Raw genomic sequence first — 57,671 nt, 5'->3', positions numbered from 1 at the left:
AATGATAGTTCTAGACTTTCAAAACCTCAAAAGGATATATTATCCTCAAAATCCATTCTTTGGGCAAGTATGGCAAGCTTTCATGAAAGGCAGTTAAAATTAGAAAAGGTAACTCGCCAATCGAATATTCTATAGAAGATGCCTTAAATAAAATTAAAGACTTGGGAATAAATATCTTAACTGTAAAAGAAGAGCATATAGCGAAGATTATAGATATACCCAAAATTTATCCTAAGCAAGGCAGTCTAAAACCTCATGGAGATCCATTCGATTTACTTATCATTTCGCAATCTTTGGTAGAAAAGATGCCTGTACTTAGTACTGATGAGTATTTTCCGATTTATGATGGTCTTAAGGTAATTGACTAGACGGAAAATTCCGTTGTTTAGGGCTTTGCGCAAGAGCCATATCTTGACTTACGCAAAACCCATTAATAGTATTTCTAAAAGGTGGTGTTTTAGCTCAAATACAAGTATTGTTTTTTACTCCCACGAAATCACCGCTTTTACTAATGAAGGTTCAGTGTACAATTTAGGTAATTGTTCTGCCACTTCTTCGAAAGTAATACGGTGTGAAATCCAGCTATCTACTGATAATTCGCCTGTTTCCATCGCAGCAATAATTTCTTTGAAATTGTTCGGTTTACTATTGCGACTACCCATGATCGTCAATTCTCTTTTATGAAAACTTGGATCATTGAACTGATAGTCACCTTGGTATAATCCAACAAAAACTAATCTTCCGCCTGCTGCCAAATAATTGAAAGACTGGTGCATAGAAGCAGGGCTTCCTGTAGCATCCAAAACTACTGTTGGCATTTTTCCACCAAATACTTCCAAAATTTGTTCTACTGTTTGGTCATTAGCAACAATACTGGCATCGGCTTTTTTGTGCTCTAAGCAAAAATCTAATCGCCGCGTGTTTCTATCCACAACAGCCACTTTTGCGCCACGTAGCTTTACAAATTCGAGTACAGATAGTCCAATAGGGCCAGCGCCAACTACCAATACCAAGTCATTTGATTGCACATTTGCCCTTTCGACTGCGTGTGCTCCAATTCCAAGAGTTTCTACCAATGCCAACTGCTCATAGTTCAATTTTTCAGAAACATGAAGTTTGTGAGCAGGTACTTTGATATATTCACGCATACCCCCATCGGTGTGTACGCCCATTACTTGCAAATTTTCACAACAGTTGCCCAAATCACGCTCACAAGCCCAGCATTCGCCACAATTAAGATATGGTTCTACAGCACATTTTTGACCAATTGTCACTTCTGTAACTTCCGACCCAATGGCTATAACCTCGACGCCCAATTCATGTCCCAAAATACGAGGATATTGAAAAAAGGGTTGTCTACCCCAAAAAGCATGATAGTCAGTCCCACAAATTCCGATTTTATGGACTTTTACTAAAACTTCATTAGGGAGGAGAGAAGAAGGTTTTTCTGTATCAGAATACGCAAAAGATTCAGGTTGTAATAAGGTAAGTGTTTTCATTAAAAATTTAACATTGAGACAGCTTTTTATGCTGAATGATTGAATTATCGATTAGTAAGTGTTTTATCTATAGGGCTCAAGAAAGGATTATATACTCAAAATCGAAGGTAATGAATAAAAAAACGGGTAAAAGATTTCTCCTTTACCCGAATAGATGTGTTAGCTGTAAAAAGTGTTTATTTTGTCAACTCGTCGAATGTCAAAGACAAGAAGTAAGTTGATCCAACATTTGGATTACCATAAGCTGTGAAATATGATTTTCCTAGAATATTCGTTGCGCCTAGTTTTAAGATAGATTTTAAGCTAGAAATTTTCTTCGAAATCTGGGCATCAAAAGTAGAAATAGCTGGTACATTAGTAGCGTTTGAATCATATCCTGCAACGATACCTGACTGCCACAAAAAGGCATCTTGGTAACGCCAAATTACGTTGAAACCAATGCCAGATTTGCCAAGTTCACGGTTAGCAATTGAAGCGGAATACTTGAATTTCGGCGTATTGAATGCCGCTGTCCCTCCTTGGTCAATGATATTTTGGTCAAACTCTTTCAACGAGTTATAAGAGACATTACCACCAATTAAGAAACCTTTTGGCAAACGATAATCTACTCCAGCTGCAAAACCTTCGGTTACTGCTTTTCCTTGTGAAGAGGCTGGCATCGAGTAAATTTGACGAGTAGCTTCGCTGAGCAAACCAAGTGGCGTTCCTGTAGTAGATTGCATCAAGGTTTCTTGATAAGCAAAATTCTTAAATTGGTTGTAATAGTAGCTGGCATCGATATATAATGCATTCGCAATCAAACCACGATATCCAATTTCATAAGATTGTACAATTTCTGGCTTGTAAGGTTTAAACTCATAAGGTTTTAGGACACCTGAGGCTAATGCCGCTTGGGTACCTTGTTGCGTAGCTAATTTAGTAGTCAAATCAGCAATGGATGCTGCTGATGGTGCTACACCATAATTGTTAGCAAATGCTTGTGGATTAGCTTGAGCTTCTGCTTGCAAGCCTGTAGCAATACTAGGAGCTAAGGCTGTAGCCCTTTCCTGAATTTGAGTACCAAATGCTTTTACTGTTGCTATCGTATAGGCTGGGTTAGTCGTAGAATTCAAACCGTATTTGGTAGCATAGTTACCCAACCCACCAATAACAATCGCTTGCGGTGCTTTGATATCGACATATTGCGACTGAATTGTTGGTATTCTAAAGCCTGTTTGATAAGACACTCTGAAAGAATGCTCTTTCCAAGGAGATACTACTGCTGCCACACGCGGAGAAAACTGTCCTTCGAAGTTTTGGTTTTTGTCATAACGACTTGAGGCTACAATTTTCAACTTCTCGTTAAATAACGATTTTGTAGCTTGTAAATATGCACCCCATTCGTTTACCTGAATTCCTTTACCGTCTTTATCAGGATAAAATGTACCTCCAGAATTTAGGTCATACATACGATAGTTACTTCCTACAATTACCTCAGCAAACTTAATCTCATTTTTGAAGTTGTACATACCTTCCAACTGATACATATTGGTTTTATCATAAAGGTGTGCACCTCCATAAGGATAGGAAACATTGTCTGTGGCAGCAATATTTACATTTTTAATATCGCTAGTTAAAGCGTTGAAAACAGCCGAGCCAGGTACTGGACGACCAGCATCAGCAATACCACGAGCAACGTTGTGTGCATTGATTCCTACACTTCCTGATTGCAAGGCTTTTAGGTAAGCACCCACGTAGGTAGGATACCAAGTAGTACTTCCGCCACCCCAACTTTCGTTGAGTAACTGTGCTAATACACCCGTTGCAAAAGTATTTCCTGAACGTTCTTGAGTGGTATATCCACGCAAGTAAAAGTTTGAACCTTTCAATTCTAATTTTGCTTGTAGACCATCAAAGTTATTAAGTGAGTAACGATCAGAACCCATATATACTGAGGTTCCACTACCATACATGAATTGTCCAATGGCTTCAATATTTTCGCTCAAACGATAATGAAGTGCCACACTAGTACGAATATTTTTAGCTTCGGGTTTTACCAAATCCAATTCATTATAACCTGTACGACTCACCATCGTGCCATACGGAATCAAAGATGCTGAAGATGCGGGAAGCAAATTTGCCGCCACCATTTTGTCAGCAATTGCACGCAAATCCTGTGAAACTTCATCTCCATATACATTGACTCCATTGTAGTTAGGATCTGTCAAACGATTAGTTTTGCCAGTCAAGCCATCGTTCATATTCAAGGTATTGCTTACCGCCCAGTCTCTTGGTACACCGATGTACCAGAAGTTGACTTTCATTGCAAACTTATCATTGAACGACTGCGCCCAGCGCATACTAAAATCATAGAATGAGCTGTTAGGCTGACTACGATTGCTTTCGTGCATAAGCCCTGTTTTTAAATTGGCACTTAGACCTTTATACAAAAAAGGACTTTTTGTATTCATCAATAAAATACCATTGAGAGCATTAGGACCATAGAGAGCAGAGGCTGCACCTGGCAAAAATTCGGCACTTGCTAGGTCAATATCAGAGGTAACTACAATTGTACCCACTGAAAAGTTGGTACCAGGCGCTTGGTTGTCCATACCATCCACCAGCTGTACGAGGCGGTTATTGCCATTGGCATTAAATCCACGAGCGTTGATAGAGGTAAAAGACATAGATTGCGTCGTATAATCAATTCCTTTGAGGTATTTCAAACTCTCTAAAAAGTTGAATGAAGGGTTAGATTGAATCGAACGAATGTCAATTTTTTCAATAGTTACGGGCGATTTCATCACACTTTCTTCTACACGGGCAGCAGATACTACTACTTCTTCTCCTTGAGTAACTTGTTCTATCATGGCAATATTTAATTTGGCATGAGGTTCGGTTACAACAATTTCTTGGGTTTTGTAACCCACAAAAGAGATCGCAAGTTTGAAAGGTAGAGGGACTTGGGTGTAAAGTGTAAATGTTCCGTCAAGGTTGGTAGTGGTACCCGTCACTTTTCCTCTAATCATAATGTTAACGCCTGCCATTACTTCATTAGTGGATGCATCGGTTACTTTACCTGTGATTTTGGTTTGAGCAAAAGACGCAAAAGCGCATAGCATCAACCCCAAAGCAAGGATGCTTGTAGTAAAGATGTTTTTCATTGTTTGTTTGTATAATTGGATGAATAGAGTAGTACTCCCTCGAACCGAAAGGTAAGGATGTAAATTAGTTCAAGAATGTACAAAATGAAGATTCGAGAATTCCGTAGCGGTTAGTGGAACTGTCCAAATCTAGGCGTCGTCAGATAAATTATTAAGAATAAGTAATGATAGGAAATATCGGAAGTGCAAAAATATGTATCTACATGAGTTAACTCAAGACTTATTACACTCATGTAGGAATATCCACTTTGATGAGGATTATTAGAGGTGAATTTTTTATAGGGTAAAACAAAAAAACTGCGTTTGAATATGCTCAAACGCAGTTTTTTGACTATTTATTAAGATTTTTAGAGTTTATATAAAAATTCTCATCAACACTAATGTTACTCAAGTTGCTATCTTCTACAGATTGCCATTGCATACTTGGCTTTACTTTTAGATAAGTATTATCCGCTTTTTTAAATCTGACAGGCATATCAAAACCATCGATACAAGTGGTCCAACGATACTCTAATTTGTTTCCTGACACTTTATATTCTAAGGTTGGAATTTGTACTGTTCTAAGATATTGGTCAAAAACTTTACTCAAATTTACCTCACTTTGTTGAGAGATATAGTTTTCTATTTCTTCCGTAGTAACTGTTTTATGATAGAATACTTGATTCATTCCACGAAGGATATTTCTCCATTTTTCATCATTATCGATAATGTAACGAATCGTGTGGAGCATATTACCACCTTTGTAATACATATCTCCCGAACCTTCATGATTGACATTATAAACCCCAATAATCGGACGGTCATTACTGATAAGTTTGCGAGTTCCTAGTACGTATGCGTGTCCAGCTTCTTTTCCATAATGATACTCTGTAAACAAATTTTCAGAATAATTGGTAAAACTTTCATGAATCCACATATCTGCTATATCCTTATAGGTAATATTGTTGGCAAACCACTCATGTCCTGATTCGTGAACAATGATAAAATCCCATTTTGTCCCCCAACCAGTCCCTGACAAATCGCGACCACGATAGCCATTCTGATAACCGTTTCCATACGTTACTGAACTCTGGTGTTCCATTCCCAAATAAGGTACTTCCACTAATTTGTAGCTATCTTCATAAAACGGATATGGTCCAAACCAGTATTCAAAAGCCTTCAACATATCTTTCGCTTGATTGAAATGTGTCATTGCTTTCTGATAATTTTCAGGAAGAACAAAATAATTGAGATCTAGCTGTCCTTTTTCTCCAAAATACTTATCCGTAATTCTATAGTAGTTTGCAATGTTAAGATTAACACCGTAGTTGTTGATTGGATTTACAACCGCCCAAACAAAGGTTGTCGTATTATCACTATTTTCCTTTACACTTCTCAAACGACCGTTTGAAACGTCCATTAGCCCTTTCGGAACTGTCACCGCAATACTCATACTGTCGGGCTCGTCGTACATGTGGTCTTTGCACGGCCACCATACTGAAGCTCCAAGTCCTTGACACGAAGTAGCAATGAACCATTTGCCGTCTTTGTCTTTGCTCCACGATATACCACCATCCCAAGGAGCACGCTTCGCTACTCTTGGTTTTCCTTGATAATAAACCGTTAGGCTTTCTGTTTTACCTACCTTCTGTGGTTTTTGAAGCGTCACAAAAAAGGCGTTTCCATCTCTCTTAAACTTCAGATTTACACCATCTTGAACAATTTTACTGATGATTAGAGGTTGTTGTAAATCTACTTGCAAAACTTGTGATGGCTGTAATACTTGATAAGTAATAGTATTAAAACCGCTAAAAGTACTGTCTTTGGGCTGTACACTCACGTGCAAAGCATAATGTTTTAAGTCCCACCAAATACGCTCTTTGGTAATCGAGCCACGAAGAGTGTCATCGTGAGTAAAAGTGGGTTTGTTGACGAGTAGCTGTGCATTTACACCAAAACTGGCCATAAATAGCAAGCAAAAAAGGAGTTTTTTCATGTAAAAATAATGAGCGAAATCAAAAATCTTGACCGCAGGCGAGGGGTAAGATTTTTAAAACAAAAAGGTTTAATGAAAACAAAAGTACAAGCTTGATTTGGCTTAACGAAACAAATTACCGAATTGGTGTCGATTTTACGTTATACAGCTCTATGTTTTTGAGAAGTATTTCAAATACGGCTAAAATAAGAATATTGGCGGTTAATTTTGAGATAGAAAAGCCCTAAAAACAAAAATCCCTCGACTATTTAGTCGAAGGATTCTTGTGTAGGTTTAGAGAAAGTTATTTTTTGAGCGTGACAATAATCACCCCGTTGCGTCCTTTTTCGCCATAAGCTTCTGTGGCATGTTTATCCTTCAAAACGCTGATTGACTCGATAGTACTAGGGTCGATTCCATTTAAGCCTCCTGTCCCATAAGAAACTTCTTTTCCATTGACAATGCAGAGTGGGGCATTCATGGGCGAAGTGGCTCTCATATTGATTCTCGAAGTAGAATCATTCATAACTGTGAAAACGTTGTCTTCATTTTTTACCAAAAGCATATCTTTTACTGCAATGAATTTGGTGGAAGAATCAATCTTCGCATTTCCCATTCCTGTAAGCTTAATCGTAACTAGGGTGCCTTTTTCTTTAGTTTTTACAGAATCACCTTTGTAGGGCATGCCTACAACGACTACTTCACTTAATTGGACTAAAGGCAGTTTCTCAGCTTTGAGATTTTCGACCTTCACTGCCTGAGCATGTTCTTGTAAATAGTCATCAATAGCACTTGTCGTTTTTTCGATGATCTGTTCAGAACCTTTTGTTGTTTGAGTTACAGTAAAGGCCGTTAGACTGGTGAGTAGGATAGGCGCTAATAAAAAGTACCTTCTCAAATCTTTGCTGCTAGAGGATTTTTTGTTCATCATTGAAATACGGTGTTTTAGTTCTTGTACATTAAATGAATTTGAAAGAGGTATAGAATTTTGTCCCATGGCTACATAGAGCAATTGCATTTGGTATTGCTTTTTATCTTGCCCAGAGCCTACAACCAGACTGTCTGTTTGATACTCAATGTTTTCTTTGACGCCACGTTTGAGAAGCCATACAGCAGGATTAAACCAAAAAATCACCGATAGGATTTCAAACAATAGTACGTCTAGTGTATGTTTTTTCTCCACATGAATTGCTTCATGCGTTAAGATGGCAGGAAGGTCTTTGATCTCGTGTTTTTGGAGATTACAAAAAATGTCATTCCAAAACGAAAATGCGCCTTCTATTTGATCGCTGTGCCAAAAACGAATGTTTTCCCAATCATATACCGATGCTGTTTTCTTGATTTTTTGTATTTGTAAAACCGACCATACAACCTTTAATAAAAGCCCTGCGACAATGAGTCCATAAAAAATCTGTAACCAAGAATAATCAAATTGTTTTTCCTGAATAGCAGGTAAATACAACACCAAATTATTGGCTGGCACCGTGATTTGTGGCACAATCGAACGATTATGTAACAGAATCGGGGCTATCAATGAGTACAAGGTTGTTAACAAAAAATACCATCGATTGTAGGTATAAAAAGTTAAAGGACGGAGTAAAAAACGATAACCCAAATAGAATAAGGCTAATGATAGTTGCATTTGTACTACCATGATAAGCGTTTGATTCATAAGCTTTTCCTGTTTTGAATAGCTGTTAAATTTTCATAATTATCAGGTGTATGTTTGCCTTACAATACAAACATACGAAGAAATCGAATATCTACGAAATTTTCGTAGATATTTTTTGTAAATAATTTTAAAGGGCGAAAAGAGGAAAAAAAGCATGTTGAGAAATTGAAAACTTATGATTTACCGTTTTGAATCATATTTAAAATTTCTTGTAAATCATCGGGGGTTATTTTTTCTTCTTGAGCAAAAAAACTTACTAATTCTTTATACGAATTTTTGAAATAGCCAGATACCACATTGCCTACGTGCTCACGCTTGTAGCTTTCTTGTGGAATCGCAGGTTCGTAACGGAAAGCATTGGCGTATTTTACAGCCTTGACAAATCCTTTTTTCTCCAAGTTTTTTACCGTGGAAGCCAGTGTCGTATAGGGAGGTTTTTCGCCAGTGAGGCCTTCTAATATATCTTTGACAAATCCGCCTTTTTTACTCCAAATCACTAGCATAGCTTCCTCTTCGGAAGGTGTTAATTTTTCCATTATGTTAAAGTTTGATTATTACAAAGGTATAAAAAAACAAACACCTACGAATATTTCGTAGGTGTTTGTTTTCAAAATTCAACAGTGTATTTCCATATTTTTGAAATTCCTTCTGTTGTTTCTTTATTATATTGTTTTGAGAATGGAAAAATTATACTAACAGGTTTATTTTGGCATTCATACGAATAGTAAAGAGCAAATCCAAGGGTTTGGGCTTTTGTAGATAAAGGAGACAAATACAGATTAGTTATATTTTTTTCTTGATTACGTTTCGATATAAATTCTTGAAGTGACTGGGCAGTAATAAATGGATCATTTGCAGGTGCCATTATCATGTATTTTTCATCCAAAAATGAAGCATCACCTTTTGAAGCTGAATTATCTATAACATTTGAAGCTTTTAGTATGTTCTCTTGATACATGTCAGGTTGTAAGGACGGGAATCCGAATAGATGTACTTTTGTTGTGTTATTTTTAAATTTTACAATATCATTTATTCGATTATAGTCATATCCAGCTCCAATGATTAGGTAATCATTGGATGTGTCAGGTGAATGAGTACCTTCACAACCATTAATCTGTCTACTTTCAAAGGAGTCAGTTGAAAATAAGGTCTCTTCTTTTTTTATATATTTATTAGGATCTGTGTAAATGAAATCGACTTTTTTAACTCCTAATTTCTTAATATACAAAACAAAGAATATTAAGTGCGGCCTAATAAATCCAGTAATGTCAACACAGATTTCCTTACTAATCCAATCTTCTATCTCAGATTTAGAAAAATATTCTGAGATAGTATCAGCCTCAGTAAAGCCAGTTGAAAATTTAAAGATTTTCCCAGTATGTGGTAAATCTTCAGGCATGAACATGTACTCAGGAAAGATTAACCAGTGTTTTGTAGGTGCTTGAATGGCATCAAAGATAGTTTTAACTCTTGCACTATTGTTGTAGCATGAGATTACAATATCATATTTTTTACGATTTAAATCTTCTACCTTAGAAAAAGAGTGCTTATAAAAAATTGAATAGTCGACTTTTTGCATCAGAATTCAATACTAATTTGGTGATTACCTATATTTTTATTGTTAATACTGTATTTACGTTCTTCTGATTCTAAATATTTTTTAAATGTTCCTCCTTCTTTATCAAATATATATTTTAAATCAGTAGCAGTTATATCTATTACCCCACGTTTGGATAGGGATAATTCCCATTTAGGAATTATTGCACTGTTAATTTTGAATACTCTATTTTTGATTTCGCTATTTCTTTGTCTTCGATTATCTTCTTCAATTAGGTAGGAGTAGTTTAAAAGGGTATCAAAGTAGGCTGCGAATTCAGGGCTTATTTCACTCTGATTAATTCTAAATATAGAAATTGAACTTTCTGGAGGAATATCTGCAAATCGTATTGTTTGTAATAATTCACCTATACGAGTAAGTGCAATGACAGCCATATCACTACTATTTCCTAAATCTTCAAAAATCCTTTGACTTTCTTTATAAATTCCAGAAAGTTGAGAGTCAATAGATATAATTGACTTGAATTTAAATGGATTTTCTTGGTTGAATTCAGCTTGTTTGAATATTTCTTTCAACATTCGTAATAAGGTTCTCGGGTTCCCTGATGCGAGCTTTAAAAGATTTTCAAAGCCAAAGTATGGCAACATATAATTATTTTCTCTGTGCAACTGATCTATGAAATCAAATTTGTAATATTTCAAAATTTTATCTTGCTCAGGATACTCTCCAGGTGATTTCGAAGCTGTAAGGCTCTCAACAATTTCAATTAATTTGTCAAATCCGTTTGTTCTAATATGCCTGTAGATTAAAAGAATCGTAGCTTTCTGTAGTAGTAGACTATCTAGTTTATTTATATTTGCGATGACTTTTGATGAAGACTTTTCATCCACATTATTAAGGAGTATTCCTTTCAACTTAGTAATATGCTTAAGTTCGCGATTATTAGCTTTTTTTAATAGGTGTTCACTTAGTTCAGATGGATTATTGAGATTGATTTCTTGGAAAAAGGAGGAAAACTCCCTTTCATTTGTATTGTATTCGGATAACCTAAGTTTTTTTTCACAAATTCCTCTCAAATACGCAAAATTTCTCTCGTTATCTCTAAGTATATTATCAAGGTTTAATAGTTCAAATTCTGCCCCTTCTTTAATTTCTTCTAAACCGCTATAAGTTTGGAATGTTTGAATACCATAATGTCTGGAGCCAATTTTAAAGGAGGTAGGATTTTCTTTTTCTCTAAGTAAGGTATTGTAATATTTTTGTTGGTATTCTAATAAGTTTTCATACTCATCTATTAAATAAACAAACTGTATCGTGCTAAAAAAACTTATCTTTTCTTTAAGTAACTTCGGTAGCCCAAAAAAGAACTTTGTCGGAGATATATGTATTTTGAAGTTATCGCTAAACCCTTTTCCATTTGTAAAGACGAGATTGTTTACTTCAATAGACAAGTCCACCAACAGCTTGTCAAGATAGATTATTACAGAAGTTAAACTTTCAAATGTGTAATCTGGTTTAATATCGAATAGTTTGGTGATTTCATTCAGAATATCCCGATTAATGAATTCATTATTAGATATATAATCCAATTCATCTAGGACTTTTAATAATAATATGCCTACCCATATTTCAGAGTAGTATTCAAATATTGATTTCCAGAAGGATTCATCATAACCTTTTCTATGAAATCTTGCTCCATTTAGCCCACTACACCTCCAATAGATCCCTATATAGCCATCACTTTTCAGTTGACACATGATATTATCTCTATATCTCAGCTTCTGAAGCTCAAATGAGAAATACTTCATAACATGTGTCTTTCCACTTCCTTTGCTTCCAAGGACAATCATAGATACTGGAGATGTTGGTTTGATCAAGTCAACAAATGGTACAGGAAAATCAACCCAATAATCAAATAACTGTTCATTAGTATAATCAACAGCTTTAGTTATGTCGAATGGATTATTCATAGTATTAGTTGTATATTTTTCGATATCGTTTAAAAATAGGATTCCATTTCTTTTGCTCGTTTTCGAACCAAAATATTGGAAGAGTGTTGTCAGGAGTATTGTGATAGAGACCTAAAAGTAACTGACAGTTAGAAAAACCTAGTTTATGATTATCTGAATATTGATTTATCCTGTGACTCTCAACTCCTTCATAAGACGCCAGTATTTTCATCATTTCTTTACCATGTTTTGTTGCAATTCCTTTCATAGAAGTTTTGCTTATAAAATCTGGAAGGTTTTCATCGTAATATCTCGAAGTATCTCCAAAACATTTAAATGAATCATCCAAGTCGAAAACTGCTTCTATTGAATCAAATTGAGTTTTTTGCTGAATATTATTTTTACCTGTGCTAGTTGCGAATAACATTAGATATCCTGTATTAATAGTAGAATCGATTTTTTTAATTTTTTCAATTATATTTTTTGAGTAGAGTTTCGCTTGGACTCCAGACCCGCAAAAATCATCAATAAATATATAATTCCGTATTTGAGGCTCTCTGAGATTCCTATTATTATCATCGGCGAATATATCTGATGAGTTTATGAAAAGGGAGCGCGGAAGAGAGTTTTCTTGCCTAAAGTAATAGAGTAAATGAGTGCCACTCTCAGAGGGATTTCCCACTCCTAAAAACCTTGTATTTTTTAACTCATGGTTAAATTTTGAGGTAATAAATTCAAAATCTGTAGTATCATGGTTATTTTCTCTAATCCTACGTACAACCTGATATTTAAATAAATCTCTGTAAAGAACCTTTAGCATTTCGCGCATTTGAATATTTCCGAAGTACATAAATTGAGATAACAAATAAAGGGCATTTGTTTTTTCTTTTGCATCATCAAAGTTTTCAAGCCAACTTGTTATATTTGCTCTTTTCACTTTACCCTCCCAAATGGTTTCGCTCAAGACTTTTATTTTTTGATAAAGTATTTCATCAAAAGTTTGCTGATCATACATAAAATATCTATTTTTTCTTGAATATAGTGACAATTTCTCTTGTAATTAAACTAGCCGTTTTATTCCTTTTAGTCATTAAACCATATGAATGTATATCATCCGCAAGTTCAAAAACTATTTCGAATCCTTGTTTTATTGCTAAATCTTTTAAAAACTTTTGAGTTAAAAACTGTTTTCCACAGATCAAATTGTTGGCAGCAACCAAAATCATATATTTATCTTTTTTCAATACTCTAAACAACTCAGAAAAAACTATTTCCATTTCGTTTAAATAATTTGCAGCAATATGCGCTCTTAACCTATTTACAGTGAATATATCCCTTAGAAAGGAATTTGCCTCCTCTAAACTTGTTTCTTTAAAATCTTTAAAGTCTTTAACTTGGTAATTTTCTCTTCCAATTGTCTTTCCATCTAAAATTTTTAAATCATTTGGAAAAGCAATTTTAGTCCAATTTATGTTCAAACTAGAGGCTCTAATATATTTTTGAGCTCCTGCATATGGAGGAGAGGTTATTATGAAATCAATTGTTTCCTCCTCGAGTTTTCTCTTAGAAATTAGATCTGATGTTATGAATCTGCAATCATCTCCAATTATCTTTGATTCGATGTTATATTCAGAGGTTAACACATTTAAATTGGTCAGTCTCTTTTTATTATTTTTTACTATTTCTAAAAATTTTTGTAAAACATTCACGGATGTCAAATTAGATAGTAGCTTGGAAATATTATTATTTGCTATTTCATTATTTTTCAATTTCAGTTTTACGGGAACGGTAATTCTTGGATCTGCCAAACTTACTTTCCTAGCACAAACTGAAAAGGAAATTAAAAAAAAAGATTTGAGAGGTTCATCAGAAATATCATCTATACACCTCAATATTTTTTTTAATTGTTTGATAGTTGGTTGCTCATACCAATGATTGATATTTATTACATCTGGTGTTTTACACTGATCATCATTAAGAGTATAATATAAATTAATAATTCTTTTTTCAGCTTCATCAATATCACTGATTTTAAGATTTGTGGTTTTAACTTTTGCAATTAATCTTGCTAGAGGATTTGAATCGATTCCCCATGCTTTTCTTTTTGCTAAAATAGCTTCGAGGAGTACAGTACCTGAACCACAAAACGGATCTAAAACAATATCATTAGGTTTTGAAAAAATATTATTATTTAGAAAGAAATAGGGAATATGACTTAGTAGTTTCGCAGGATACGGATGAATAAAATGAGTCGCTCGTTCTGAATTTGGGATATCTTTTACTAACTTCCTAAATGAAACTTCTATAGGATTTTTCCCATCATAACAATTTTTAAAACTGTTAAATAATTGCTTAAACTCCTCATTCTTAATAAAATTTGTTGAATTTGATTCTACCATTATTATCTATTTTATTATAATTATATCCTGTTCTCAAAAAAGTATAAAGTAAGTAACTTTTTCTTAATATTTTTTTAAAATACTAGAAACAAGACCATAAAATTATTCGATAAGATTCATAGAGTATACCGATTTATTATTTATTGCTGTAGTGTGTATTGCTAAATACAAGGTTATGCCTTGTGTTACTCCATATAATTAATCAATTATTGAAATAGTCTAGTTGGAGTCCTTGACTTGAAATGTACCATTTATCGTTTCCTGCGTTGTAAAAATAGGAATTGAAAGAATCGTCCATTCTACTTTTGCTGAGATAGCGTAATTAATTTTTTGGCTTTTAGTATCCTGATAAGCAGTGATACTAGTGGGTTGCCAACGAACGCCAGTATTCCACCCTGATTCCATGCCTTGCATAGCTAAGACTTCGATTTTTTGATGCTTTTCATAATAAAGAATCACTTCTTTTTTGAAAAGTTTGTAGTCTTCTACTGAGAAAACTGTTGTAAACATTCGGCTGGGATCATGACCTTTTGCCATCTCAAAATACTGAGGAGGAGCCTTTTTGGTACCTGCTTGGCTCATTGTACCTGGGAAAAGGATAAAGACTAAAATGGCTGTCAACATGCCATTTTTCCGGGAGATGTTACGGAGGGAGAAGAAAAGTAATCTTAGATAGAGGACAATAAGCGCGAGATTCAAAAGTCCCCAAAATAGGTAAAGCATAAAAATTGGGATTTATCGTAGAAAATTTATTTCACGCAAATTAACATTAACATTTTTGAGAATCCATTATAAATATGATAATCGGTAAATATAAAAAATCCCTTTGTTTGGCATTTATACCATCACAAAGGGATTTTTATATGATACTGGAAGAAATTACTTAATCGACGTTCCATTCACTACTACATTTTTCAGTGTAAAACCTTTTACTACTGATTTGTCGATAGCAGGGTTTTTACTTTCTACTTTAAAGTTTTCAAAAGTAAAATTGGAAAGTTTGTCGTATTCCGACACGGCTACATCGTAGAATATATCACATTTCACTTCGATGTTTCTCAAAGTAACATGATCTGAATAGGAGAGAGGCACATCTTTACGTCCCTGTAAGTCAAAAAACTGTTTCCATGGTTTTACAAACAGTAAACTGTGAGAATTTCCTTTGACATTTTCGACTAAAATATACTCATATAATTGTGGCGTATCAGGACGCATTTTGAGCCATAAAACTCTGGTTGCTTCATTCACATAACAGTTACGCATGATGATATTGCGGTTGTGAATCGCCTCGCTACCACAAGTAAGAGCAGAATGACAAAAGCCAAACTCACAATCTTCGATAATGATATTTTTGTTGGCACCATTGTTAGGCACTTTATCTGCCCAAGGACCTTTGCCACCTTTTAGCGCAATAGCATCGTCATTGACAGACAAATAACAACCTTTTACCAAAACATTGATACAAGCATCTATATCAATGGCATCGGTACTTGGTGCTTTTACAGGTTTTTCTGGCGAGAAAATGTGTGCATCTAAGACCTTTACGTTGTTACATTGATACAAATGGGTAGTCCAAAAACCTGAGTTATGCAAGTTTACATCTTGAATCTGTACATTATTGGATTTCCAGACAAAAACCAAACGAGGGCGTGAAACCTCTAAATTGGTACAATTGGGGTTTTCCTTTCTTCTTTGCCAAAACGCCTGCCAATATTTCAAGCCATTTCCATCAATAGTGCCTTTTCCCGAAATGGTAAAACCATCTACTTGATAAGCATTTACCAAAGCCGTGAAATAATCTAGGCTTTGTCCTTCCATACGTGAAGGTAATTTGGGGTAATCTTCAATATTGTCCGAGCCTTTCAATTTACCGCCTTCTACTACGTGTAAATGGGTTTTAGGTTTGAAAAAAAGCGCTCCACTCAAAAACGTACCTTGAGGAATGACAATGACACCACCCTTTTCGGTTGCTATATCAATAATCTTCTGGATGGCTTCAGTTTGTACTAAAGTGCTATCGTTTTTGACGCCATAATCGGTAATAACGTAAGCTTTTCCGAGTTGGGGTAAAGCGATTTTTTTATTAACCGTAAACCAGCTCGAAATAGGAGTACCATCAGGAAACAATTGCTTCGTATTTTTTTGAGCATTGATTAAGCTCAATCCCACCAGTGAACATGCCAAGGCAAGCAGTATTTTTTTCATTTTGTCTTAAAGCTATTATAAGTTTCAACTGGCAATATGTCGCCAAAAATTGATTTAGCCATCCTGCTTCCTCGGTTGATGGGATAATAATTTGTGATTGAACGAATGAGTGATTTAGTGATTATATTTTTAATATGATTTAGGAATCAAAAAGGCGGTCGAAATTATTTTTCGACCGCCTTTTTGATGCAAAATATAAGATTGACATTGCTGTAGACGCAATGCCTTGCGTCTACAGCAATAAAAAATAAACTAGATAATTACTCATTCACTCAATCACAACTCACTCAATTACAATTCGCTCACAACTCACTCAATAGCAGATTGAGAATATCCTTATTGCTTTATCTGAATGACCGAACGGGGTTTGGTATTCTTGATTGATTCGGGCAACGATGCTAAAATGCTTTTTTTGAGGGCGTTTAACACGGCAGTTTTGGCAAAGTTTTTATGTGCTACCAAACTCACCTCTCGCACAGGGGCTGGACTAGCAAACTGTCGGATGAGACCTTTATGTTTTTCCTCAAAATCTAGCGTTGCAAGTTCTGGTAATATCGTAATTCCTTGATTTCTTTCTACCATTTTGCGTAGTGTTTCTAAACTTCCCGCTTGGTATTCAAACTGCCCAAAACCAATCGTTTTACGTTTTAACTCACAAAGATTTTCAATTTGCGAGCGGAGGCAGTGCCCTTCTTCCAAAAGCCACAATTCTTTCGGGTCAATATCTTCAGAAAGGGCGTATTCTTTTTGGTACAAAGCATTTTGCTTTGATACATATAAGACTAATTCTTCATAAAAAATATGATGCTCGATAATATTGGGCTGTTGAAGTGGCGTTGCCAATAAACCAATATCCAAATCATCATTTTTAAGTGCCTGTATAATTCTTTCGGTGGTAAGCTCTTTGATTTTTAGTTCCAATTTTGGATATTCTTCCAAGAAACTAGACAGGAATAATGGCAATAAATAAGGCGCAATCGTAGGAATTACACCCAAGCGAATTTCACCAGAAACCTCGTTTTTACCTGAATTCACCACCTCCTTGATTTTGCTAAATTCGGCAACTGTGATACGGGCTTGTTGGATAATTTCGGCTCCAATCTGAGTGGTCACTACGGGTTGTCTACTACGATCAAAAATTTTCACTCCTAGTTCATCCTCCAGTTTTTGTATTTGCATACTCAGCGTGGGTTGGGTTACAAAACAGCTTTCGGCAGCTTGAACAAAATTTCGAAGATTTTCGACCGCAATAATGTATTCTAACTGAGTGATAGTCATAGTTTTAAATGTTTGTATTGATAATCTTTATAGGGCTATCAATAATATCAATTTGTATCGAGAAAGTTTTGTGATGACCTTTGTATTGTCAAAACGAAAATAATACTTTTCAAATACGATATTCATTTTAACTAGTGAAATAATATATTTGAATTGTACAATTTTAATATTTATTCAATCATAAATTTACAAAAAAAATGTCTAAAATGTTAGGTTTAGGTGCTCAATTCCCAGCTTTCAAAAAATCTGCTGTTGTATCTTTAGAAAAAGGTAAAGAATTCTACGATATTACTTCTGAAGACCATATCAACGCAGGTAAATGGATGGTAATGTTCTGGTGGCCAAAAGATTTTACTTTCGTTTGTCCAACTGAAATCGCTGCATTCAACGCTAAATCTGAAGACTTTGCTGACCGTGATGCAATCTTGATCGGTGCTTCAACTGACTCTGAATTTGTTCACTTGGCATGGAGAAACAATCATGATGATCTTCGTGGTTTGAAATTCCCTATGTTGGCTGATACATCTAAATCTTTGGCTGAAGAATTAGGTATTTTGGAAGCTAACGAGAAAATCGCTTACCGTGTAACTTACATCGTTGACCCACAAGGTGTTATCCGTTGGGTATGTGCTAACGATTTGTCAGTAGGACGTAATGTTGACGAAGTAATCCGTGTATTGGATGCTCTTCAAACAGACGAACTTTGCCCATGTAACTGGAAAGCTGGCGAAGAAACTTTGTCAGTTTAGTTGATATAAAATTAAGTAGCATTGTTTGAGTAATTAAACAATGCTACTTTTCCTAGATACCTTACCAAAGGTACTTGAGCGAAGCAATTTATGGTATGCCAAATGATAAATATCACTAAGTTTCGCTTTACCACCACTAAAATTTTATACAGTGTATTTATAGGCTATTTGTAAAAATAAGCACATAAATATTACACTTTGGGCTAACATGATTGTGTTAGCTTTTCTTCAAATAAGACTTTCAGGATTCTATAAATAACATCATAACATGTTTGGAACTACAAGTGAAACGAAAAAGAACTTGTTGGCAGAATTAAACTTGCCAACGGATTTAGCTTCTGTGTTTTTGGATAGATTAAACTCAGCAGATCACCGTTATATCAAAGACCTTAAAATCAACGTAAGCAATTCATTGAAAGCTTCCACTTTGTCTGAAAAAGATGCGGTTCTTTTGGCTTTGGGTGTAGCTATCAATGAAAAGGCAACTTTATTGGTATCTTCATTGGAGGAGTTGGCAAAAGCAAAAGGCGTAGAAGAAAAAGAATTGTTGGAAGTAGCAAGTTGTGTTTCGTTGATGAACGCCAACAACGTATTCTACCGTTTCCGTCACTTCATGGACAAAGAATCATACAATAATATCCCAGCAGGTATTCGTATGTCGATCATGATGAATCCTGTTTTGGGTAAAGAATTTTTTGAATTATTGAGCTTGGTTATCTCGGCAATTAACGGTTGTGAAATGTGTGTTACTTCTCACGAGGCATCTGTAAAAAGTCATGGTGCTAGCGAGCAACGTATATTTGAAGCAGTTCGTTTAGGAGCTGTTTTGAAAAGCTTTATTGTGTTATTGTAATCAGCTGGGAGCATTTTCCTAATGAAATTCTAATACAATAACCACAAGGTTTTGAGAGTTATATAATCAAAATCTCCAAGATAGATTTTACTATCTCGACCATTTGGAAAAGGTTTTAGGTTTGTATCTGTAAAGTAATCGTGGAATAGATTGATACAAAAAGGTTGATAGAAGTACGCTTCTATCAACCTAAACCTAAGACTTCATATATCTACCGTCACAAAATACGTTTTGGGACGGTTTTTTTATGTCCTTTATTGATGTTCTGTTGTAAAGAATTTAGAAAAATTAGCTAACAAATTCTTATTGAATAATGGCATTAACCTTACTCAGCCATAACTCTTTACCTTCACAATTCCAGTGTGAATCACCATTAAGATAATACATTTTTCCTAAATTGTTAAAATCTCTGAAAATTTCGATAAAAGGCACTTTCAAGTCAGAACTGTACTGTATTTTTTCAATCAAATGATTATAATTCCCTAGTTCTGGATTAGTTACGCTCACTTTATTGGGAATCAATGCCAAAACTACTTGGTCGAACCCAGCAGATTGGTAATGTGCCGCTGAACCATTGATGACCTCAATCATTTTGTTTACTTCGGGATTATCTAAAGGATAAAAAGAAGAGGTTTTTTCAGAAGCTTTCGCCTCATCTCTATAAAACAAAGCTTGTTTGTCAGGAGATAAAACTACTCCTGATTCTACTCTTCCAAATACTTTTTCGTTGAAGGCTGCCTTGGCTTCTCTGAATTCTAAAAAGAAATCGTAATTAAATAACGTATGTTGTAAGCGTTCCTCAACCTGAGACGGGAAGAGCCATGTCAAAAACTCCTCTGATTTTTGGAACAAACGTCTTTTCCACGAAAGCTGCGGGGCTTGTACTTCAGCAATAGTATCATGTCCAATAATTTGGTAATTATCGACTTTCTCACTAAAATGCTCACGTGCCGTACGTTCAACAGACTCAAGAATGAGAATATTGTGGTAGTTAGTGTCCAACTTAATTTGGCTACTATTTGCCCAATGCAAATACGTATATTTATCTGCCTTGAGCATCGAAGAATCAACACGGGCAGGTTCTGTAAAACTATCCCCGAGGATATATAAATGCACAGGCTTTTTAGTTGAATCTTTGGTGATTGCAGTGCCAGCACATGTTTTTACAGGGTCTTTGAACTCAGGTAAATAGGAGAGACGATACAAATCTCCATTGCGATAATCATCTGGAAAAAAGCCCAAAGGTCCTGTGGTGCGATATACCACAGGCGAATAAGCCTGAATCCATAAAAATATGGCGACGAATAAACAGCTATATTTTAATACTTTAAAAATCATAAATTTCTCAATTAACTAACACGAAAGATTAAATTAATCATATATCTGTGGCATTGCAGTATCTTTCTGATTGTAAGAGCATGTTTAAATTTTGTAAGCCATTAAAAATGAAAAATTTGTATTTCTTTTTACGAAATCCTATTGTCTGAGCCGCAGGCGAGTTTAGGATTTCTTGACTTTCTTTTGCGGCCGCCGCGCGGTTACTTTTCTTGTGTCAAGACAAGAAAAGTAAGGAGTGTCAAATGGAAATTAAGTTTTTCTGCAAATGCCAAATAAAGTTTTTAAACATATTCTGAGTACCTTCAAATAACGGATATACTATTAAAAACATCGTCTTGTTATTTATTACTTTTACCCAAAACTAGAATTGAAAATAGATAAACTGATTCGTTTCAAATACACCCAAGAAATATGTCAGAAACGCCAAACCACAAGTCAGTAACCAAAATTTCTTATTCGAGCTTGTATCTACATAAAAATACTTCCAGTCTTTTATCATCAATAATGCTATTAGCATAAAACAGAAAATCAATTCAGCCTGATTAAGTGGACTTTGTAAGGTATCTGTCAGCGAAGTAAAGCTAATTTTACGCAAAATTACTGTAGCATCATGTACATTTTTAGCCCTAAAAAATACCCAAGCTAGCATTACCAATATAAATGAGCTGAGCACATTAAGGGTTTTTCCCCAGAGGTTTTGTGGTAATTTTAGGTTTGGGAAATATTTATTTCTGAAAATGGCAACTATCAAATAGAAGCCATGTAAAGAACCCCAAATGACAAAAGTCCAGTTAGCGCCATGCCATAGTCCACTGACCATAAAGACAATAAACTGGTTTAAATATTTTCTGAACTCTGACACACGATTTCCACCTAAAGGAATATACAAATAGTCTCTAAACCAAGATGATAGAGAGATATGCCAACGTCTCCAAAACTCAGAAATTGAACTCGAAAAGTAAGGGCTATGAAAGTTTTCCATCAGTTCAAATCCCATAACACGAGCCGTTCCAAGTGCAATTTCGGAGTACCCTGAAAAATCGCAATAGATTTGGAAGGTGTAAAAGAAGGTAGCCAGTAGGAGCGAAAGCCCATTTTTATTTTCGGGTTGGTTATAGCAATGATCAACCAACATAGCAAGTCTATCTGCGATAACTACTTTTTTGAAAAGACCAAATACTATCAAAAACAAGCCACTTTTTACTTTCTCCCAATTGAATTGATGAAATTGATGAAACTGATAAAGGACATTTTGTGGGCGCTCGATGGGGCCTGCAACCAACTGCGGATAAAACATCACATACAAGGCATAGATACCAAAATGGCGTTCAGCCTTATGGTTTCCTCGATACACTTCTATCGTGTAACTCATTGCCTGAAAGGTATGAAACGACAATCCAACAGGTAGCAAAATATCCAATGCTTTGATGGGATTGGTCATAGATGCCCAACTCAAAACTTCAGTTAGACTATTATTCAGGAAGTTGAAATATTTGAAATAAACCAGAATACCTATATTGGAAATTAAACTGACGACCAGTAAAAGCTTCCGTTTTACGGCATTTTGTTCATTTTCAAGAAGTATCCCAGCGATGTAATCGATAATGATGGTACTCAGCAATATCAGAAAATAGATAGGCTTGAATATCATGTAGAAATAACAACTTGCCAACAAAAGCAATCGCCATCTGCCTGACCAACCAAGGCTGAAGTACGCAAGCGTAACAATAACAAAAAAGATTAAAAAATGTACAGTATTAAATAACATAGTTTATGATTTGTATCTATCCAACAGTCGGGTCTGCACGTTGAGATGATACTACAGCTAAAGTTTTGAGATACGAAACTATTTCAATTTGATTGACCACGTTTCGATATTCTGATTATTATGCGTTGTTATAATAAGTTTGTTATAGGAGTCTGAATATTGAATAATAGGGGCGGAGCTTGAGATAATTGGCTTGTCTGATACTTGCTCGCCTTTTTCATTATACAAATAATACGAAGTCCAGCCGTTAAAGATAGCATAAAATCTACGACCACTACCTAAGTTGTAGTATTTGAGATATTTACGTCCAAAAGCTAGGTCTTTTATCGTAAAAAGTTCTTTATCATTTTTATCTAAAACAGTTACTACTTTATTGTTACCTCTCATTACGACCCAATCGTTGGGCTTGTCGGAGGCACAAAGTTGGAATTTATATTCTGTATCTGGTCTAAAAAACTGATTTTTTTGTACGACCTTTCCTGACATATTGATTTTGAAAAATTCTCCTTTTTGTCCCAAAACTAAAATGGCGATTTGACCATCAGTTTGGTCTAATACTGGAGCCGATAGAGTTGGAACGTTTGTTTTTACAGGAAATCCAGTTGTAAATTCACCCTTTTCATTGACGATACCCAACAAACCATTTTCAGTAAGACAAACAGTATAAACTAACCCTTTATAACCAATCGTAGGAAGTGGGCCGAGCGAGTTTTCTAAGGATTTTTGTTTAAAGCTATTCGTTTCGTCTAAACTTTCAGCGTTCAAACTTAGGCACAAACCATTCGAAGTGATAATATTGATTTGATTGTTGGATTCAGCAACAGCCCAACTAGTTGAATTTAAGCCCGAAATAGGAGCACTACTGTTTACCTCAAAGCCATCTGTTTCACGTTTCAAAACATAGGCTTTCTGAGTAGTAAGTATCAATAAACGTTGTTTTTTATCCGTACTGGTTTTTAAAAATTGTGGTTCGCCTAATATTTTTCCTTGTAGCGAGGTAGACCAGATTTTTTTACCATCATTCAATAAAACAAGTTGATTGCCAGCCGTTTGAAATAGTAATTCTGATGCTTTGCTAATAGGGTTTACCAACATGAGCGGTTTACCCGCAACATTGTAACTGTATTGTTTAAGTTTTAATAGTCTATAGTCATATTTTCCAGAAGAACTTCCTTTGTATGAATCGCCTTTGAGAAACGAAAACTTTGATTTCTCTTCGTTAGATTGATATAATAAAAAAGTAATTCCTGAAGACTCAAAGGTTTCTTTTGACATTTCGAACCAAGGAGAAGGTAGCAAGGCTTGAAGCCCAGTTAGGGCTTTATTAGGTTCCGAAATCCAGACAATGTTATTTTCGCCGAGCTTCTTTAGGAGCGATTGATGACGACTACTACTCGACCAAACCTCATTTCTACTAATACTAAGTAGATATTCCTGTAAAGTACTTAAATCACTTGCTAGAATAATAAAGTCCTTATATTCTGTAAAAATACAATTACTAAAACCTGAAAAAATAGGTCCTAAAACCATTGCTGGAAATTCACGTACCCCCAAGGCTGTAACAGTAAACGAACCATAAGGGATAGCAAAAGGTTTTTGTCCTTTGGCATTGGCTACTTTGATAGTAACCTCTTTTAGTAAGTTTTTGATTTCCTTATTTTGGATAAGAACAATCTTATTGGCTTTGCTGGGATCACTGCCTTCAAGATTTAACAAACTGACACTATTTTGGATATTATCCTGAATAGCGTCAAAATCTATGTCAAAATCGCTTTTAGCAGAAGTCTGAAGTTTGGATAAATAGTCATCCGACTCAATTTGCTTTTGGCAATTATCTTTCAACTCGCTGGACTGGTCAACACTAATATTAAGCACCATTGAGCAAGAGTTAGGAATCATATTGGCAACATCAAACTTTTTAGCTGATTGTGTTCCGAAGATTTCTGGATTGGGACTCACCGAAAATGCCTCTACGCCATAGTTAAGGAAACTATCTTTGAGATACCACGTCCACGACTGAGGCAAAATACTGGCTAAATAGGGAGCTGAGGTACGTTTTTGCTCTACTACTTTTATACCAAATTCTCTAATGGCACGAGCATTTACATGAGTAGTCATTAGAGTAGATTCTGTAAAAGTAGACAAATCCTTAAGTGATAAATTTTGAGCCCAATCATGTTTTTTGCTCAAAAGAATTTCCTCTAAAACGAGCGTGGAAGGACTAATTATTAGAAAATTATCTTTGATGAAAAAAGCGATTTCAGTTTTGGTGGAATTAAAAAATATCTCGTGAATCTTTTGTTTCGCAGTAGTATGAGTAATCAGCCTTAAGCCTTCACGGGTTTTATCCAAGTGAATCAGTTGGTCGAGTAGTGGCTCATCTTCAGAAATAAGAGGGATAAAGTATGCCCAAGTAATACGCTCTTTGGCTTGCGGAATGTAAGCAAAATATAATAAGCGATTAGTAAAAAGTGCATCGAGACCTTCACCTTTTAGTCCATAATGTTCTAATTCAGTAGCAATAGGAAATAAAGAATCTGTGAAGGGTAATTCCTGTAGTTTACTTTTATTGCCCACTTCGTTGGGCTGATAGGCTTCTAATAAAAGTAATGTATTGTCTGGAATAAGGTCAGAAATGAGTTTATTGGTGGCTGTAGCATTCTTATAAAAGAAAAAACCGCCTATTCCTAAAAGGATTGCAAGTAGGATGAACCAATTTTTTTTCATTCTGATAAAGCAAATTTGAACGTATGTATTTATAAAGCCAAAGATAAGGCTTTTGTAGGGGCTATCAAAAAGCAAACGAGAACAGCTTCAGATGAAATTTCTAAAACTGTTCTCGTTTATATGTGTTTTGCCTCAGGTTATTGGGTTATTTGATTCGAGAAAATGGTATTTCTTCGAGAGTCATTCACCATTACCCAATGGCTTTATCTTACTTTCCCCACATTGCATTTGCCGTATCTGGGAAGAATAATGTCAATTCAGGAACGCCATGTGCCATTCTGTTGGCCCATTCAACACCTTGCATTAATGAGTGGTCTTGATTGGAAACTTCGTATTTCCAAGCACCAAAACGTCCACGTGAATAAATGTCGTATTTTTCCAAAGCAGGAAGTACTTCTTTCAAAATGCCATCACGTTCAACAGATGGTGTTGGATATCCATAGTTAGTTGAGAATATAAATTCAGAAACTATATCATCTTCAGATTCGATGAGTTTATCTTCCAACATCGCACGAACGGTATCTTTAATCAAAGTTTCTCTGTCAACAGGCTTACATTCAGACTCGCTAACTTCTGCCATCAATGACCATTGATTTTCGATATCTGGAACGTTGTAAGGGCTGTAGTTAGAAAATACTGTAATGCGGTAATATGGACTATTCTTTTCAGGGAAATACATCCAACATTTAGTTGCCAAATCAGCTTTTGGTTTACCTTTCAAACCAATACCAATTACGTTGGTAGAAGAGTGTTTTAAACCTTGTGCTTTTGCAGTGATATTTTCATCCAAACCTTCCACTTTTGTAGTGAAAATATCTAACGGCATGGTGTTCATCAAATACGTGTATTCGATTTCACGACCATCTTCCAAAATCAACTTTTTAGCGATTGGGTCAACTTTTGCCACTTTAGCGTTAGTCAAAATATTTTCTTCACCAACCAATTTACCAACACCTTCCCAGATAGCACCAGTACCACCATGTTTAGGGAATTGGAAAGTATTGTTAGGTCCCCATGAAAGGTCATCTCTATCGAATAGAATATTTTGGGTAACACGTTGTAAATCTGTAACAGCAACACGCTCACCAACCCAGCTTGCGTTCATTTGTGCAGGAGGGAAAGCCCAAACTTTGAAGTTGTATGGCAACATAAATACTTCTGCAAGTCCTTCACCAAAAGTATTCATAATCCACTCATGAAAGTTGGCAGGTTTTTTACTAGAAGGGTTTTTATACAACTTAATCAATCCCTCTAAGCATTTCCACATAGTTTCCTTGCTAAGGTATTTGATATTGTTTTGGAACGGATATGGTACAAAACGGTCTTCAATCCAAACCCATGATTCGCGTTGGTGAGTCAACCAACCATCTTCGCCCAATGCTTTCATCATTAGGTCATCGAAATACTTGTAGTGCGAAAATTGTACGTGACCACCTACATCCCAAGTAAAGCCTTTTTCATCTACGAAACTGGTGGCCAAACCTCCGATATAATTTTCTTTTTCAAGTACGATAAAGTCCTTGATACCAAGTTCTTTCAAGCGATACGCTGCGCCAAGACCTGTTGGTCCTGAACCAATGATGACATATTGATATTTCATACAATAATTGCGGCCGAAGTCTTTAGCCTGTTTGTTGTAATTCAGTCCTGTTGTTTGAGGTAAAAACAACAGCAAAAATTTGACAAAAGAAGTGAATAAAAATAGAGAATTGGCTTAAGAATAATTCCTAAGCCAACGTTACTATTTCAATTTTTTGATTTTCGTATTTAGTTCCAAACGGAAATTCAATAGCTCTTTGAAGCTCTGCCAACATACTTTAAGAAGCTTCATTTTTCGGATAGAAACTTCACCAGTAAGGCGCTCTTTGTGAACAATTGGAATATTGAATAGCTCTTGACCTGATTTTTTCGCCATAATAGCAATAAAAATATTCGGTGCAAAAGGAGTTGGACTTGGTAATTGTTCCAACAATTTTTTCAAGAAGCTTCCTTTAATCAAACGGAAAGGAATATTTGAGTCGAGGATAAATGTTCCATATACCAGGAACATACTCCAACGTAATATACGAGTGATAAACAAACGGAAAACCGCATCGTGACGTACTTGGCGGTACCCAAGAATAAAATCAGATTGGGTTCTTTTGTCCCAAAGTTTTTTTACATCTTCAGGGATAAATTGGTCGTCTGAGTCTGTTTGGAACACATATTCAGCACCAATTTCTACAGCTTTTCTATAAGCGTGAACTACCGCATTACCGTGTCCGCCATTTGGTTGGTGAACAACAATTAATTTAGGATATTGTGGCTGAATTTCGTCAAGAATTTTACCAGTATTGTCTCTTGAACCATCATTCACTACGATCAAGCGGGTGTTTTCTCCTGCAAACTCAGTGTCTAAAAGGTCACTCCAGATTTTTACTACGTCTGCCATGCACTCTTCTTCGTTGTAAGCTGGCATGACGATGGCTAATTTAATACTCATTAAAGATTTTGTTTGTCCAAACAGTTTTGTGCAATCATTTGCATTGCAAAAATACCTAATTCAGATTGATTTTTGTAATGTAAATTTTAAAAATGAAGAAAACTTAATGCTGTTTTTATCAAACAGGTGTTTGACTTCATGATACACAATTCTATTCTCAGTGATCGATTTGTGTTGGTTAGTAAGTAAAAACTGCGTTAGCTTTTAGTAATTAAAGTATTTTTTCAAATTGTTGACAGGCTTTTCTACAAGAAACCAAGACAACGTGGCTACCAAAACCGTAAGCGTGGCATAGACCAAAAGCTCAAAGGCAAATCGATGGGTTATGGTAGGGGCAAATTGTTGTAATTTATGTAAAATTCGAACCGTCGGATGCGTCGGAAAATTGGTATGATAGAAGTTGTACACAAAGTTGTGATACAAATACAAACCATAGCTAATACGACCGATATAAGTTGTTACAGGATTTTCGAGGCAAAATTTCATGACACCTCCAAAACCTGATACAGCACGTAAAATCAAGAAAAAACTAAAAATAGAGCCAAATAGTCTGTCCAAAACCACATACGTAAATCCATGGTGAACATCCATTTTTAGTGCGACAATATACCCAATATATAACGCAAGGCTTAAGAATAAGTAACTATTTTTGTCCAATTGCTTAAATATTGTATCGCGCTTGTAGGTAAACAAATACGCTAATACACCGCCTAAACCAAATGAATCTAAGCATGTTGGCATCAATACATATTGTGCTGTCCAATCTGCATGAAGGAAAAATAATAATAACCTCAATCCCAAAGATAAGGCTATCATACCAACAAAAAGCTTAGTAAAGTATTTTTTAGGAAGAAATAAAATTAAGTATGGAAAAAACAAGTAAAACTGTTCTTCGACTGCCAACGACCACAAGTGGTCAATTACGCCAATCCATTTATGATAGATTGCTATGTAAAAATTGGTCGAGTACAAAAGTGACCAGCCTATTGTTGCTCTTATATTCGGTACATCAAAAATAAATAACAGAAACAATGCTAAGTAATAGATAGGAAATATTCGTATAGTTCGGCGTACAATAAACTGTTTTACGGTAAACCAATGACTTCTGCCGATGGCATCGTCTTTTTCTTTTCCTAACATCAAAATTCTAATAATCAGAAAACCACTCAAAACAAAGAACATGGCTACGCCCAAGGAACCTAGTGGAAGAGTATTTCTTTCAGCTAACCAGTGGTCAATTAGTACAAGGCCTACAGCAATTGCTCGAATGCCATCTAATTGCCCAAAATAGTCATGTTGATTTTTTGTTTGCGTCATCCTTTTCAGAAAATTGAAGTTAACTCGTTCGGGGGAGTTAAATACAGGTATTGAATAGACAAAAATAGCTTGTTTTTTGTCCTCTGACAAATCTAAAATTCGACTAGGCAATTATAAAATAAAATTGTATTCGGAGTAAAGTTTTACTAACTCATTGATAAAAAGCATACTAACCATAAGAGTGCTTCTTTGTGAAGGTAGACCGTTCACTAAATTTGAGTAAAACTAACAATAACTTGACCAGAACCAGACTTAGGTTGAACAGTGAGCTTTAGTCAAAGTACTGTAAAATAGAAGAAGGTTAGAGTAAGGTTGTCGTTCAGGTTGAATATTTAACTAAACGAAGTCATTGCTGAATAACTTCATCCGCAAGAGTAAAAGTTGTTCAAGAACACGACATATTGCTCCCTTTTAACATATCATTTTTTGATAATCGTAAACTCTACTCTTCGATTCAATTTTCTTCTTTCTTCTGTGGCATTACTTGCAATAGGTCTAGTTTGTCCCCAACCTTTTGTCTGAACTCTATCTGCTTGAATACCTTGACTTACGAGATATTTCTTGGCATTTTTTACTCGATCTTCCGAAAGCTGAAGGTTTAGTTGAAAGTCTCCAAGGTTATCAGTATGCCCTTCAAAGAGAATCTCTAAAGTTGGAATTTCTTTCATCGCCTGTGCGATTCTATCTAAATCACGCAAGGCAGCTTCTGGCAAATCGGCTTTTCCTTGGGTGAACGTCAAGCTGTTAAGAACCCCTTTATTGCCTACCTCAAGAGGAAGTAGATAAAAGTTTTTCTTAATTTCCTTAAATTCATTTTCGTGAGTTAAATCAAAATAATCTGTGATGCTCAAATACCCCTTTTTGACTGGAACGATTTCATATTGTTGGTGTAAAGGCAAAATTATTTTGAATAAGCCAAGACTAGGATTAAAATGAGTAACATTCTTTTTCTTGTAGTTTTTGTTTGTGTACCATTCCACCTCACATTCTATCGCTTTCTGGTCGGTAGTAGAAAGTATTTCTCCCATGAGGACCCAAACAGGATCGGGTTGTTTGTCCTCTGGTAAAAGTAATCTGAAGATATCTTCTTTTTGCGAATTACCCTCATACGTACACATATAGGCGTATTCGCCTGAAGCAGGGATGGTGAAAAATCCGTCCCAATTTGGAGTATTAATGCCTTCTCCTAAATTTTGAGGCTCAGACCAGTTTAGCCAAGTCTCGTCCAATCGAGTAGATTTAAAAATGTCATTATCTCCAAATCCAGAAAAACCTCGAGTCGAAAAGTATAAGGTTTTCCCATCTGCTGCTATAAATGGCGTTACATCATGTTCGGATGAATTAAGCGTATTTCCCATGTGGCGAGGCTCAGTCCATTCTTCATTATTTTTTTTGAAAGAAACGTATAAATCTCTTTTTCCCTTGGTTGTCATGCGTTGAACAGACATTACCATTACTCGTCCATCAGGTGAAATTGCAAACTCTGCATTAGGGCTATAATTATAAAAGTTGTCAATTTTTACCTCTTCAGGAAATGACCAACCGTTTGGAGTACGTTTGGAACGGGAAATGCCAGGTGCTAATTTTCCATCTTTTTGGTATTTGTTCATCAACAATACCTCTCTACCATCCGAAGAAACGGCAAATACTGCATTATTGTCATCTGTATTTAATGGAATACCAAGGTTCTGTGCTTTCGACCAAGTACCATCGCTGTTTTTGGTGCTATACCATATATCTTGGTCTTTTTCTTTCCCAAACAAGCTTATATAGTTGCGGGTGTAGTAAAGCGTTTTTCCGTCACTTGAAATAACAGGAGCAAATTCAGGGTTTTTGGAATTGATGGTTTTTCCTAAATTTTCACGAATTACTTTTTTAGGGGCATCAGATGCCACTTTTACATATTGATTAACCACCTGAGCGCTGTTTGAAATACCTATGGCTTCAATTTGCTTAGAGGTTTTTAAAGCACTTTTCCGTAGGACAAGTCGAATGGCTTGGACTTTATATTCGGTCATTTTTGGTAAAACGACATTAAATAATTTATCTTTTCCAGGAATAAGCGAAGCATCTTCTGATATTTCAAAAAGTAGATGTTCTTTCGCAAGTGCATCAATAGCCCATACTTGTGCAATCGAACCTTGAGGCATCAATTCTGATACCATCACTTGTTTGATACTGAAAGCCGTATCAAATTTCATGGCCAAAGATTCAAATTCGGATGTGATGGGAGAAAACTTTAAGTTTGTAGTAGCTGTTTTGGCACGTAGAGGTAAAACAAATTCAGACGAATACTCGATGACAGTATTAGCCCATTTGATAGTTTGTGATGATGCTTCTTGGGTGAATATGAACAGTGTAACTACTAGAGCAAAACGAAAAAAGAGAGTATTAACCATAATATTAAATTAGTTAAACTCTCTTTTACAAAAATAATACCAGAAAGGAGTTTAAATTTTGACAATAGTCACCTCAACCCTTCTATTGAGCTTGCGTTTTTCTTCGGAATTGTTGCTTGCTACAGGTCTTGTAGAGCCATAGCCTTGGACTTGGATGCGTTTTTCTTCAATACCATTTTTTACAAGGTAACCTTTCACTTCGGTAACACGTTGTTTCGAAAGCTTTAGGTTTTCGTTCCAATCGCCTTGATTATCAGTATGCCCTTCGAGCATAATTTCCATTTTAGGATTTTCTCTCATTGTTGCCACAATGTGATTTAATTCTTGGAAAGAAGCTGGCAATAATTCGTATTTACTCTGTTCAAAAAACACACTGTTAAGCGTAATTTTTTGTCCTGCGGCAATTGGGTAAAGGAATAAATTCTTTTTGACTTCATGAAAATCTTTTTCATTCTCAAAGTCAAGTACTTCTGATGATGATAAATACCCTTTTTGTGAGGCAGAAATCGTATATTTTTTCTTGGTTGGTAACATAAACTTATAGTCTCCTGTAGCTGGGTCAAAGGTGACGCATACTGTATCTCCGTCCATAGTTGACTGTACTTTTACCTTGGCACCAACTGGCTTTTTGTCTGCCGAATTGTACACGCCGCCTGATACTTGTACGACTACTTCGGGTTTGATTGCTTCTGGGATTTTCAACTTAAAGATATCTTCTTCTCCGAGTGATTTTTCTTGAGAAGAAAAATACCCATAATCGCCTACTGCCGAAATCGTGAAATAACCATCCCATTCGGAGGTATTGATCATCGGACCAAGATTTTGTGGTTCAGACCATTTGGTCCACGATTCATCTAGTCTTCTTGTAACAAAGAGGTCGTTGTTACCGTATCCTGGAAAACCTTTTGTGGAGAAATACAAGGTTTTAGAATCAGCTGCGATAAAGGGCATTCCTTCATCCTCAGCTGTATTGACACTTTTGCCTAAGTTGACAGGTTTAGACCAAGATTTGTTGTCTTGTAAAAAGCTTACATACAAGTCTTTTCCTCCTTCGGTATCGTCCAATTGCGCCGAAATAAGAAGGATTCTTCCATTAGGAGCAATAGAATATTCGGCATATTCAGACTTGTTTTTGAAGTCGGCAATAGCTACTTGCTCAGGGAAACCCCAGCCCGAAGCTGTTTTTTGAGAGATAGAAATACCTTTACTCATCTCACCATTAGGCATATACACATTGTTGAGTAACAAAGTTTTACCGTCGGGATAGATAGCACAAATGGCATTATGCTCTGAATTATTGATTGGTTCAGGAAACGGTTTGGCAGGTCCCCAAGTTTTGTCGGCTTGAAGCTCAGAAAACCAAATATCTTGCTTTTTGGCAAAACCCACATTGGCGGGGTGTTTCCAACGAGTATAATAAAGCGTCTTGCCATCAGGGGCAATAACAGGTGCTAGTTCACGAAATTCTGAATTGATATTTTTTCCTAAATTTTCTTTCACTATCTGACTTGGCATATTGCTAGCCAAATTGATAGACGCTTTAATGGGCTGGTCAGATTGCGATATACCGATGGCATCTATCTGATTCCATCCTTTTACTTTGGAAGTATTAAGACTAACTCTAACCGATCTAACTTTGAATGTCGTTAATTGATTGAGTATCAAATTTAACATTTTGCCTAGCTCATTTGTAGGAGGCGTGTTATTTATCCAAATAGGATGAAGGTTGTTATTTTCATCAAAAACATCTACATGAGAGATAGCTCCTTGCCCAAAATTTTCAGCAATAACAATCTGGCGAACTGGCATAATGGTGTCAAAACTAACAATGATGAATTCTTCATTGATAGAGTTGTTTTGGGTCATAGGCTGCCAAGCACAAACCGAGTAGCCCACCTGAGGAAGTTTGTTGGGTTTTCCTAAAGCTTGTATTGCACGGTTTTCTTTGGTAGTTTCTTTGTCAACATACTCACTTGAGAATGCCACTACTTTACTGGCCCAAAATGTTTTTTGTGCAAAAAGAGGAAGATTTATAAATGCAAATAGTATGAGCAAACGGACTCTATTCATAGACAATCATGAAGACGAAGAGGCTTCGATATTTAATGACTTTGGCGTAACCTTAAAAACTGTGCCAATGTTGTACATCTAAGAGGTAAAGTTAATGTAAAAAAACTTTTATTATGCTAAAATGATATAATTCTGCGAGGGATTTAACTATTTTTAATGGAATATGAAGAGATAAAACGAAAATAGATTTTCTGAAAATAGAAGCGTTAGAGAAGATATAAAGGGGAAGAAAGTTTTTATTGAGCAATGATGCTACAAAGGCGAGATTATTTTTAGAGGAATGCTTTGACGAGAATTTATCTTGAAGATTAGTACTTAACCGTAGGCGATAGGCTTAAGTTTACGGCATAAAGCCTATCGCCTACGGCTAAATTACTAAATCTGAATATTTTTCAAATTAGCAATTGTTGCCTGTGGGTCTGGGGCATTGAAAACAAAACTTCCAGCTACCAATGCATCCGCACCTGCTTCAATTAATTTAGTACCAGTTTCTTGATTTACACCACCGTCGATTTCAATAATTGTATTCAAACCTCTTGAATCAATCATTTGACGCAAACGACGAACTTTATCATACGTAGATTCAATAAATTTCTGACCACCAAAGCCTGGGTTTACCGACATCAATAATACCATATCACAGTCAGGTAAAATTTCATCAAGCACCGAAAGCGAAGTGCCAGGGTTTAATACCACACCAGCAACGCATCCTAACGATTTGATTTGTTGCAAAGTACGATGGATATGAGTACATGCTTCGTAATGTACTGTAATATTGGTTGCACCAATTCTTTTGAATTCCTCCAAATATCTATCTGGTTTTTCAATCATCAAGTGCACGTCTAACGGTTTCTTGGCATGACGATTAATTGCCTCGATTACAGGCATACCAAAAGAAATATTCGGTACAAAAGCACCATCCATAACATCGATATGAAACCAGTCTGCTTGCGAGTTGTTAACCATTTCTACATCTCGCTGAAGATTCGCAAAATCCGCCGCTAGTACTGACGGAGCAATAATGATATTTTTCATGCCGCAAAATTAAAGGAATCTTTAGCAGGAAAAAAGAAAAAAGAGGTATTATCGGATAAGATAAAGTGCAGATAGTGTGACTTGCGTTAGTCGATAACCTTCTCCCATAGGTCGAGGGGCTGTCCAGACATTGGCGGAGGTTTGAAAGATTGCTTCCATTCTCAAATGTTTCTGGATTTTAAGACCAATCCCTAAGTTTCCTCCGAAATCATACGTTTTTTGAGAGGTTGTATAGGTAAATTCTCGCTCTAGCTGATAGCTGGCATAAGGACCAACAACACAATAAGCTTTGGAATCGCCAAGGTTAATTTTTGCCAACAACGAAAAGTCAACATAGGGAGATTGAAAAGTAATCCCTCTTCTTTTGAATCCTTTATTCGTATATAAAATTTCTGGACTTAAAAGTACATCACTTGTTAATGGCAGTTGACCAAAAACGCCAAAATGGAAAGTATAGATATTATTATTAGGATCATTAATTAAGCCTGTTCCTGCGTGAGAAGCTGCATTACCACCCGCTTTTATCCCAAAATTGACACCATCTTGAGCGAAAGCTGTCAAACAGACCACGAGGAGGTAACAAATGAGTATAAACTTTTTCATAAGGATTTTTATTTTCTACTTGGCACTAAACACTAAAGGTTCGAACAAAAGTATAACATCAAAGGTCTTGTAATCAGCACTTCTTTGTAGGAGAAGCCTTTTTGCTTAAAGTATTTGAAGCAAAAATCTGATTTTTGAATTATCTTGGTCAAAAATTAGACCGAAAACATGAATCTATCTCAAAAAATAGATTTTACTAGAAATATACGAAAATGAGTCCGCAAGAACAGATTAATTCCCTTACTGATAAAATAAATTATCACAATCATTTGTATTACATGAAGTCAGAAACAGAAATTTCTGACTTCGAGTTTGACCAATTGCTTGTTCAGTTAAGAGCTTTGGAGGAGCAATATCCCGACCTAGTTCGTGAGGATTCGCCTACACATAGAGTAGGAGGGACTATTTCGAAGGAATTCGAATCTGTAACGCACCGTTTTCCGATGCTTTCTTTAGGAAATACTTACAACGAACAGGAGTTATTGGATTTTGACGAAAGAGTACAAAAAGGATTGGACGGACAATCTTATGAGTATATCTGTGAGCTGAAGTTTGATGGCGTGGCACTATCAGTTTGGTACGAAAACGGAGTTATTACCCGTGGTGTGACCCGTGGTGATGGGGTGCGTGGCGACGATATTACTGCCAATGTAAAAACGATTAGAACATTGCCTTTGAAAGTAATGGCAAACGGTTTTCCGACGCAGTTTGAAGTTCGAGGAGAAGGATTTTTGCCATTAGCTTCTTTTGAGGCTATTAATAAAGAGAGAGAAGATATTGGCGAAGCACTTTTGGCCAATCCAAGAAATGCAGCCTCTGGAACTTTCAAAATGCAGGATTCTTCTGTGGTGGCGAAAAGAAAACTCGATTTTTATGTATATCAATTTTTGTCAGAAGAGACTGTTTTTGATACACACGAGGAAAGTTTACACTGGTTAAAGTCGGTAGGTTTTAATGTTTCTGATACTTGGGAAAAGCATGATACGATTCAAGGAGTTTTAGGTTTTATTGAAAAATGGGAAGAAAAACGTCATGAGTTACCCTTAAATACAGATGGAATCGTTATTAAAATCAATTCTTTTGCCCAGCGCGAAGAATTAGGTTTTACGGCAAAGTCGCCAAGATGGGCAATTGCCTACAAGTACAAGGCAGAATCTGCCACTACAACGCTAGAATCGGTAAGCTATCAAGTGGGTCGCACAGGAAATATTACCCCAGTTGCCAACTTAAAACCCGTTTTGTTGGCAGGTACAGTGGTGAAACGTGCCAGTGTTCATAATGCGAATGAAATAGAGCGTTTGGATTTGCATATCGGTGATACTGTTTTTGTAGAAAAAGGAGGGGAGATTATTCCGAAAATTACGGCAGTGGACATGAGCAAGAGAACTGAAGCACTTGAAGCTGTGCAGTTTCCTCACCTCTGTCCAGAATGTAACACCGAATTGATTCGTAAAGAAGGAGAAGCCAACCATTATTGTCCTAATGAAAAAGGCTGTCCACCACAAATCAAGGGTAAAATTGAGCACTATATTCAGCGTAAAGCCATGAATATCGAAAATATTGGTGCTGAAACAATAGATACTTTTTATACAAAAGGTTTACTGAAAAGTCCTGCCGATTTGTATGATTTGAAATATGAAGATATTCAAGGAATGGAAGGGTTTAAAGATAAATCTATCAAAAACATTCTTTCAGGAATTGAAAAATCAAAAGAGATACCTTTCAAACAAGTGTTGTTTGCCATAGGAATTCGATTTGTTGGGGCAACAGTAGCTGAAAAACTTACCGCCCATTTCTTGACTATTGAGGCGCTTTCTGAAGCTACCTATGAGCTTTTGATTGAAGTGCCAGAAATTGGGGATAGAATTGCTCAAAGCATTATTGCTTACTTTGCCGACGCTGACAATCGCCAGTTTATTGCTCGTTTACAACAAGCAGGATTACAATTTGAGCATATTCCTGCTGAAATTGTTGTCGAAGGAAACGCTTTGGAAGGAAAATCTTTTGTAATTTCGGGTGTTTTTCAAAATTTTGGAAGAGACGAGCTCAAAGTTAAGATAGAAGCCAATGGAGGAAAAGTCCTTAGTGGTGTATCTAAAAAGCTTGATTTCTTGCTAGCAGGCGCAGAAGCTGGTCCTTCAAAAATCGAAAAAGCACAAAAACTAGGCGTCGCTGTTATTTCTGAGGAGGATTTCTTAGGAATGCTCGAAGTCTAAAAAACGAGAATTTTATTAAAATTTCTGGGGTATTGAAAACAATACTCTGCCAAACTCAAATCAATTATAATGAGACCAAAATTTCATGGTGTAGCTCCCGCATTAGTAACGCCAATGCATGAGGATGGGAGTATTAACTACGATGGGTTAAAATCTTTAATCCAACACGTAAGCGACGGAGGTGTAGATTATTTGGTTGTTCAGGGAACAACAGGTGAGTCAGCAACAACTTCTAAAGACGAAAAGAAACGTGTCTTGGAATTTGTCAAGGAGCACAACTACAAGAACCTTCCAATCGTGTACGGTGTAGGTGGAAACAACACGCCAGAAGTGGTCAAATATTTGAAGGAAGTAGACTTGACAGGTGTAGACGCTATCTTGTCAGTATGTCCATATTATAACAAACCTGGCGCTCGTGGTGTGATTGCGCACTATACTGCCATTGCTGATGCTTCACCAGTTCCTGTGATTATGTATAATATTCCAGGTCGTACAGGTATTAATATGTCTGCATCAACAACCTTGACGCTAGCTCAGCATCCTAACATTATCGGTATCAAAGAAGCATCTTGTATTATCGAACAGTGTATGGAAATCTACAAAGGAAAGCCAGAAGACTTCTTATTGATTTCAGGTGATGATGTGCAGGCGGTTCCAATCATCGCTTGTGGTGGTGTAGGGGTTATGTCTGTGATTGCAAATGCTATTCCTACCAAATTTACTAACATGATTCACGCAGCCTTGGATGGTGATTTCAAAGGTGCACGCGACGTTTTGGGTGATTTCTTAGCAATTGACCCATTATTGTATGAAGAAGGAAATCCAGTAGGAGTTAAGAAGATTCTTGAAATTAAAGGTCTTGCTGAATCTCACGTTCGTTTGCCATTAGTGAAAGCTTCGGAAGAACTAGGCGAAAGAATGAAAGTGGTTTTGGCCAACGATAACTTATAGTAATTTTTGTCGCCTCAAGCTTTTGCTTGGGGCGATTTGCATTTTGTGAATGCAGAGTTAGTGAATTGTGCTTGATTTTACCAAATGCTTTTTTACTTAACGCCTACGGCTTACAGCCTAAAGCTTTATGATGTAATAACACTTTGTTACCTATAAATAAAACTTAACTATGTTCGTTCATATAGTAAACTTCTGGTTGAAACCAGATTTGTCGGCGGAGGATCGTCAAAAATTTGTAGAAGGTGTAAGTTCACTTGGAACTATCGAAGGTTTGGTAACATTCAACGTAGGTACTCCTGCCGATACTGACCGTCCTGTGATTGATAAAAGTTATGATTATAACCTTTTAACAGTTTTTAACAACATAGAAGGACACGATAAATACCAAGTTGACCCAATCCACCTTAAATTTGTGGAAGAATGTAAACATCTCTGGGATAGAGTACTAATTTATGATGCAGAAAGTATTTAATAATCCAATAGGAAAAGGGCTGGCTTCGATATTATTTATCGGCTTAGTGTTGTCTTGTAACAAACCACCCTCAACGAGTTCTTACTATCGTCCGAATTACGAAAGAGGAGGTTATGACTCTGGTGTTGGCTTAAATTTTGGTATTGATGAAAAATATCCTATCGAAATTTTGCAAGGAACAGACAAACCTGCAAATGCTTTTGAGGAGATAGAAAACCTAAAAATTGAGGGTGAATATCCGCTTACAACTGACCAAGAATATAAAGGTCGTATGTTGAAAAGAGGAAATGATGAGCAACAAAAAAGAGACTTGTTGAAACAAATGGTTGAAAAGGCACAGGATTTAGGTGCAAGTGGCTTAATGAATGTGAATTATAAAGTATTCTCTACTGCTACAACATCAGGCTATATTTTGACTGGAAAAGCTTTCAGATATGTAATAAAGCCACAAGTAAAACCTGCTAAGAATTACTAACAGTATTTATTGAGTGAATGGTGGTTTAGTGAATGAGTGATTTTTTAAAATTCATATTAAAAATAATCACTCATTCACTAAACCACTAAATCGCTCAATTAGAGATAACTCTATACTCAGCTCAACATAATTACCCTATCTTATTTACAAAAATTATAGGCTGCTGATAAATGATTCTTTTTACCAGTTTCAAAAACTGTATGTTTCTGATAAACCTTTCCTTTCAATACATCATTCATAAAAGTTAAGATATAAGCTTGATTTTTATTGAAAAGCTCAGCGCTATATTCATGACCTCCACCGCAATAGCTATATAAATGTGTCATCCCTTTCATACTTTTCAAATGATTGAAAATGGAATAAGACCCAAATAGCATCAACCATCCAGATGAATTTACAGGACAATAATGGTGAGCAGCCGTACCATAAGGAACAGTTACGTCTCCGTTACCATGAAAGAAAAACATAGGAATTTTATTTTCCTTAGTGATAAGATTTAAGTCCATAATGGCACCTGCACCAGAAATCAAACCTGCATATTTGAAATTTTCTGGAAGCGTTTTTCCGTACATCGCCATCAATTTTTGATTCCAAAAAGCAGCGTGCAAGACCGTTTCTCCACCTGCACTAGAACCAGCAATAAATATTTTTTTAGGGTTGATATGATATTTTGTAGCGTTATTTAAAAAGAAAAGCGTCGAAAGCCATAAATCGTTAGCTCCATAATTGAATGCTTTGATTTTTTCTGGTAAAACTCCATCGCAACTAAACTTTTTGTTTTTCATGTATAAGGTATAGGTAATCGTAGCTGCCGCATAGCCGTTTTGTGCCATGTATTTGCAAAAGGCGTATCCACCATCACGTGTTCCTCCTGAGAAACCTCCTCCATGAACAAATATTACCAAGGGAAGATCTGTATCGGATGCAATATTTTCAGGAAGAAATAAATCTAAGTCAAGGCTTAATGTATCGTTTTTGAAATAGTTAATAGTTTGTTGTTTTTGAGAAAAGCTTTTAACTCCTATTAAAAAGAAGAAAGCAAACATACATAGTTTTTGGATTTTCATATAATTCTCAGATTTTGTTTGTTCAGCTACACATAGCATAGTGGCCAAATATACCATCTTTTGAAGAAAACATTTTCCTGCTTTACCCCAACTTTACCCAAACATCTATAAAGAAAGACTAATTACTCATAAAGTAGAATTGTGATTGATAAATGGTGAAGGTAAAATTTGGCGTATAAATAACCTATATCATAAACTCCCCTTATTACAGGATTAACACCATTAAACTTTTTGCTGATCGCATAAAGCCAATTATTTAATTTCATGACCATTCTCATCATAATCTTTACTTTGAGTTGGATTACCATCGATGTCAAACGTTTGGGCTCTTCCTATGATGCGGTCATTTTGGTAGTAGGCAATATGTCTAATTTTACCATTAGGGCGATAGGTTATTTGGGTAAAGAATTTTCTTCTTGGGTCATAGAGCTTTTCGAAATCTATTCTTCCTGATTGGTCGTATAATCTGTGCAAGATTAAATCTCCTTGTTTGTTATATACCTGAAATAATCTTACCTGAATTCTATGAAAAATAACCTCCATAGAGTCCAGTGACTTTGTATTCAATTCTAAATCATAAAACCTTCGATCAAATGTGGTGTCATAATAGCACCTTCGAGAATCAATATTTTTTCCTTTATCATAAAAAGCATCTTCCTTTATCAACCCTGTTTTATAATACCATTGTGAATGTCCATCTCGACTACCATTTTGATAAAATTCACTACACATTAACTGTCCGTTTGGATACCAAATTTTTCTCTCACCTTCCAACATTCCATTTTTATATTGTTCAATAACTTCTAGTTGACCATTTGAATAATATTCCTTCCGTATCTGATTCGTAAAGATTGGAACCTCATGATCGTACACCTTCTGAAGTTTTTTGATTAAGAGGGAAGCGTTTGGATATTGCCATTCTCTGTAACCATCTTTGTCTTTATATTTAAAATCATGATTACACGCACCAATATATATTTCTCCGTTGTAGTCATATCCAAATAGAACCCATTCTTGTCCAACAAATATGCCCATTTCACAAGAAGTTTCTTTGCCAGTTTCATAAATTTCTGTTCTTGCGCTACCCTTGAATAATTCCAGAATTTCGATTTTTAATTGACCAAGAGCTCCATTGCCTTTTTCGGCCTTTCTCACAATTTTACTGTCAAGTATTTTTACATGAGCTATAAAAGCATATTTCCCCATTTCAGAAATGTTATCATATTTATATCTGAAAACTGAACCTGCACAAACACAAGCAGTTAATCTTGTGGGAAGTAAGAGAGTTAAGAGAACTATCAAGAGGATGTATTTCATTGATTAAATAGGGTTTTACTAAATTACAAGATTGTATTTTCGTAATTTGATGAATTTATTAGAAGTTAAATTATGCTTTGTTGGCACTTCAGATAAGCAAATGCTTGACTGACAGGAATTTTAAACTGTTTAACGTTAAATGATATACGTTTATTATTCAATTGTCATGAATATGCTACAGTGAATTATGAGCTATAAATAAGATATCTTATCGCTAAATTTCGAACGTTTCTTACCGATAGAATGAGTAAGGAAGATTAGTTTTTCGGAATATATTTTTTGATAAAACCTTCAATAAAATCTGTTCCTGCATAGCCAATCCCTATAAGTGTTAGAATAGTACTTTTTACCTGTTCTGGACTGGCAAAAAGGCTAGTTTTAAAATCAGAGAGGGATATCAAACCAATTATACCAGCCACAAATCCTATAATGACACTTATGACAAATCTGTTTATTTGAAATAATGAGCTTAGAGGCAGTTTTTGATTTTCTGCTTCGTCAAAAAGTTTTTTGTAACCAACCAAAAACCGTAAAAGTTGTCCTACCAAACCGAGTAGACCAGCAGTAAGTAAATCTGAAAGGATCATTGAGCTTGACATGATTATAAAGGGGATGTTGAAGTTTTATTTCTAAATCAAATATCACCGAATATCCTGTATAAAAGGATGAGTTATCACATTCCGTATCACAAGTTCAAGCTAATATGTTTGAGGGTAATAAACAAAGAAGGTTGTCAACTTTTATTTTTTGGTATATTGTTTAACAAAAAAGGTATTTTCGTAAAATATCATTAATTTTCGATGTTAAACTAAGCGATAATAGATAATCATTTTTATATATATGACATTATCAGGTGTAAAAAATCGACTATACCCTTACAAGCAAATATTACCCCTGATTTTGCTATCAGGCTTTGTGCTAGATGCACTTTTAACAATGGCGACCGGAACTATAGACGTTTCAGGAGAAGTATTCGAATATACTCCATCATATAAAAATTATCTTGGAATGGGGGCTCTTGTACTCAATGTATTTGTGTACAGGTATTTCCGATCATTTTATAAGTATTCTTTGGTATCGACACTCTTTGTAGGCTTGTTTGGGATTATTATATTTTCAGCTGTTTCAACCAAAATAGGAATTAATTTTGGTCGAGTAGGTATCAAGCTTGAGGTTACTAGTCTACTAGCTATACTTTTGACTTATATGCTAAATTTTGATAGAGCCAATTTTTATATAATTAACTTTTTTAGTAATTCTCAGACACCAGAGCAACTTGAAAAATATCAGAAAGCAAAGTTTGATGAAGAAGTTGAAGTGTTTAGAGAAAAATTCAGGCTTTATCCTGATGAATCTCTAATTGCTATCCTAGAAGCTTCGAAGTTTGTTCCAGAGGCGAAAGAGGCAGCAAGACAACTTTTAGCAAGTAAAATAAATAAGGAAAAATTATGAGAAATTGAATCCGTTGAATGGAGGAGAATTACATAAATGCACTCGGACTTATCCTTTATCAATCACTTTAAAATTTAATGCGGAGCTGTGGCTAAAATATAATTTAACCACAACTCCGCATTAAGTTATCTATTTCGCTTAGATTGTCAGATTAGTTACCTAATACAAACACAGCATTTCCAAATAGCAATTTACCATTTTGCCAGAAACCCCTAAATAATGGGTTATTGGCTAGATATACGACATTACCACGACCCATATCTTGTACGCCCCAAATCAATGAATTTTTTAATTTTTCCTGAGCTTTCACACCTGCAAAACCAGCGATTAAATCTTTTGACTTAGTCACACCAACATTCCAGCCATCGTTCAGATATTGGTAAGCTGCTCCTTCTAACACTAAACTGAAGTAGTTATTGCTGTAGCCAAATGACAATGGGTGAGTGGTATCCATGGTTACACGGTAAATGCTACCAGGGGTTTCTTCCGAAATTGATTCACGCTCAGCATTACCGTAAATTTTTAGTTTGCTATCATCAGATTCTTTCTTTTTCTCTTCTTCTTTAGCTTTCAATTCAAACCCTTCTTTTCCTGCCAAAGCCTTCAATGCATTTTCAATAGCGATAAGTCTACCGCCATTGCGAACCCATTCTTTAATTTTTCCTAAAGTAGACTCAGTCAAAATTCTGTTGTAGTTACCTCCAGGCAAAATCAATACATCAAATTGTGAAAGATTAGTACTTCCCAAGGTATTTTCTGGTAAAATAGTAATTGGATATTGAATTTGTTGGTCGAAGAAATGCCAAACTTCACCAAAGCCTGTTGTACTAATACCTTCGCCCGCTACAGTTGCCACTTTTGGCATTTTTAAGAAAACTACATTTTCTGAACCAAAGTCAGAACCTTTCGTTGCCATACCTGTCGTAACGGCAGTTAGTCCAACGCCTAATTTGGTCGCTTCATCAGTCAAGATTTTTTCAAACTGAGCCCCCAAACGCTCATTACCTGTACGTGTAATCACTAGCGTTCCTGCAGGATAGGTTTGCCCTTCAATTTCGAAAGATTTAGCAGCACTACTCACTTTGATACCTCTTTGCATGATTGCAGACAAGAATTTTAGATCGGTAAATGACTGCCATCTTGCCAAATAGGCATACGCATTGTCGGCTTTTGTAATTTTGTTTTCGAAGTTTACCTTACCACTTGGGTTCAGACGGTCTTTCAAAGCATACGCCTTCAAACCATACGCATAAGGCAACGACCATGAAGTAATATCATAAGTCATCGAATCTTCCACCATGGTTTTTGGTTCCATCAAAATCTTCAAGAACATCGAGCGAGGCTGATAAAGATTGAATACAACATCTTCTGCCTCAACCTTTACAAAACCTGATTTATCATCATGGTAGCTGTATCCGTTAGCCATATAGTCTTTTCCTGCAACACCATATTGGAAACCTTCTTTATCCAAATAATTCAAAAACTCTTTCACACGAGCTTCTTCGCCCTTAGTTTTGATTACATACGATTTGTATGGACCAATAGGATTTTTTGAAGTATTGTCATGAAACTTAATAAATTCAGTCACTGCTTTATCAGCATTAGCCGAAATTGCATCTAGGCAAGCAAAAGAGGTGCTAAAGTGATGGTCAATTCTTTGTTTTAAGGTTAAAGTATCACCATCACGCTTTACAATACCCAAGCCAGCACGTCCCGAACCACCTTGTTCGTATGTCATACCAAAGGCACCATTATAAGTAGGGTAGGTATCGCCATAAGAAGGGTAAAGTAGGTCAAAACGCTCTTTTGAAAAATACAACCAACCATTTTTATCAAAATCCTTTTTATTGTAGTCGCCAATAATTTTCTGGAATTCACGTTGCCAAGCCGTAATATCTTCATGATAAGGCTTTGCCGCAGGAGAAAAATAATAAGGCGATTCTACACCTTGCTCATGGAAGTCGGCGTGCAATTGTGGCATCCATTGGCGATACAAAGCCATTCTTTCTTGCGATTCTTTTTGGACTTGCCATGCCCAGTCACGGTTCAAGTCAAAAATATAATGATTAAAACGACCCCCTGGCCAAGGCTCTTGGTGTTCCCAAGCAGCGGCGTTAGCATTGTATTTTGCCCCCACTTTTTGGTTGTACCAGTTGGCATAACGATCATAGCCATCAGGATTGATTGATGGATCGAGAATTACAACAGTATTTGCCAAAATCGCTTTACTACGAGCCGAATTAGGGTTTAATAATTCATGAATAACGAATGGAGCCGTGTTTGTGCCACAAGACTCATTACCATGTACATTATAGCTCATCCAAGCAATAGCAGGTTGTTTGCGAGCGCTAGGTTTACCATCCAACAAGCCAATTGCTTTGAGATTATTAGTACGAATTTCCTCTAAAGCTGCAAAATTTTCTGGCGAAGCAACAACAGCTGCAATGAGTGGACGACCTTCATTTGTAGAACCATACTGAATTAATTTTACTTGAGAAGGATTTTGAGCAGCTACATATTCATAATAGCTCACCACTTGGTGATGTCTCAAAAAGCGGTCTCCTTTTTTAAATTTCAAATATTCCTCAGGTGACTGCAATTGGGCTTGCGAAGTAAAACACAGCAGCAGGAACATCATAAGGTTGATGAAAGTAGTTTTTTGCATGATGTATAAGTTTATATGATAAGAAAGCTCAAATATAAGCAATAAGACGTTTTAAGCAATCTATAATTGGATAGAGTAGGCAGTCTTCTGATGTTTGTCCGATTCTTTCCCATTAAAGCACTGTTCTTTAGAATTCCAATGTTTTCGATGAAGTTTAATTTTAGTAGAGAATGGAACGGACTTTTCACCATCAACTCTTATTTCACAATAGATAACGCCTTGGTCTTTAATAGCACCTTCACGAAACCAATAATAAAATGACATCATGTTGATAGGGGTGTAACTTACATTTCTAGGTGGGTAGTTGTTTGAATTTTTAACATATGTAAGTAAAATAGTTAGTAAATCTTAAAATATGCCTTGGTTGCACGTATTGAAGCTTTTTTTGAAGGATTCAGCATGAAGAGGGAATATGCTAAAAACAAGAAAAGCGAGCTAAAAAGCTCGCTTGCAAGTCATTGAGAATTTCTGTGTAGTCCGTACGGGAATCGAACCCGTGTTTCATCCGTGAAAGGGACGTGTCCTAACCCCTAGACGAACGGACCTAATGGGGACGAAATTACAAAAGCTATTTGCTTGTTGTTTTTCGTGATGCAAAATTAGTAGGTTTAATCATACGATGCAAACATTTGTCATAAAAAAGTATAATTTTTTTTATCTTTTCACGTTAAAAACTTTCTAATCATTGTACAATTCCCTGATTTACAAAAGTATATCACCCCTAATACTGCCTTATTTTTGTGTTTCTAAGCATCCTATCGATCCATCCTTCTCAATCTTTATAATTTAACTTGCACTATCATCAGACTTTGCGAATCATTTGCTTTTTTACCGAGTACTCTTAGGTATATCTTGCTGAATTTATCTACAGATTTATTCACCTAAATCTACACTCAAATATCCCATGGTAAACCGAATGAATCAATTGGATCATCCCCCTATAGAGTATCTAAATGAAACTACAAAGAAAAAGTACTGGATGATTACAAAATTGAGAAAGCCAAAGCCAAAGAACCTGTGTCACTGACAAAGGAAGAAATGGATAAAACGGAAGTTTTAGAGCTATCACCTATCCAACGTTTATCGTTTCTATATGGATTAAACTAAGCCGTAAAATGACCGATACAAGCTGTAGTATTCCTCTAAAGCTCAAAACACTTGAAATTTTCTATAAATATGGAGAACTAGCATTGATGCCTAAACTATCAAATTATAGACTTAACATTCATCTTAAGGCGCTAATAAAGTTGGCTAATATCAAAAGGTATATGAATTTCATACTTCACAAAGGAACTTTGTGTATTATTCCTTGAACGAATTGACAATGTCAGCCGCGACCATTCAGGCAATGGTCGGATGGAAAAATACCAAGCAGCTTTCAAGGTATGCCAAAATAAAAGACTCCACAATTCAGAAGCAGTTTTTGAAATAAGGTAATAGTAAAAACTAATTATCCTTCATTCGGTAATAGTAACTCAGTTACAGCAGAAGGTACGCATACCTTAGAAGCAAGAGAAAATAGTAGAAGAGGTTATTAGAAAAGCACTGTAAACGTATCTGGAGGTTTCTGGAATAGCACAGGGCTGACATAAAATAGTAGCAAAGAGAGTCTAATTTAAACAGACTCTCTTTGCTAAAAAAAACTAATTACCTATGAATGAGCAAAGTATGGATAAAATACTTAACTACCGAGTTATTTAGATTCTTCCTCCAAATACTGGAAAAACACTAAACTCTCCATAGTTTTCAATAGGACTTATTCTTTTCAGGAAGTCCATATCTTCTTTTTTAATTTCAAAATCTATTTGAGTATTAATTTTCATTCGATCTGGATTGTCAGTTTTAGGAAGGGGCAACATCCCTAATTGTAAACAGTAGCGAATACTTAGTTGTGCTATTGAAACATTATATTTATTTGCTACCACAGCAATTTCTTTATTCTTTAAAAGTTCTCCATGTCCAATTGGGGAATACGCTTCTACAAGAATTCCTTTCTCTTGTGTGTATCTAATCAAATCTAATGGCGTATTACTTATGTGAGCTAAGATTTGGTTTACCATTGGAGCGATTGAGCACGATTCTAAAATATTATCTATATCGCTTTCTTTAAAGTTAGACACGCCTATGGCGCGAAGTTTTCCCATTTTGTAAGCTTCCTCAAACGAGCGCCATACTTCAGCATTTGCCTCAAAATACTGCTCTTGCTCATGGAATTTTTGCCATGGCTTTGGACTGTGTATGAGCATTAAATCGATGTAATCAAGTTGCATATTATGTAATGATTCATCTATTGAAAGTATAGCATCTTTGTAGGACTTTATTGCTGCATCAAGTTTGGTAGTCACAAATACTTCAGACCTTTTGACGTCAGAAATTCGTAAGCCTTCCCCAATACCACGCTCATTTCCATACCCTTGGGCTGAGTCAATATGTCTGTAGCCAATTTCAAGGGCTTTTTTTACCGTTTGAGCAGCTGTTGCATCACTAATTTCCCACGTCCCTAAACCTAATTTAGGTATTTCAACTCCGTTCGAGAGAATGTAATTTTCATTGAAAATCATAGTTTTAGAATAATTTTGAATTTTAAAATGTATAAGATAAGGTGGTATTCCAAATGAAATTCTTACTTGGAATATCGGAGTTTAGTTTTTTATTTAAGAGAGAAGAAATTGAAAAAGGAAAGCCTTTTTTAGACAAGGTGATTGAAGTATTTGCATAAAAACCATCTAGGTTATCATTTTTTAGATAGTATATCTGTGGGTTTATTTTAACATACAAACCGCCTCCTAAACCTAAATCCGAAAAGTTGCCATTTATTCCTAAGAATTGTGATTGTCTCAAATCTATGTTGTAGCCACGAGATAATTGGTAGTATATACCTATGCTAACTTTCTTTGAAAGAGAATAGCTTGGTGCTATCGCTCCTACAAAAAAACGTGCAGTGGTAAAATACTCTTTGGTTATTCCTCCTACATTCAGATAGCTTGTACTAAAAAGAAAACCTGGATGTACTCCCACTCCAAGGTTAAATTTGGAGGATTCAATTAACTTATACTTCAACCAGAAAACAAAGTACCAAGGTTTGGCATCCTCAAGACCGAAGGCTAATTGAGGTTCAAAGCTAAATTTATTTTTTCGAACAGCTAAATCAAATATTGTAGCTGGTTTTTCGAGACTAAAGGCTGGCACCAACGAAATACCATTATTTGTTGCAGAAATAGCCCCTGATACAATGATTTTGTTAGTTGTTCCCTGTTGGATTGTGTCATTTTGTGAATACGCAACTATGCTAGCTAGCCATAAACACAAGTATAATGTGATGCTCTTTTTCATAAAATAATTAAATCTATTTACTCTTGGTCATTTTAGTACAAACAAAGTCTCATACCTATACTAGAATCGGTAACCGAAGTATAGTAACCATATCGAAAAGAAGGAGAAAATCGTTCTTCTTGAGCATAGTACCAGCTACCACCTCTTTTTATCACAAGCCCTGAGCTTTTATTGCTCGTATTCAAAGGATTTGTTTGACTCTGAGAGCTGTATGGAGCGTAATAGTCTTCGACCCACTCCCAAACATTCCCAGACATATCGTATAAGCCCAATTCGTTAGGAGCTTTGCTCGCAACGGGGTGAGTTCTATTGGTATTTCGTCTAGTCCAAGCAACTGAATCAAGATGATCACTCCCTGAATATTTGAACCCTTTACTTTTGTTACCACCTCTTGCTGCAAACTCCCATTGTGCCTCTGACGGTAAATGAAATGCCTTATCATAAGGAAGTTGTTTAGTATCGTGTAGTATTTTGTTTAACCGATTGATGAAAGAGTGACACTCTTCCCATGTTACATTGTCTACAGGTAAGTTGTTACCACTAAATTCACTTGGATTTGCCTTCATGACTTTTTCCCATAACTCTTGTGTTACTTCAGTTTCTCCAATGTGATAGTCGCTCAATATGACTTCATGTTGAGGCATCTGATCTTTGTTGTCATTAGAACCCATGAGAAATCTGCCGCCCTCAACAAAAACCATTCTGAAAGAGACATTATCAATGCTGTATTTAATTGAATTTGTTGTATCCATTTTTTGTCTATTTTTATTTTCAACAGCACACTCGTCACCTACACTACTTTTGTTTTCACAAGATGCCGTAACGAAAAAAAGTATTGCAACTGTAGTTAGCATAATCACCTGATTGATATTTAGTTTTTTCACGTATAAATCAATATTATTTTCATCGAAATAAATATTTCAAGCTTTATGAAGCGATTAATCTAGATTGTTAATTATTTTGCTGTCCACCATAAAACCATCTGTTTATCAGTCTATTATGCTGCTAGTTTCTTGTCAGAAGAAATACTTTCATTTTGACTGATACAAATATCCGAAGCTCAAGACATCTAGTATTTATATAGAACTCAGAAATATTTACCAGTTTCACAGATGTTGATGTTTGAATAGCTTAAAAGTAATTTCAAATGATAATTTTGTTCAGTAAACAGTTTTGATATGGAAAAAATAATAAAATTTGATACTGTCAAGCAGTATAATGAACACGAGCGTGTTGAAACATTACACCCTTTGGTAAGTGTTGTTAAATTTGATGAAACTCCTAAGCTATTGAAGCTAAGAGCCTACTTTGGGCTTTATGCAATTTTCTTGAAGCTTGAGAAATGTGGAGATATGACTTATGGATGTCAACCTTATGATTATGATGACGGAACAGCTGTGTTTGTTGGACCAGGCCAAATATATGCTGTAGACGGAGGAAAAGACTTAGTTGTTTCTAAAGGGTATGGTCTTGTTTTTCATCCAGACTTGTTGAAGGGTACCAATCTTGCGAAAGTTATCAGAGACTACTCATTTTTTTCCTATGAAGCCAACGAGGCATTACATCTCTCCCAAAAAGAGCGGAATTCTCTGGTGGAAATCCTAAAGAAAATTACCGAAGAGATAAGCTTAAATTTAGATAAACATAGCAAAACCTTAATTGTGTCAAATATTGAGCTGTTGCTTAACTATTGTATGCGGTATTATGACCGACAATTTATAACTAGAAGCAATGTGAATAAAGATTTACTTGTTCGCTTTGAAAACCTACTTAAAAATTACTTCGAATCTGATATTGCTGAAAATTTGGGTTTACCAAGCGTAAGTTGGTGTGCTAGTGAATTAAACCTTTCAACAAATTATTTTGGCGATTTAATAAAAAAAGAAACAGGTATTACAGCCTTAGATTACATTCAAAGTAAAGTCATTAATGAAGCCAAAATTAGGATTTTTGATAAAGAAAAAAGCCTTAATGAGATCGCAAATAGTCTAGGGTTTAAGTATCAACAACATTTTACAAGATTGTTTAAACAAAAGACAGGTATAACGCCCAACGAATTTAGAGGGTCTTTAAATTGAGAAGTTTGAGGAAAGTCGACTTGAAGTTTTAGTTTCTATTATGCGGCATTTATTCTTTGAAACCTGCTATAATCTCTACGATGTCTTTTCTTAATATATCCATGATAATTTCTTTTGTCACTAGGATATTATTATCCCTAGGATTGTCGGTATATTGATACCAATATGGAGCAATCTTTAATAGATAAAAGTTGTTGGGTATTTCTTTTATTTTTAAAAAATATGAACTTCCATCAGCCTTTACAATTTTTTCAGAATAATCATTTCCTGTAATTTCCTTATATATACTTTTAACAGTTCTATTTTCTTTTTTAGGAATAACATAGTGGCTTTCTTCAAGTAAGAACCCAACGTTCGACTTTTCAGAAAAGCATATAGAGCTTATAAATTCATTTTCGTTGAGCTTTACAATACTGAAAGTCGAAATCTGTTCGAAGCAAGCATTTTGCATTTCATCTTCTAAAACTTTAACAATATCGAATTTAGTTAGCCATTTAGTAATAAGGTTGTTTCCTTTTACTTTTCTTGGTTTCAGGATTAAGTAGTCATAATAATTCTCTTTAGTGATTTTTTGAGAATAAGTTGAAAGACTGAATAGTGTAAATAGGATGATTATTGCTTTTTTCATGTGGAGGTTATCCTGACTTTTTAATTTTCTAAACGGCAATGTTTATAAAAACATTCAAGTTAAATCCAATCGATTAATCAAGGGCATATAAGTCACAAAAGTCAAGATGACTTTTACACGATGTTAGGGACAATGTTTCTTTTTATCAAAATTTCCACCATTTCTTCATCACTTGTTTTTTGTCCTCTTGTTCAGCTCTCTTTTGAGTAGAATTGGTTTCCTTTGTATTCATCTAATAAGTTCCCATCAAAGTCAAATTTATATATAATGTGATCCCAATCTGTCGCTAATATGTAGTCGTCATGAACTGCAAAGTCATCAATGCCTTCCGCTGTTGTCCAAATATCCCTGCCACTTTTTTGCCAAACGATTTTTCCGTCAGCATCAAGTCTCGTAATTTCAAGTTCTCCGTGAACAACATAATCTTTATCAAGGTAGTGAATACCAAAACAGGTAGCTGGGTCAGATATAGTTTGCCATTCTAAATTTAAGTCAGGAATAGTCAATTTGAAAACTGTATTTGAACAACAGACAACAATTCCACCGTAACTAATTAATGTTGAATTCTGATGAATTCCTGTACCGCCACCTGTCGAGCCAATTAAACAACTTGACTTTAGTTTGTTATCTTCAAGTATTTCAATTCCAATTTGACTTGTCATTTGGATATTACTTTCGCCACTTGTAAAAGTCTTGTCATAAGTTTTGTTGTTGTCAGATGAACCAAATGTATAATCAGTTTCGTCATAGAACTTGATTATGTGTTTTTCTAATACTAAAATTTGTACGGGTTCTTTCATTTTTTAACAGTCGTTCTTCAATTGTCATTACAAGTAAATATACGAATGTTTTGAACTTCTTCATAAATCTTCTATGGCTTGTGGATAAGTATATGTGTCCATCTAGGTTATTAATGTACTCCCCATTTTAAGGATACATTTCCCAACATCGAGTCAATGAGGAATAGATTCATTCAAGTGTACACAGAATGGAAATCTATAGCTTTTCGAGTTTTCATTAGAAATTATCGGGACTTTATAAGCTACTAAAGTATTTGTAGCTGAGAAGTTTAACGTTACTGGTCACTGATTTAACTCCTGTGATTGGAAAAAAGTCGGAGGCAACTGGGTTGATAGAACCCATATTATTGATGAATCTAGTACATTCAGAGGGGTGTATATTATTTTCACAAATAGAGCTGCTCCTTGTTCTTTAACTTTAAATGAGATAATTTAACATTATGAAGGTTCTAAATATCGTTCTTCTTTTTACTTTAACACTAGCTTGTACAAGTAAGAATAAATACCATAAAATGAATACTAAACTAAATTTTTATACTCAGTATCATCAATTTTACATAGCAGGGGGTATATCACCAACTGAATTGGATGACAATGGCTATGAGGAACAACTTGGTATTTATAATAATTTTTTAGTTGTTTATACTGAATGTTATGGACCTGTAAAGGGAGAAATAAGTATTTTGAAAGGGAGAAATGATTCTATTGATTACCGTCTTTATGATCATATTGTCGAAGGGGGATTGACGGTAACTAATGGAAAAATTCAAATCTTGGATTGTCCCAATGACTCAATAGAATTGGAAATTCCTGTTAAATCAAGTACTTACAGAGTCCGAATATATTCCTCAAATTTGTCAAGTGTTGATGGTGATGAAGGAGAAGACTTCTACAAGATTGAGATCTGGGAGGATGACAACTTAGAAAGAAAAGTATTGAAAAATTATAACTCAACTCTTCGAAATTAATAGACACATTCTCTGCTATCTTCAACGGTAGTACACCATGAAGAGTCACCATTACATGCTGAAGTTTATTGCTCCGGATGGAGTGGGAGGGACACGATACTTAATTCCCAATAAGATTGTTTTCATTTGGACTTATCATACAGATAACTTTTCCAAATAAAAGCAATCTTCTAGTTTGTATAGTAATGAGTCTTTTCCACCCCGTAAATCTAAAGTTTAGACTTCACTCTACTCAGTGTTTCTGGAGTCATATTTAAGTAGGAGGCTATTATTTTGTTGGGTAATCTATCTACAATTTTAGGATTAACTTTTAATAACTCTTTGTAACGTTCAGTAGCGTCTTTCATCATTTCTCGTTGGTAAATGGAGATGTTGTTGAGATATGCAAATTCTAGATAGTTTCTGTAAAATTTCTCCCACGCAGGAATAACGTTTAATAAGTAATAAAAATCTTTTCGGGCAATTCGAAACAAGGTGGTTGGTTCCAGTGCCTGAAGAGATTCCTCGGAGGGTAGTTGTTGTATAAAACTGGCTAAGCCTGTGGCAAATTGGTTTTCGAAAGATATGTTACGAGTTACTTCCTGACCATCCTCTCCAATAAAAAACATTCTCAAGCACCCTTTTTCGATGAAGTTCATATAAGTATTTATCTCCCCGACATCAATGATAATTTCATTCTTAATATGGGTAGTAACTTTGAAAAAACTGAGTATTAGGGCTAACTGTTCATCTGTTAGGTAAATGATATTACGAATATATCTGGCTAGTTGTGATTTATCTGTTTCTTTCATGTTCAAGTTGAATTGCTTGCTTCTCTTTATTCAGTTCCAAAATGGCTATTAATAGTCCAATACAAGCGGCTAAAGCTCCAAAAAGATAAATATACTCATAATGCACACCCCCTGCCACTAATCCCGCAATAGGAGCAGTGAGTCCCATACCTAAATCGAAGAAAGCATTGTAAGCAGCCATTGCCATACCTCTATTTTCTGTAGGTATTGAGCGTATGGCAATTTTCCCAAATGAAGGAAAAATAAGTGACATTCCACATCCAGTAAGGATTGAGCCTAAAATTGCCAAGATACCATTTGGCGCCTGCCAGAGGAGACTTTGACCAATGATCTCTATCGTTAAACAAGCCACTGCAACACGAGCCCCACCGAATTTATCGGGATAATGCGCAAAGAAAAGACGCATAATGATATACCCTGCTCCAAAAGCACTTAAGGCAAGAGAGGCTTTTTCCCAACCTTTTTGGGCAAAATAAAGTGTGATAAATGAAGCAATGCCACTAAATCCAATACTTGCCACTGCCAATCCTGTTCCTGAGCGCCAGACTAAACCAATGGCTTGGTAGAAAGGCAAGCGTTTTTCAAGTTGGGGTAGTGGAATTAAGGGCAATAGCTGGGCTATTAGATAACTAATTATAGGAATACAGGCGACAGTGCCAAAGGTAACACCTAATCCAAGTTTGGTCGATAATAAAATACCTAGAGGAGCTCCAAGCGCCATTCCACCGTGCATGCCTAATCCGTTCCAAACCATTACTTTACCCGTATTTTTGGGTCCGACCAGAACAAATCCCCAGGCAAAAATACCTATTACCAAAAAGCTTTCACCGATTCCGAGCAATATTCGTCCAATAATAATGAGTCCTAAACTTAAAGTAGGGATAGTAGCACAAAGAAATGCGAAGAGGTAAAATAACCCAGATAAGGAAGATAGAAACAAGCCAATTTTAACTGAATATACACCTCCTTTAGTATCTGAGGATTTTCCAGCAAGATGGCGTGTTAGGAGTGTAGCAACATATTGGATACCTACAACAAGACCGACTGTGATATTCCCATAATGAAGTTGATTATGAACAAAATCTGGAAGGGTTCCCAAAGAGATACCCATAATTAAAAATTCAAAAAAGATGATACTAAAAATGATGAAAAGATTTCTGGAGAGTGTGTTTTCTTGGTTCAAAAGATTGATATCCATACAAATGTTATACTTTAAGTTGGTCTAAAACTCAAAGTTACAGCGTCGGAGAGCACTTGTCATTGATTCAAATCAATAGATGTTTATTTTATAACGAATTACAAATTTACATCCTTAAAATGACCTTAAATTCAGCTTAAAAATCATCTATTTCAGCTTAAATAGATATTAAAATAGTCTAAGTTGAAATTTAAAACAAGTGTGTAAATGTTTGTTTTTCAGTGTATTGTGTGCTATTGTGATGTTTCCTTCTATGTTTTATGATAAAAATGAAGATTTTCCGCTTACTCAATCATGTGAATCCAAAACAGTTTTATGGTCGTTAGTGATGTAGAAGTTCAGGTGATGAACTTTCAAAAACATCCTTACGCTGGATAGCCCTTTATCCAGTTTAATTATTCGTTAAACTATAAAACTCAAATCCTTATGAAAACGCAAGCCATAAAATTAACGACTGCTGTTTTAGCAATCTTCAGTTTTCAAGTTGCTTCAGCCCAAATCGGAGCTTCTGCTACAAGTGCCATTAAAGCCACAAGTAGTGCAGTTGCAAGTACAAATGCTGCCAGTAATGCCATCAAAGCATCTTCGCAAGCAGCAGTCAGTAGCTCTGCTGCGGTAAAAGCGAGTGCTAACGCAACTTCGGCTGTGCAGGCTACAACGCAAGCTGTAACAAAAGCCACGGGGAATGTCACTAATGCTACAAAAAATGTAGTATCGGCCACCGTTAATGCTACGAAGGACGTAGCTTCTTCTACTGCTTCTACTATCAAGGCAACTGCTAGTAAGAGTGCAAATGCGGCGTCTGATGCTAAGAATAACTCAAGTGTGGATGTGGATGCCAATGTTTCGATTGAGACAGATGGAAACATCAATGTCAATAAGGCGAATGGATTAAGTAATAGCAACGGTAATGGTAATGTAAACTCTCAAGCCAGTGCAAATGCCAGCGAAACTGGTAAAGCCAATGCCAATGAAAATGCAACCCCATTGTTGAAAGAAAACCTTGTGGTAGCAAAAGAAAAAGGAGCGAGCACCTTCAATGCTACAAAGACAAAAATGGCTGAAACTGGTAGCGGTGTTAAAAACAAGGTAGGCTCAGAGGCAAAAGCTGCTTCACAAACAAAAGCGAATACTAATATTAAATCTAGTACTTCTGTAAGCTCAAGTGCTAGTGCTGTTAAGCATTAATTTGCTAAGCTTAAAATGCCACTCTCAAGACTTGGGGTGGCATTTTTATCAACAACCAAGCCAAACCCATCTTAAATTTATCTCGCCATGAAACATATAATCATCCTTACTGCTCTTTTCATATTTTTGGGTTTTAGCCTTTCTTCTCAAGCGCAAACCGAAACTCCTAAAAGAACAATAGCAACGGTCATCAGTGGGCTTTCTTACTCTCCGAAATTACACTATTATGGCCGAACCGATGAACTAAAAAGTAGTGCCTTGATGCCAACGGTATTAGTTCAGTTTGATAGTCTTGGGTTGTATTTGACAGGTTCGACAGTTTTTACGACTAATACGGTTCAACCGCTTGAGTATGCGGCAACTGTTACTGAAATCGGCTATAAGTTTGGTAAAAAACAAGGTATTGCAGGAAGCATCTACGGTGATAAGTTCTTTTATCAAAATAAAACCTTGGTGCAATCGGCACTACAAGGGCAAGTGGGCTTGAATCTTTCTCATCTTAACAAAGTTGCTAATATAAATCTTACAAGCATTGCGGCATTTTCGGATAAAACAGACTTTTTTGCTAGTGCAGGACTTGAGCATCCAATCGTGATGCGAACAGGAAAAAGCGTATTTGTGGTTACTCCAACGGCAGTTGCCAATGCTGGTACTCAGAGCTTTACAAATACGTATTTTAAAAACAATAAATTCTTAGGTATTCCAATCTCAAATCAGTCAACAACCCAAACTACACAGGTATTCAATCTGTTGAGCTATGAATTTAGTATGCCAGTGGTATGGGTCTTTAATAATATATTCTTGGTAGCTACCCCAGGATACGTAATGCCTCAAAATGTGGTCACTACCTCTGGAAACACCGAAGTTGTTTCGCGCAACGGTACCAATCTATTTTATGTTAACCTTTCTTTGCTTTACTCGTTTAAGGTAAAAAAAGGATAAGTGTTTGTAACGTAAGTCGTTGCAGGTCAGCTGATTTGTTAGACTTGTTATTGCGATTTTATATAAATGAAAAAACCTCAATTATTCATTTTATTGATGAGTAATTGAGGTTTCTTCATTTACTTTTATAGC

At 35.7% G+C, this 57,671-nt stretch carries 46 protein-coding genes and 1 tRNA gene; 12 read left to right on the top strand and 35 right to left on the bottom strand.

Going from position 1 to position 57,671, the window contains the following annotated elements; translation table 11 throughout:
* The first annotated feature begins 98 nt into the window (after positions 1-98).
* Entirely contained in the window at positions 99-368 is a 270-nt protein-coding gene (locus QM481_RS00470; protein WP_283380545.1) for a PIN domain-containing protein, read from the top strand.
* 114 nt (positions 369-482) lie between these two features.
* Here QM481_RS00470 and QM481_RS00465 read toward each other — a convergent pair whose 3' ends face one another.
* From QM481_RS00465 to QM481_RS00410, 12 genes are all read right to left on the bottom strand, one after another.
* Positions 483-1,499: a zinc-binding alcohol dehydrogenase family protein gene (locus tag QM481_RS00465; protein ID WP_283380220.1), complete on the bottom strand. Its 1,017-nt coding sequence runs from the start codon at positions 1,497-1,499 to the stop codon at positions 483-485.
* 176 nt (positions 1,500-1,675) lie between these two features.
* The gene (locus tag QM481_RS00460) at positions 1,676-4,642 is read right to left on the bottom strand and encodes a TonB-dependent receptor (protein ID WP_283380219.1); all 2,967 of its coding nucleotides are present in this window, start codon (positions 4,640-4,642) and stop codon (positions 1,676-1,678) included.
* 331 nt (positions 4,643-4,973) lie between these two features.
* The gene (locus tag QM481_RS00455; RefSeq protein ID WP_166549371.1) at positions 4,974-6,617 is read right to left on the bottom strand and encodes a M1 family metallopeptidase; all 1,644 of its coding nucleotides are present in this window, start codon (positions 6,615-6,617) and stop codon (positions 4,974-4,976) included.
* 283 nt (positions 6,618-6,900) lie between these two features.
* Positions 6,901-8,268, bottom strand: a complete 1,368-nt coding sequence (locus tag QM481_RS00450) for a M56 family metallopeptidase (protein ID WP_283380218.1) — start codon at positions 8,266-8,268, stop codon at positions 6,901-6,903.
* A gap of 173 nt (positions 8,269-8,441) precedes the next feature.
* Complete coding sequence (locus QM481_RS00445) at positions 8,442-8,804, bottom strand: BlaI/MecI/CopY family transcriptional regulator (protein WP_283325273.1); 363 nt, start codon at positions 8,802-8,804, stop codon at positions 8,442-8,444.
* Positions 8,805-8,875: 71 nt separating this feature from the next.
* A complete protein-coding gene (locus QM481_RS00440; protein ID WP_283380217.1) occupies positions 8,876-9,847 on the bottom strand; it encodes a hypothetical protein in 972 nt (323 codons plus the stop codon).
* Positions 9,847-11,796, bottom strand: coding sequence for an ORC-CDC6 family AAA ATPase (locus tag QM481_RS00435; protein WP_283380216.1), 1,950 nt, complete (start codon positions 11,794-11,796; stop codon positions 9,847-9,849). The genes QM481_RS00440 and QM481_RS00435 overlap by 1 nt, the downstream gene beginning before the upstream one ends.
* Before the next feature lie 4 nt (positions 11,797-11,800).
* Positions 11,801-12,790 carry a phosphoribosyltransferase-like protein gene (locus QM481_RS00430; RefSeq protein WP_283380215.1) on the bottom strand — a complete coding sequence of 330 codons (990 nt, stop codon included), beginning with the start codon at positions 12,788-12,790 and terminating at the stop codon, positions 11,801-11,803.
* A gap of 7 nt (positions 12,791-12,797) precedes the next feature.
* The gene (locus QM481_RS00425; RefSeq protein WP_283380214.1) at positions 12,798-14,174 is read right to left on the bottom strand and encodes a DNA methyltransferase; all 1,377 of its coding nucleotides are present in this window, start codon (positions 14,172-14,174) and stop codon (positions 12,798-12,800) included.
* A 219-nt stretch (positions 14,175-14,393) separates the two neighbouring features.
* Positions 14,394-14,897, bottom strand: coding sequence for a hypothetical protein (locus QM481_RS00420; protein WP_283380213.1), 504 nt, complete (start codon positions 14,895-14,897; stop codon positions 14,394-14,396).
* Positions 14,898-15,053: 156 nt separating this feature from the next.
* On the bottom strand, positions 15,054-16,379 hold the full coding sequence (locus tag QM481_RS00415; protein ID WP_283380212.1) for a rhamnogalacturonidase: 1,326 nt from the start codon (positions 16,377-16,379) through the stop codon (positions 15,054-15,056).
* A gap of 336 nt (positions 16,380-16,715) precedes the next feature.
* The gene (locus QM481_RS00410; protein WP_166549366.1) at positions 16,716-17,657 is read right to left on the bottom strand and encodes a hydrogen peroxide-inducible genes activator; all 942 of its coding nucleotides are present in this window, start codon (positions 17,655-17,657) and stop codon (positions 16,716-16,718) included.
* 197 nt (positions 17,658-17,854) lie between these two features.
* On the opposite strand from QM481_RS00410, the gene QM481_RS00405 reads away from it, so the two are divergent.
* Complete coding sequence (locus tag QM481_RS00405; protein WP_095164092.1) at positions 17,855-18,406, top strand: peroxiredoxin; 552 nt, start codon at positions 17,855-17,857, stop codon at positions 18,404-18,406.
* 268 nt (positions 18,407-18,674) lie between these two features.
* Complete coding sequence (locus QM481_RS00400) at positions 18,675-19,259, top strand: carboxymuconolactone decarboxylase family protein (protein WP_166549365.1); 585 nt, start codon at positions 18,675-18,677, stop codon at positions 19,257-19,259.
* 303 nt (positions 19,260-19,562) lie between these two features.
* On the opposite strand, the gene QM481_RS00395 is transcribed toward QM481_RS00400, so the two are convergent.
* From QM481_RS00395 to QM481_RS00350, 10 genes are all read right to left on the bottom strand, one after another.
* The gene (locus QM481_RS00395) at positions 19,563-20,597 is read right to left on the bottom strand and encodes a hypothetical protein (protein WP_283380211.1); all 1,035 of its coding nucleotides are present in this window, start codon (positions 20,595-20,597) and stop codon (positions 19,563-19,565) included.
* A gap of 361 nt (positions 20,598-20,958) precedes the next feature.
* Entirely contained in the window at positions 20,959-22,365 is a 1,407-nt protein-coding gene (locus tag QM481_RS00390) for an MBOAT family O-acyltransferase (protein WP_283380210.1), read from the bottom strand.
* A gap of 78 nt (positions 22,366-22,443) precedes the next feature.
* A complete protein-coding gene (locus QM481_RS00385) occupies positions 22,444-25,092 on the bottom strand; it encodes a hypothetical protein (RefSeq protein ID WP_283380209.1) in 2,649 nt (882 codons plus the stop codon).
* A 208-nt stretch (positions 25,093-25,300) separates the two neighbouring features.
* Positions 25,301-26,692 (bottom strand): protoporphyrinogen/coproporphyrinogen oxidase, encoded by a 1,392-nt coding sequence (locus QM481_RS00380; protein ID WP_166549361.1) that lies wholly within the window; start codon positions 26,690-26,692, stop codon positions 25,301-25,303.
* 141 nt (positions 26,693-26,833) lie between these two features.
* Positions 26,834-27,574 carry a glycosyltransferase family 2 protein gene (locus tag QM481_RS00375; protein ID WP_095164098.1) on the bottom strand — a complete coding sequence of 247 codons (741 nt, stop codon included), beginning with the start codon at positions 27,572-27,574 and terminating at the stop codon, positions 26,834-26,836.
* 204 nt (positions 27,575-27,778) lie between these two features.
* Positions 27,779-28,891 (bottom strand): acyltransferase family protein, encoded by a 1,113-nt coding sequence (locus QM481_RS00370; RefSeq protein WP_283380208.1) that lies wholly within the window; start codon positions 28,889-28,891, stop codon positions 27,779-27,781.
* A 419-nt stretch (positions 28,892-29,310) separates the two neighbouring features.
* Positions 29,311-31,290 (bottom strand): OmpA family protein, encoded by a 1,980-nt coding sequence (locus QM481_RS00365; protein ID WP_283380207.1) that lies wholly within the window; start codon positions 31,288-31,290, stop codon positions 29,311-29,313.
* A 51-nt stretch (positions 31,291-31,341) separates the two neighbouring features.
* Positions 31,342-33,345, bottom strand: coding sequence for an OmpA family protein (locus QM481_RS00360; RefSeq protein WP_283380206.1), 2,004 nt, complete (start codon positions 33,343-33,345; stop codon positions 31,342-31,344).
* Between the two features lie 390 nt (positions 33,346-33,735).
* Positions 33,736-34,395 carry a ribulose-phosphate 3-epimerase gene (gene rpe / locus QM481_RS00355; protein ID WP_166578047.1) on the bottom strand — a complete coding sequence of 220 codons (660 nt, stop codon included), beginning with the start codon at positions 34,393-34,395 and terminating at the stop codon, positions 33,736-33,738.
* 48 nt (positions 34,396-34,443) lie between these two features.
* Positions 34,444-34,998 (bottom strand): porin family protein, encoded by a 555-nt coding sequence (locus QM481_RS00350; protein WP_283380205.1) that lies wholly within the window; start codon positions 34,996-34,998, stop codon positions 34,444-34,446.
* A 212-nt stretch (positions 34,999-35,210) separates the two neighbouring features.
* Here QM481_RS00350 and ligA point away from each other — a divergent pair, with 212 nt between their 5' ends.
* From ligA to QM481_RS00330, 4 genes are all read left to right on the top strand, one after another.
* Complete coding sequence (gene ligA / locus QM481_RS00345) at positions 35,211-37,214, top strand: NAD-dependent DNA ligase LigA (RefSeq protein WP_283380204.1); 2,004 nt, start codon at positions 35,211-35,213, stop codon at positions 37,212-37,214.
* 69 nt (positions 37,215-37,283) lie between these two features.
* Positions 37,284-38,165, top strand: coding sequence for a 4-hydroxy-tetrahydrodipicolinate synthase (dapA, locus tag QM481_RS00340; RefSeq protein WP_166549353.1), 882 nt, complete (start codon positions 37,284-37,286; stop codon positions 38,163-38,165).
* 169 nt (positions 38,166-38,334) lie between these two features.
* On the top strand, positions 38,335-38,637 hold the full coding sequence (locus QM481_RS00335; protein WP_166549352.1) for a Dabb family protein: 303 nt from the start codon (positions 38,335-38,337) through the stop codon (positions 38,635-38,637).
* On the top strand, positions 38,618-39,112 hold the full coding sequence (locus QM481_RS00330; RefSeq protein ID WP_166549351.1) for a hypothetical protein: 495 nt from the start codon (positions 38,618-38,620) through the stop codon (positions 39,110-39,112). Before QM481_RS00335 ends, QM481_RS00330 begins: the two co-directional genes overlap by 20 nt.
* Before the next feature lie 140 nt (positions 39,113-39,252).
* Here QM481_RS00330 and QM481_RS00325 read toward each other — a convergent pair whose 3' ends face one another.
* The 3 genes from QM481_RS00325 to QM481_RS00315 form a co-directional block, all read right to left on the bottom strand.
* Positions 39,253-40,179 carry an alpha/beta hydrolase gene (locus QM481_RS00325; protein ID WP_283380203.1) on the bottom strand — a complete coding sequence of 309 codons (927 nt, stop codon included), beginning with the start codon at positions 40,177-40,179 and terminating at the stop codon, positions 39,253-39,255.
* Between the two features lie 252 nt (positions 40,180-40,431).
* On the bottom strand, positions 40,432-41,496 hold the full coding sequence (locus QM481_RS00320) for a hypothetical protein (RefSeq protein ID WP_283380202.1): 1,065 nt from the start codon (positions 41,494-41,496) through the stop codon (positions 40,432-40,434).
* A 257-nt stretch (positions 41,497-41,753) separates the two neighbouring features.
* A complete protein-coding gene (locus QM481_RS00315) occupies positions 41,754-42,095 on the bottom strand; it encodes a hypothetical protein (protein ID WP_283380201.1) in 342 nt (113 codons plus the stop codon).
* A gap of 241 nt (positions 42,096-42,336) precedes the next feature.
* On the opposite strand from QM481_RS00315, the gene QM481_RS00310 reads away from it, so the two are divergent.
* Positions 42,337-42,948 (top strand): hypothetical protein, encoded by a 612-nt coding sequence (locus QM481_RS00310; protein WP_283380200.1) that lies wholly within the window; start codon positions 42,337-42,339, stop codon positions 42,946-42,948.
* A gap of 151 nt (positions 42,949-43,099) precedes the next feature.
* Here the strand turns inward: QM481_RS00310 and QM481_RS00305 are convergent, their stop codons facing one another.
* The 6 genes from QM481_RS00305 to QM481_RS00280 all read right to left on the bottom strand — a co-directional run bounded on the left by QM481_RS00305 (position 43,100) and on the right by QM481_RS00280 (position 49,698).
* Entirely contained in the window at positions 43,100-45,613 is a 2,514-nt protein-coding gene (locus tag QM481_RS00305) for a M14 family metallopeptidase (protein WP_283380199.1), read from the bottom strand.
* A gap of 60 nt (positions 45,614-45,673) precedes the next feature.
* Positions 45,674-45,880, bottom strand: coding sequence for a hypothetical protein (locus QM481_RS00300; RefSeq protein ID WP_283380198.1), 207 nt, complete (start codon positions 45,878-45,880; stop codon positions 45,674-45,676).
* A 206-nt stretch (positions 45,881-46,086) separates the two neighbouring features.
* A tRNA-Glu gene (locus QM481_RS00295) sits at positions 46,087-46,158 on the bottom strand.
* 1,152 nt (positions 46,159-47,310) lie between these two features.
* Entirely contained in the window at positions 47,311-48,174 is an 864-nt protein-coding gene (locus QM481_RS00290; protein WP_283380197.1) for an aldo/keto reductase, read from the bottom strand.
* A 22-nt stretch (positions 48,175-48,196) separates the two neighbouring features.
* Positions 48,197-48,946, bottom strand: coding sequence for a hypothetical protein (locus tag QM481_RS00285; RefSeq protein WP_283380196.1), 750 nt, complete (start codon positions 48,944-48,946; stop codon positions 48,197-48,199).
* Between the two features lie 32 nt (positions 48,947-48,978).
* A complete protein-coding gene (locus QM481_RS00280; protein ID WP_283380195.1) occupies positions 48,979-49,698 on the bottom strand; it encodes a formylglycine-generating enzyme family protein in 720 nt (239 codons plus the stop codon).
* 426 nt (positions 49,699-50,124) lie between these two features.
* Between QM481_RS00280 and QM481_RS00275 the strand changes: the two genes are divergently transcribed.
* Positions 50,125-51,024, top strand: a complete 900-nt coding sequence (locus QM481_RS00275) for a helix-turn-helix domain-containing protein (RefSeq protein ID WP_283380194.1) — start codon at positions 50,125-50,127, stop codon at positions 51,022-51,024.
* A gap of 49 nt (positions 51,025-51,073) precedes the next feature.
* Here QM481_RS00275 and QM481_RS00270 read toward each other — a convergent pair whose 3' ends face one another.
* Positions 51,074-51,652, bottom strand: coding sequence for a hypothetical protein (locus tag QM481_RS00270; RefSeq protein WP_283380193.1), 579 nt, complete (start codon positions 51,650-51,652; stop codon positions 51,074-51,076).
* Between the two features lie 191 nt (positions 51,653-51,843).
* Positions 51,844-52,452, bottom strand: coding sequence for a hypothetical protein (locus tag QM481_RS00265; RefSeq protein ID WP_283380192.1), 609 nt, complete (start codon positions 52,450-52,452; stop codon positions 51,844-51,846).
* A 512-nt stretch (positions 52,453-52,964) separates the two neighbouring features.
* On the opposite strand from QM481_RS00265, the gene QM481_RS00260 reads away from it, so the two are divergent.
* Positions 52,965-53,420 (top strand): hypothetical protein, encoded by a 456-nt coding sequence (locus QM481_RS00260; protein WP_283380191.1) that lies wholly within the window; start codon positions 52,965-52,967, stop codon positions 53,418-53,420.
* 209 nt (positions 53,421-53,629) lie between these two features.
* On the opposite strand, the gene QM481_RS00255 is transcribed toward QM481_RS00260, so the two are convergent.
* Together QM481_RS00255 and QM481_RS00250 are read right to left on the bottom strand one after the other, a co-directional pair.
* Entirely contained in the window at positions 53,630-54,211 is a 582-nt protein-coding gene (locus QM481_RS00255) for a Crp/Fnr family transcriptional regulator (RefSeq protein ID WP_283380190.1), read from the bottom strand.
* Positions 54,195-55,409, bottom strand: coding sequence for an MFS transporter (locus tag QM481_RS00250; protein WP_283380189.1), 1,215 nt, complete (start codon positions 55,407-55,409; stop codon positions 54,195-54,197). The genes QM481_RS00255 and QM481_RS00250 overlap by 17 nt, the downstream gene beginning before the upstream one ends.
* Before the next feature lie 426 nt (positions 55,410-55,835).
* Between QM481_RS00250 and QM481_RS00245 the strand changes: the two genes are divergently transcribed.
* Positions 55,836-56,597 (top strand): hypothetical protein, encoded by a 762-nt coding sequence (locus tag QM481_RS00245; RefSeq protein ID WP_283380188.1) that lies wholly within the window; start codon positions 55,836-55,838, stop codon positions 56,595-56,597.
* A gap of 87 nt (positions 56,598-56,684) precedes the next feature.
* The gene (locus tag QM481_RS00240; RefSeq protein WP_283380187.1) at positions 56,685-57,539 is read left to right on the top strand and encodes a hypothetical protein; all 855 of its coding nucleotides are present in this window, start codon (positions 56,685-56,687) and stop codon (positions 57,537-57,539) included.
* The last annotated feature ends 132 nt before the right edge of the window (positions 57,540-57,671 follow it).

Source organism: Flectobacillus rivi (assembly GCF_030056655.1).
Taxonomy (GTDB): domain Bacteria; phylum Bacteroidota; class Bacteroidia; order Cytophagales; family Spirosomataceae; genus Flectobacillus; species Flectobacillus rivi.
The sequence above is the reverse complement of the archived record's forward strand: the minus strand, read 5'-3'. Positions and strand labels throughout refer to the sequence as shown.

Bases quoted from the DNA above. Each gene is read 5' to 3' on its own strand.
- QM481_RS00465 (WP_283380220.1), bottom strand. From the start codon at position 1,499: ATGAAAACACTTACCTTATTACAACCTGAATCTTTTGCGTATTCTGAT.
- QM481_RS00460 (WP_283380219.1), bottom strand. From the start codon at position 4,642: ATGAAAAACATCTTTACTACAAGCATCCTTGCTTTGGGGTTGATGCTA.
- QM481_RS00455 (WP_166549371.1), bottom strand. From the start codon at position 6,617: ATGAAAAAACTCCTTTTTTGCTTGCTATTTATGGCCAGTTTTGGTGTA.
- QM481_RS00450 (WP_283380218.1), bottom strand. From the start codon at position 8,268: ATGAATCAAACGCTTATCATGGTAGTACAAATGCAACTATCATTAGCC.
- QM481_RS00445 (WP_283325273.1), bottom strand. From the start codon at position 8,804: ATGGAAAAATTAACACCTTCCGAAGAGGAAGCTATGCTAGTGATTTGG.
- QM481_RS00440 (WP_283380217.1), bottom strand. From the start codon at position 9,847: ATGCAAAAAGTCGACTATTCAATTTTTTATAAGCACTCTTTTTCTAAG.
- QM481_RS00435 (WP_283380216.1), bottom strand. From the start codon at position 11,796: ATGAATAATCCATTCGACATAACTAAAGCTGTTGATTATACTAATGAA.
- QM481_RS00430 (WP_283380215.1), bottom strand. From the start codon at position 12,790: ATGTATGATCAGCAAACTTTTGATGAAATACTTTATCAAAAAATAAAA.
- QM481_RS00425 (WP_283380214.1), bottom strand. From the start codon at position 14,174: ATGGTAGAATCAAATTCAACAAATTTTATTAAGAATGAGGAGTTTAAG.
- QM481_RS00420 (WP_283380213.1), bottom strand. From the start codon at position 14,897: ATGCTTTACCTATTTTGGGGACTTTTGAATCTCGCGCTTATTGTCCTC.
- QM481_RS00415 (WP_283380212.1), bottom strand. From the start codon at position 16,379: ATGAAAAAAATACTGCTTGCCTTGGCATGTTCACTGGTGGGATTGAGC.
- QM481_RS00410 (WP_166549366.1), bottom strand. From the start codon at position 17,657: ATGACTATCACTCAGTTAGAATACATTATTGCGGTCGAAAATCTTCGA.
- QM481_RS00405 (WP_095164092.1), top strand. From the start codon at position 17,855: ATGTCTAAAATGTTAGGTTTAGGTGCTCAATTCCCAGCTTTCAAAAAA.
- QM481_RS00400 (WP_166549365.1), top strand. From the start codon at position 18,675: ATGTTTGGAACTACAAGTGAAACGAAAAAGAACTTGTTGGCAGAATTA.
- QM481_RS00395 (WP_283380211.1), bottom strand. From the start codon at position 20,597: ATGATTTTTAAAGTATTAAAATATAGCTGTTTATTCGTCGCCATATTT.
- QM481_RS00390 (WP_283380210.1), bottom strand. From the start codon at position 22,365: ATGTTATTTAATACTGTACATTTTTTAATCTTTTTTGTTATTGTTACG.
- QM481_RS00385 (WP_283380209.1), bottom strand. From the start codon at position 25,092: ATGAAAAAAAATTGGTTCATCCTACTTGCAATCCTTTTAGGAATAGGC.
- QM481_RS00380 (WP_166549361.1), bottom strand. From the start codon at position 26,692: ATGAAATATCAATATGTCATCATTGGTTCAGGACCAACAGGTCTTGGC.
- QM481_RS00375 (WP_095164098.1), bottom strand. From the start codon at position 27,574: ATGAGTATTAAATTAGCCATCGTCATGCCAGCTTACAACGAAGAAGAG.
- QM481_RS00370 (WP_283380208.1), bottom strand. From the start codon at position 28,891: ATGACGCAAACAAAAAATCAACATGACTATTTTGGGCAATTAGATGGC.
- QM481_RS00365 (WP_283380207.1), bottom strand. From the start codon at position 31,290: ATGGTTAATACTCTCTTTTTTCGTTTTGCTCTAGTAGTTACACTGTTC.
- rpe (WP_166578047.1), bottom strand. From the start codon at position 34,395: ATGAAAAATATCATTATTGCTCCGTCAGTACTAGCGGCGGATTTTGCG.
- QM481_RS00350 (WP_283380205.1), bottom strand. From the start codon at position 34,998: ATGAAAAAGTTTATACTCATTTGTTACCTCCTCGTGGTCTGTTTGACA.
- ligA (WP_283380204.1), top strand. From the start codon at position 35,211: ATGAGTCCGCAAGAACAGATTAATTCCCTTACTGATAAAATAAATTAT.
- dapA (WP_166549353.1), top strand. From the start codon at position 37,284: ATGAGACCAAAATTTCATGGTGTAGCTCCCGCATTAGTAACGCCAATG.
- QM481_RS00335 (WP_166549352.1), top strand. From the start codon at position 38,335: ATGTTCGTTCATATAGTAAACTTCTGGTTGAAACCAGATTTGTCGGCG.
- QM481_RS00330 (WP_166549351.1), top strand. From the start codon at position 38,618: ATGATGCAGAAAGTATTTAATAATCCAATAGGAAAAGGGCTGGCTTCG.
- QM481_RS00325 (WP_283380203.1), bottom strand. From the start codon at position 40,179: ATGAAAATCCAAAAACTATGTATGTTTGCTTTCTTCTTTTTAATAGGA.
- QM481_RS00320 (WP_283380202.1), bottom strand. From the start codon at position 41,496: ATGAAATACATCCTCTTGATAGTTCTCTTAACTCTCTTACTTCCCACA.
- QM481_RS00315 (WP_283380201.1), bottom strand. From the start codon at position 42,095: ATGTCAAGCTCAATGATCCTTTCAGATTTACTTACTGCTGGTCTACTC.
- QM481_RS00310 (WP_283380200.1), top strand. From the start codon at position 42,337: ATGACATTATCAGGTGTAAAAAATCGACTATACCCTTACAAGCAAATA.
- QM481_RS00305 (WP_283380199.1), bottom strand. From the start codon at position 45,613: ATGCAAAAAACTACTTTCATCAACCTTATGATGTTCCTGCTGCTGTGT.
- QM481_RS00300 (WP_283380198.1), bottom strand. From the start codon at position 45,880: ATGATGTCATTTTATTATTGGTTTCGTGAAGGTGCTATTAAAGACCAA.
- QM481_RS00290 (WP_283380197.1), bottom strand. From the start codon at position 48,174: ATGATTTTCAATGAAAATTACATTCTCTCGAACGGAGTTGAAATACCT.
- QM481_RS00285 (WP_283380196.1), bottom strand. From the start codon at position 48,946: ATGAAAAAGAGCATCACATTATACTTGTGTTTATGGCTAGCTAGCATA.
- QM481_RS00280 (WP_283380195.1), bottom strand. From the start codon at position 49,698: ATGGATACAACAAATTCAATTAAATACAGCATTGATAATGTCTCTTTC.
- QM481_RS00275 (WP_283380194.1), top strand. From the start codon at position 50,125: ATGGAAAAAATAATAAAATTTGATACTGTCAAGCAGTATAATGAACAC.
- QM481_RS00270 (WP_283380193.1), bottom strand. From the start codon at position 51,652: ATGAAAAAAGCAATAATCATCCTATTTACACTATTCAGTCTTTCAACT.
- QM481_RS00265 (WP_283380192.1), bottom strand. From the start codon at position 52,452: ATGAAAGAACCCGTACAAATTTTAGTATTAGAAAAACACATAATCAAG.
- QM481_RS00260 (WP_283380191.1), top strand. From the start codon at position 52,965: ATGAATACTAAACTAAATTTTTATACTCAGTATCATCAATTTTACATA.
- QM481_RS00255 (WP_283380190.1), bottom strand. From the start codon at position 54,211: ATGAAAGAAACAGATAAATCACAACTAGCCAGATATATTCGTAATATC.
- QM481_RS00250 (WP_283380189.1), bottom strand. From the start codon at position 55,409: ATGGATATCAATCTTTTGAACCAAGAAAACACACTCTCCAGAAATCTT.
- QM481_RS00245 (WP_283380188.1), top strand. From the start codon at position 55,836: ATGAAAACGCAAGCCATAAAATTAACGACTGCTGTTTTAGCAATCTTC.
- QM481_RS00240 (WP_283380187.1), top strand. From the start codon at position 56,685: ATGAAACATATAATCATCCTTACTGCTCTTTTCATATTTTTGGGTTTT.